This is a genomic window from Curtobacterium sp. MCLR17_042 (assembly GCF_003234695.1).
Lineage (GTDB): Bacteria > Actinomycetota > Actinomycetes > Actinomycetales > Microbacteriaceae > Curtobacterium > Curtobacterium flaccumfaciens.
The window spans coordinates 57672-113800 of the sequence record NZ_QKTD01000013.1 but is presented as its reverse complement, the minus strand read 5'-3'; the positions used below and the strand labels follow the sequence as shown (position 1 = coordinate 113800).

General features: G+C 71.2%; 55 protein-coding genes and 2 tRNA genes (2 of these 57 cut by a window edge). 42 read left to right on the top strand and 15 right to left on the bottom strand.

Going from position 1 to position 56129, the window contains the following annotated elements; all coding sequences use genetic code 11:
• The 4 genes from DEJ02_RS13570 to DEJ02_RS18515 all read right to left on the bottom strand — a co-directional run.
• A protein-coding gene (locus DEJ02_RS13570; protein ID WP_181440361.1) for a glycosyltransferase family 4 protein crosses the window boundary here: on the bottom strand, positions 1-756 show its 5' portion. It extends 456 nt beyond the left edge of the window; the window shows 756 of its 1212 coding nt (coding positions 1-756); it begins with the start codon at positions 754-756; its stop codon lies beyond the left edge, outside the window.
• Complete coding sequence (locus DEJ02_RS13565) at positions 753-2258, bottom strand: lipopolysaccharide biosynthesis protein (RefSeq protein WP_110863942.1); 1506 nt, start codon at positions 2256-2258, stop codon at positions 753-755. The genes DEJ02_RS13570 and DEJ02_RS13565 overlap by 4 nt, the downstream gene beginning before the upstream one ends.
• Positions 2255-3259 (bottom strand): beta-1,6-N-acetylglucosaminyltransferase, encoded by a 1005-nt coding sequence (locus tag DEJ02_RS13555; RefSeq protein ID WP_146249289.1) that lies wholly within the window; start codon positions 3257-3259, stop codon positions 2255-2257. Before DEJ02_RS13555 ends, DEJ02_RS13565 begins: the two co-directional genes overlap by 4 nt.
• 113 nt (positions 3260-3372) lie before the next feature.
• Complete coding sequence (locus DEJ02_RS18515; protein ID WP_181422625.1) at positions 3373-3546, bottom strand: hypothetical protein; 174 nt, start codon at positions 3544-3546, stop codon at positions 3373-3375.
• A 157-nt stretch (positions 3547-3703) separates the two neighbouring features.
• Between DEJ02_RS18515 and DEJ02_RS13550 the strand changes: the two genes are divergently transcribed.
• On the top strand, positions 3704-5017 hold the full coding sequence (locus tag DEJ02_RS13550; protein WP_111033422.1) for a glycosyltransferase family 2 protein: 1314 nt from the start codon (positions 3704-3706) through the stop codon (positions 5015-5017).
• Between the two features lie 144 nt (positions 5018-5161).
• Here DEJ02_RS13550 and DEJ02_RS13545 read toward each other — a convergent pair whose 3' ends face one another.
• Positions 5162-6490, bottom strand: coding sequence for a glycosyltransferase (locus DEJ02_RS13545; RefSeq protein WP_111033421.1), 1329 nt, complete (start codon positions 6488-6490; stop codon positions 5162-5164).
• A gap of 294 nt (positions 6491-6784) precedes the next feature.
• On the opposite strand from DEJ02_RS13545, the gene DEJ02_RS13540 reads away from it, so the two are divergent.
• The 6 genes from DEJ02_RS13540 to DEJ02_RS13515 all read left to right on the top strand — a co-directional run bounded on the left by DEJ02_RS13540 (position 6785) and on the right by DEJ02_RS13515 (position 12293).
• Positions 6785-8068: an ABC transporter substrate-binding protein gene (locus DEJ02_RS13540; RefSeq protein ID WP_111033420.1), complete on the top strand. Its 1284-nt coding sequence runs from the start codon at positions 6785-6787 to the stop codon at positions 8066-8068.
• Positions 8069-8172: 104 nt separating this feature from the next.
• Positions 8173-9198, top strand: a complete 1026-nt coding sequence (locus DEJ02_RS13535; protein WP_111033419.1) for a carbohydrate ABC transporter permease — start codon at positions 8173-8175, stop codon at positions 9196-9198.
• Between the two features lie 65 nt (positions 9199-9263).
• Positions 9264-10106: a carbohydrate ABC transporter permease gene (locus DEJ02_RS13530; RefSeq protein WP_071405697.1), complete on the top strand. Its 843-nt coding sequence runs from the start codon at positions 9264-9266 to the stop codon at positions 10104-10106.
• A gap of 5 nt (positions 10107-10111) precedes the next feature.
• Positions 10112-10609, top strand: a complete 498-nt coding sequence (locus DEJ02_RS13525) for a hypothetical protein (RefSeq protein WP_111033418.1) — start codon at positions 10112-10114, stop codon at positions 10607-10609.
• A gap of 21 nt (positions 10610-10630) precedes the next feature.
• Positions 10631-11647, top strand: a complete 1017-nt coding sequence (locus DEJ02_RS13520) for a LacI family DNA-binding transcriptional regulator (protein ID WP_111033417.1) — start codon at positions 10631-10633, stop codon at positions 11645-11647.
• A gap of 10 nt (positions 11648-11657) precedes the next feature.
• Positions 11658-12293, top strand: coding sequence for an MBL fold metallo-hydrolase (locus DEJ02_RS13515; RefSeq protein ID WP_111033416.1), 636 nt, complete (start codon positions 11658-11660; stop codon positions 12291-12293).
• Positions 12294-12410: 117 nt separating this feature from the next.
• Here the strand turns inward: DEJ02_RS13515 and DEJ02_RS13510 are convergent, their stop codons facing one another.
• Positions 12411-13307 carry a DUF72 domain-containing protein gene (locus tag DEJ02_RS13510; RefSeq protein ID WP_111033415.1) on the bottom strand — a complete coding sequence of 299 codons (897 nt, stop codon included), beginning with the start codon at positions 13305-13307 and terminating at the stop codon, positions 12411-12413.
• Between the two features lie 103 nt (positions 13308-13410).
• Here DEJ02_RS13510 and DEJ02_RS13505 point away from each other — a divergent pair.
• The 5 genes from DEJ02_RS13505 (at position 13411) to DEJ02_RS13485 (ending at position 15130) form a co-directional block, all read left to right on the top strand.
• Positions 13411-13486: transfer RNA gene (locus tag DEJ02_RS13505), tRNA-Glu, on the top strand.
• 33 nt (positions 13487-13519) lie between these two features.
• Positions 13520-13595: transfer RNA gene (locus DEJ02_RS13500), tRNA-Glu, on the top strand.
• A 106-nt stretch (positions 13596-13701) separates the two neighbouring features.
• Complete coding sequence (locus DEJ02_RS13495; RefSeq protein ID WP_111033414.1) at positions 13702-14142, top strand: CrcB family protein; 441 nt, start codon at positions 13702-13704, stop codon at positions 14140-14142.
• A complete protein-coding gene (gene crcB / locus DEJ02_RS13490; protein ID WP_111033413.1) occupies positions 14139-14528 on the top strand; it encodes a fluoride efflux transporter CrcB in 390 nt (129 codons plus the stop codon). The genes DEJ02_RS13495 and crcB overlap by 4 nt, the downstream gene beginning before the upstream one ends.
• Positions 14525-15130 carry a histidine phosphatase family protein gene (locus DEJ02_RS13485; protein ID WP_027465908.1) on the top strand — a complete coding sequence of 202 codons (606 nt, stop codon included), beginning with the start codon at positions 14525-14527 and terminating at the stop codon, positions 15128-15130. Before crcB ends, DEJ02_RS13485 begins: the two co-directional genes overlap by 4 nt.
• 274 nt (positions 15131-15404) lie before the next feature.
• Here DEJ02_RS13485 and DEJ02_RS13480 read toward each other — a convergent pair whose 3' ends face one another.
• Positions 15405-16472 (bottom strand): FUSC family protein, encoded by a 1068-nt coding sequence (locus DEJ02_RS13480; RefSeq protein ID WP_111033412.1) that lies wholly within the window; start codon positions 16470-16472, stop codon positions 15405-15407.
• Positions 16473-16674: 202 nt separating this feature from the next.
• On the opposite strand from DEJ02_RS13480, the gene leuC reads away from it, so the two are divergent.
• From leuC to DEJ02_RS13450, 6 genes are all read left to right on the top strand, one after another.
• Positions 16675-18132 (top strand): 3-isopropylmalate dehydratase large subunit, encoded by a 1458-nt coding sequence (leuC, locus tag DEJ02_RS13475; protein WP_111033411.1) that lies wholly within the window; start codon positions 16675-16677, stop codon positions 18130-18132.
• Positions 18132-18728 (top strand): 3-isopropylmalate dehydratase small subunit, encoded by a 597-nt coding sequence (gene leuD, locus DEJ02_RS13470; protein ID WP_111023957.1) that lies wholly within the window; start codon positions 18132-18134, stop codon positions 18726-18728. The genes leuC and leuD overlap by 1 nt, the downstream gene beginning before the upstream one ends.
• A complete protein-coding gene (gene murA, locus DEJ02_RS13465) occupies positions 18728-20095 on the top strand; it encodes a UDP-N-acetylglucosamine 1-carboxyvinyltransferase (protein WP_111023958.1) in 1368 nt (455 codons plus the stop codon). Before leuD ends, murA begins: the two co-directional genes overlap by 1 nt.
• An 80-nt stretch (positions 20096-20175) precedes the next feature.
• Positions 20176-20925: a 1-acyl-sn-glycerol-3-phosphate acyltransferase gene (locus DEJ02_RS13460; RefSeq protein ID WP_071405671.1), complete on the top strand. Its 750-nt coding sequence runs from the start codon at positions 20176-20178 to the stop codon at positions 20923-20925.
• A 79-nt stretch (positions 20926-21004) separates the two neighbouring features.
• A complete protein-coding gene (locus DEJ02_RS13455) occupies positions 21005-22018 on the top strand; it encodes an NAD(P)H-dependent glycerol-3-phosphate dehydrogenase (RefSeq protein WP_031259730.1) in 1014 nt (337 codons plus the stop codon).
• A 59-nt stretch (positions 22019-22077) separates the two neighbouring features.
• Positions 22078-23160 (top strand): D-alanine--D-alanine ligase family protein, encoded by a 1083-nt coding sequence (locus tag DEJ02_RS13450; protein WP_111029139.1) that lies wholly within the window; start codon positions 22078-22080, stop codon positions 23158-23160.
• Between the two features lie 71 nt (positions 23161-23231).
• On the opposite strand, the gene DEJ02_RS13445 is transcribed toward DEJ02_RS13450, so the two are convergent.
• Positions 23232-23717, bottom strand: a complete 486-nt coding sequence (locus DEJ02_RS13445) for a DUF3515 family protein (RefSeq protein ID WP_111033409.1) — start codon at positions 23715-23717, stop codon at positions 23232-23234.
• 24 nt (positions 23718-23741) lie between these two features.
• Here DEJ02_RS13445 and thiL point away from each other — a divergent pair, with 24 nt between their 5' ends.
• The gene (thiL, locus tag DEJ02_RS13440; protein WP_111033408.1) at positions 23742-24737 is read left to right on the top strand and encodes a thiamine-phosphate kinase; all 996 of its coding nucleotides are present in this window, start codon (positions 23742-23744) and stop codon (positions 24735-24737) included.
• A gap of 28 nt (positions 24738-24765) precedes the next feature.
• Here thiL and DEJ02_RS13435 read toward each other — a convergent pair whose 3' ends face one another.
• On the bottom strand, positions 24766-25326 hold the full coding sequence (locus tag DEJ02_RS13435; protein ID WP_027465899.1) for an RsmD family RNA methyltransferase: 561 nt from the start codon (positions 25324-25326) through the stop codon (positions 24766-24768).
• 97 nt (positions 25327-25423) lie between these two features.
• Here DEJ02_RS13435 and DEJ02_RS13430 point away from each other — a divergent pair, with 97 nt between their 5' ends.
• The 7 genes from DEJ02_RS13430 to DEJ02_RS13400 all read left to right on the top strand — a co-directional run bounded on the left by DEJ02_RS13430 (position 25424) and on the right by DEJ02_RS13400 (position 34622).
• A complete protein-coding gene (locus tag DEJ02_RS13430) occupies positions 25424-27652 on the top strand; it encodes an ATP-dependent DNA helicase RecG (protein ID WP_258378736.1) in 2229 nt (742 codons plus the stop codon).
• A 38-nt stretch (positions 27653-27690) separates the two neighbouring features.
• Positions 27691-28176, top strand: coding sequence for a pantetheine-phosphate adenylyltransferase (gene coaD / locus DEJ02_RS13425; RefSeq protein WP_111033407.1), 486 nt, complete (start codon positions 27691-27693; stop codon positions 28174-28176).
• Positions 28177-28306: 130 nt separating this feature from the next.
• Entirely contained in the window at positions 28307-28879 is a 573-nt protein-coding gene (locus DEJ02_RS13420; RefSeq protein WP_071405664.1) for a DUF177 domain-containing protein, read from the top strand.
• A gap of 55 nt (positions 28880-28934) precedes the next feature.
• On the top strand, positions 28935-29138 hold the full coding sequence (gene rpmF / locus DEJ02_RS13415; protein WP_017888273.1) for a 50S ribosomal protein L32: 204 nt from the start codon (positions 28935-28937) through the stop codon (positions 29136-29138).
• Positions 29139-29151: 13 nt separating this feature from the next.
• Positions 29152-29877 carry a ribonuclease III gene (gene rnc / locus DEJ02_RS13410; RefSeq protein WP_173034235.1) on the top strand — a complete coding sequence of 242 codons (726 nt, stop codon included), beginning with the start codon at positions 29152-29154 and terminating at the stop codon, positions 29875-29877.
• A 4-nt stretch (positions 29878-29881) separates the two neighbouring features.
• Positions 29882-30853 carry a bifunctional DNA-formamidopyrimidine glycosylase/DNA-(apurinic or apyrimidinic site) lyase gene (gene mutM, locus DEJ02_RS13405; RefSeq protein ID WP_071405663.1) on the top strand — a complete coding sequence of 324 codons (972 nt, stop codon included), beginning with the start codon at positions 29882-29884 and terminating at the stop codon, positions 30851-30853.
• Positions 30854-30884: 31 nt separating this feature from the next.
• Positions 30885-34622 carry an AAA family ATPase gene (locus tag DEJ02_RS13400; protein WP_111033406.1) on the top strand — a complete coding sequence of 1246 codons (3738 nt, stop codon included), beginning with the start codon at positions 30885-30887 and terminating at the stop codon, positions 34620-34622.
• Between the two features lie 214 nt (positions 34623-34836).
• Here DEJ02_RS13400 and DEJ02_RS18510 read toward each other — a convergent pair whose 3' ends face one another.
• Together DEJ02_RS18510 and ftsY are read right to left on the bottom strand one after the other, a co-directional pair.
• The gene (locus DEJ02_RS18510; RefSeq protein WP_171907827.1) at positions 34837-34995 is read right to left on the bottom strand and encodes a hypothetical protein; all 159 of its coding nucleotides are present in this window, start codon (positions 34993-34995) and stop codon (positions 34837-34839) included.
• Positions 34996-35101: 106 nt separating this feature from the next.
• Complete coding sequence (gene ftsY, locus DEJ02_RS13395; protein WP_017888268.1) at positions 35102-35971, bottom strand: signal recognition particle-docking protein FtsY; 870 nt, start codon at positions 35969-35971, stop codon at positions 35102-35104.
• A gap of 217 nt (positions 35972-36188) precedes the next feature.
• Here ftsY and DEJ02_RS13390 point away from each other — a divergent pair, with 217 nt between their 5' ends.
• Positions 36189-37214 carry a TerC family protein gene (locus DEJ02_RS13390; RefSeq protein ID WP_110859106.1) on the top strand — a complete coding sequence of 342 codons (1026 nt, stop codon included), beginning with the start codon at positions 36189-36191 and terminating at the stop codon, positions 37212-37214.
• A 78-nt stretch (positions 37215-37292) separates the two neighbouring features.
• Here the strand turns inward: DEJ02_RS13390 and lipA are convergent, their stop codons facing one another.
• Positions 37293-38276, bottom strand: a complete 984-nt coding sequence (gene lipA, locus DEJ02_RS13385) for a lipoyl synthase (protein WP_111033405.1) — start codon at positions 38274-38276, stop codon at positions 37293-37295.
• Positions 38273-39004: a lipoyl(octanoyl) transferase LipB gene (gene lipB / locus DEJ02_RS13380; RefSeq protein ID WP_111033404.1), complete on the bottom strand. Its 732-nt coding sequence runs from the start codon at positions 39002-39004 to the stop codon at positions 38273-38275. The genes lipA and lipB overlap by 4 nt, the downstream gene beginning before the upstream one ends.
• 84 nt (positions 39005-39088) lie before the next feature.
• Here lipB and DEJ02_RS13375 point away from each other — a divergent pair, with 84 nt between their 5' ends.
• Complete coding sequence (locus DEJ02_RS13375; RefSeq protein WP_111033403.1) at positions 39089-39739, top strand: VOC family protein; 651 nt, start codon at positions 39089-39091, stop codon at positions 39737-39739.
• 44 nt (positions 39740-39783) lie between these two features.
• Complete coding sequence (gene ffh / locus DEJ02_RS13370) at positions 39784-41334, top strand: signal recognition particle protein (protein WP_111033402.1); 1551 nt, start codon at positions 39784-39786, stop codon at positions 41332-41334.
• A gap of 338 nt (positions 41335-41672) precedes the next feature.
• Here the strand turns inward: ffh and DEJ02_RS13365 are convergent, their stop codons facing one another.
• Complete coding sequence (locus tag DEJ02_RS13365) at positions 41673-42812, bottom strand: glutamate--cysteine ligase (RefSeq protein ID WP_175330811.1); 1140 nt, start codon at positions 42810-42812, stop codon at positions 41673-41675.
• 119 nt (positions 42813-42931) lie between these two features.
• Between DEJ02_RS13365 and aroA the strand changes: the two genes are divergently transcribed.
• From aroA to trmD, 8 genes are all read left to right on the top strand, one after another.
• The gene (gene aroA / locus DEJ02_RS13360; RefSeq protein WP_111033401.1) at positions 42932-46201 is read left to right on the top strand and encodes a 3-phosphoshikimate 1-carboxyvinyltransferase; all 3270 of its coding nucleotides are present in this window, start codon (positions 42932-42934) and stop codon (positions 46199-46201) included.
• Complete coding sequence (locus tag DEJ02_RS13355) at positions 46198-47376, top strand: acyl-CoA dehydrogenase family protein (protein ID WP_111033400.1); 1179 nt, start codon at positions 46198-46200, stop codon at positions 47374-47376. The genes aroA and DEJ02_RS13355 overlap by 4 nt, the downstream gene beginning before the upstream one ends.
• A gap of 83 nt (positions 47377-47459) precedes the next feature.
• On the top strand, positions 47460-48305 hold the full coding sequence (locus DEJ02_RS13350) for an SDR family oxidoreductase (protein WP_111033399.1): 846 nt from the start codon (positions 47460-47462) through the stop codon (positions 48303-48305).
• 4 nt (positions 48306-48309) lie between these two features.
• A complete protein-coding gene (locus tag DEJ02_RS13345; protein WP_111033398.1) occupies positions 48310-50445 on the top strand; it encodes an FAD-dependent oxidoreductase in 2136 nt (711 codons plus the stop codon).
• A 164-nt stretch (positions 50446-50609) separates the two neighbouring features.
• Positions 50610-51023, top strand: a complete 414-nt coding sequence (rpsP, locus tag DEJ02_RS13340) for a 30S ribosomal protein S16 (protein ID WP_027465884.1) — start codon at positions 50610-50612, stop codon at positions 51021-51023.
• Positions 51024-51026: 3 nt separating this feature from the next.
• On the top strand, positions 51027-51263 hold the full coding sequence (locus tag DEJ02_RS13335) for an RNA-binding protein (RefSeq protein ID WP_017888258.1): 237 nt from the start codon (positions 51027-51029) through the stop codon (positions 51261-51263).
• Positions 51264-51282: 19 nt separating this feature from the next.
• Positions 51283-51828, top strand: a complete 546-nt coding sequence (gene rimM, locus DEJ02_RS13330) for a ribosome maturation factor RimM (protein ID WP_171907871.1) — start codon at positions 51283-51285, stop codon at positions 51826-51828.
• A gap of 5 nt (positions 51829-51833) precedes the next feature.
• Complete coding sequence (gene trmD, locus DEJ02_RS13325; RefSeq protein ID WP_027465882.1) at positions 51834-52526, top strand: tRNA (guanosine(37)-N1)-methyltransferase TrmD; 693 nt, start codon at positions 51834-51836, stop codon at positions 52524-52526.
• 149 nt (positions 52527-52675) lie between these two features.
• Here the strand turns inward: trmD and map are convergent, their stop codons facing one another.
• Positions 52676-53467: a type I methionyl aminopeptidase gene (gene map, locus DEJ02_RS13320; protein ID WP_111033397.1), complete on the bottom strand. Its 792-nt coding sequence runs from the start codon at positions 53465-53467 to the stop codon at positions 52676-52678.
• A gap of 168 nt (positions 53468-53635) precedes the next feature.
• Between map and rplS the strand changes: the two genes are divergently transcribed.
• From rplS to DEJ02_RS13295, 5 genes are all read left to right on the top strand, one after another.
• Complete coding sequence (gene rplS, locus DEJ02_RS13315) at positions 53636-53992, top strand: 50S ribosomal protein L19 (protein ID WP_017888254.1); 357 nt, start codon at positions 53636-53638, stop codon at positions 53990-53992.
• Positions 53993-54115: 123 nt separating this feature from the next.
• Entirely contained in the window at positions 54116-54859 is a 744-nt protein-coding gene (lepB, locus tag DEJ02_RS13310) for a signal peptidase I (RefSeq protein ID WP_027465880.1), read from the top strand.
• The gene (locus DEJ02_RS13305; RefSeq protein ID WP_111033396.1) at positions 54856-55563 is read left to right on the top strand and encodes a ribonuclease HII; all 708 of its coding nucleotides are present in this window, start codon (positions 54856-54858) and stop codon (positions 55561-55563) included. The genes lepB and DEJ02_RS13305 overlap by 4 nt, the downstream gene beginning before the upstream one ends.
• A 45-nt stretch (positions 55564-55608) precedes the next feature.
• Positions 55609-55932: a DUF2469 family protein gene (locus DEJ02_RS13300; protein ID WP_017888251.1), complete on the top strand. Its 324-nt coding sequence runs from the start codon at positions 55609-55611 to the stop codon at positions 55930-55932.
• Between the two features lie 117 nt (positions 55933-56049).
• On the top strand, positions 56050-56129 hold the 5' end (the start) of the coding sequence (locus DEJ02_RS13295; protein WP_017888250.1) for an Lsr2 family protein. Its footprint extends 271 nt past the window's final position; only the first 80 of its 351 coding nucleotides appear in the window; the start codon lies at positions 56050-56052; the stop codon falls past the right edge of the window.

Genomic DNA, 56129 nt, shown 5'->3' with positions numbered 1-56129 from the left:
CGCCGTGTGACCGGCCACCGGGGGAGTGGTGACCGGCACGCGTGCCGCGGCGGTCGTGCGGACGCGACCCCACGCCTCCAGGAGGGCGAGCACGCCCTTCGACCGGGTGAGCCGACCGTAGTAGAGCACCGTCGGGGTGTCCTCGGCGATGCCGAGTGCCGCGCGGGCGTCGTGCACCGACGCCGGGGTGGCGGCCGGGAACGCGTCGGTGTCGACGCCGTTCGGCACGATCGTGATGCGGTCCGTCGGCACGCCGGAGGCCGCCCAGGCGCGCGCCATCGCGTGCGAGACGGCGAAGTAGCGGGTGCGGCCGCCGGCGATCGGTCCGAGCCGCCGGTAGTTCGGGGCGTGGTGCAGGTGCACCGCGAGCGGGACGCCGGAGACGAGCGACGCGACCCGGCCGAACGGCAGGTACTCGGGGCGGTTCAACCAGAGGACGTCGAGGTGCGATCGTCGGATCCGCAGCCCCTCGCGGGCAAACCGCCAGGCGTCGCGGAGCGCGGTGGTGATGCCGAACCGGTAGTCGGTGGCCTCCACCAGGCGCACGCCCATCGCCTCGTAGGGCGGCGGGCCCTCGGCGGCGCGCGGGGACTGGGCATTCCGGTGCCAGACCTCGACCTCGTGGCCGGCGGCGACGAGCTCGCGGGTGTCCTCGAGCACGCAGCGTTCGAGTCCGCCGGTGATGGCGAGTCCGGTCACCAGCACGCCGACGCGGAGTCGGCGGGTGCCGTCGGTTGCAGTCTGTCGCGGTCTCACGAGACACCACCCCTTGCGGTCTTCAGTCGGCGGAGGAACCAGGGGAGGCAGGCGACCACCCCGGCGATGCGGACCCAGTTCCAGAGCACGTCCTGCGGCAGGAGCAGGGACGCGGCGGCCACGACGAGCGCGGCGAGGGTCGTCAGGACGATCCGGGCTCCCGGTCCGCGCCACTCGCGGCGATCGGGCAGGGCCAGCAGCTGCATGGCGGCCAGGATCGCGTAGGCGACGACGGTGGCGAGACCCGCGCCGGCGATGCCGAGCACGGGCACGAGCACGAGGTTCGCGCCGATGTTCACGGCGCCGGCGATCGCGGCGATCACCCCGACGGCGACACCGCGGCGTTCCACCAGGAGCAGGCGTCCGGTCGCGCCGCTGGCGACGACGGGGAACGCGGTGATCGCGACGACGAAGACGACGACCGAGAGCTCCTGCACGCGGTACGACGCCGGGGCGAGGATCGGCAGCGCGACCGGTGACACCAGGGTCACGGCGAGCAGGACCGGTCCGAGCATCTTGTACAGCTCGTCGCGGGAGTGCATGGCGAGCTGTCGGCGGGCGACCGGGTCGCGGAGGGCGGCGAAGTGCGGCGCCCAGGCCTGGTTCGTGAAGGTCAGGAGGAGGATGACGGCCGAGCCGACGACGTAGGCGATCTGGTAGCGGGCCACCTCGTCCGGGCCGAGCAGCCGCTGGACGACGATCCGGTCGCCGGCGTTCAGCACGAAGTACGACAGGTTGCCGAGGGCGATCGGCACGCCGAGGCGGAACGCCCGGGCGGTGGTCTTGCGGTCGAACAGGCCGGCGAGACGCGGACGGGTCGCCGCGATGCCGATGACCATCGCCACGCCCTGGGCGACGACGCCGCCCCACGCGTAGGTGGTCGCGTCGGCCTGCACCCAGGTGAGGAGCCCGAGGCCGATGACCGAGCCGCCGATCGAGGACAGCAGGCTCGTGACCGCGAAGACCCGGATGCGGTCCTGGGCGACGAGCAGCGCAAGGGAGATCTGCACGATGGCGGCCGGGCCGGTCCAGAGCACCGCGACGAGGAGCAGCGGGTGGTTGCCGACGAAGCCGGCGGCGTCGGCCCAGACCGGGATCGTGGTGAGCGCGGCGACGGTGACGACGACCGCGGTGACCATGCCGACGGCGAGCAGGCCGCGCGCCCGGCGGTCGTCGCCGTCCTCGGCGCGCTGCAGCACCGACGCCTGGTCGATGCCGAGGACTGCCAGGACGACGAGCGCCTGGTACAGGGCGATCGCCGAGGCGAGGACGCCGAACTCGGCCGGCGGCATGAGGTGCGCGAGCACCGGGGAGATGAGCGACGAGACGACGAGCTGCATCGACCAGACGACGACGTACAGCAGGCCGCGGCCGAACAGGACGGAGGCGCCCTTCCGCACCGCGACCGACCCAGTGTCGAGCGACTCGGGCACGGCGGCGACGGGGACGGGTGCCTCGCGCGCTGCGCGGGCCTCGCGGCGGGTCTGCGGGGGGAAGCTCACGGTGCGACCACCGCTGCCGCGTCCTGCCGCGCGGACGCGGACGCGGACGCGGACGCCGACCCCGACCCCGACGCCGACGCCGACGCCGACGCCGACGCCGACCCCGACACCGCGCCCGCACCCTGGCGCAGCCCGAAGGCGGCGTCCACGACGTCGAGCAGGTCACCGCTCCGGTCGGTCGAGAACTTCCGCGCGAACAGGTGCTGCACCTCGACGTCCGCGTCCGTCCGACGCTCGAGCAGCTGCCCCGCGTCGGCGACGGTCAACCACGGCGGGCTCTTCCGCGCGGTGCCGTCCCACCCGATCCACCAGAGCGGCTGGGAGACGTGCTCGTCGGCGAACCCCGGTGTCAGCGACGGCGAGTTGAGCACCGACGGCACGAAGGTCTCGTCGGCGACCCAGGTGCGCTGCCAGAACCGGACCAGGTCGGGGCGCTGGTCGACGGTGTCCACGACGGCGGCGGCGTGCCGGCGGGCGAGGACCTTGAGCTGTGAGCCCCCGGCGAAGGAGACCTTCGCCGGCACGCGGCGGGGGACCGGCAGCCGGAGCATGTGCTTCCGCCACGCCCAGTGCCGGAACCGGATGCGGGAGATGCCGCCGTCACGGCCCCACGGTGCGAACGGCAGCGGGTTGACCGAGATGAACGACTCCTCCCGGTGGGCCTCGAGCAGGGCTGTGATCTCGGCGGGGTTCGCGAGCGGGTAGTCGCTGCCGGTCAGCACGGCCACGTGCGAGGCGTCGGTCTCGGCCAGGGCGGCCCGGTAGCCGGACACCTCGGCGGCGACGTTCTCCCATCGGGCCCAGCCGGTCCGGATGCGGGGGAGCAGCCGGACGCGGTCCGGCAGCCCGTCGGTCATGGCGCGGAACACCGTCTCGGGGGTGCGCGCGTCGCAGTGCAGGAACACCGGGAACGGGTCGAGCGCCTCGACGAGTCGGCGCACGTGTGCCGGGTCCTCGTGGGCGAGGACGATGCACGCGGGAACCGCGGGGGAGATGGCCATGGACGCGACGCTAACCGCGCCGTTCCGGGGCCGACAAGGCGACCCGTGCCCGTCTGCGGGGAAGCGGCGGTTTCCCGCACCGCCCCCGATCGGTCAGCGCTCGGCGCGCCTGATCAGCGCTTCTTGCGGAACTTCTGGCAGTCGCAGAGGGCGCAGTCCATGCCCGGACGGTAGTGCTCGTGGGCGTCCTGCACGTGGCCGCAGACACAGGTCACGGCGTCGACCACGAAGACGCTCTGTTCCGAGGGGAGCACGGCGCCGAGCTCGTCGGTGGGGCCCATCGACATGCGTCCTCCTCGTGCCCGGCGTTCTGCCGCCGAGTCGTCCTCACGATCCTACCGTCCGGGGGTGTGCACTGGCGGCAAACCGCAAGTCGGACGACCGTCGCCGCAACCGCGGGCGGCCGCCGTTGACCCCGCAGCAGGCCCACCGGAGCATCGGACCATGACCGACCAGCAGGCCACCACCACCCGCGTGCTCACGCTCACGCCCGCGATGCCGTCCCCGGACGTGCCCGCCTGGGCCGGCGCGGCCTGGGTCGGTGCCGTCGACCGACGGGAGGCGCTCGCCGCGTCCGCCGTCGAACTCGCCGGTGCCACCGGCTTCCGCCGCGCCCGCCTGCTCGTCCGTGACGGACGCGAGATCGCCGGGTTCGTCGACGTCAGCGTCGACGCGGACGGCGGCGTGGACCCGGCCGAGCTGGGACCGGCCCTGCGCGCGCTGCGCACCACGGGCCTCCCGGACGCCCCCGCGGGGACGCCGGTCGGGCGCATCTCCGTCGTCATCGGCACCCGCGACCGGCCGGACGACCTGCGCCGCTGCGTTCGCTCGGTGCTCGCGTCCGAGCACGACGACTTCGAGGTCCTGGTCGTCGACAACGCGCCCACCACCACCGCGACCCGCGACGTGGTCACGTCGCTCGCGGACCCGCGCCTGCGGTACGTCCTGGAGGCCCGACCCGGCGTCTCGCGCGCACGGAACGCCGGACTCGCCCTCGCGTCCGGGGCCGTGGTCGCCTTCGTCGACGACGACGTGGTCGTCGACCGGCACTGGCTCGCAGCGCTCGCCGACGCGTACGCCCGCGACGCGGACGTCGTCTGCGTGACCGGCCTCGTGCCCAGCGGCGAACTCCGGACCCCCACGCAGCGGTACTTCGACGAGCGCGTCACCTGGGCGCGCAACACCGACCGTCGGGTGTTCCGCACGTCGGCGCCGCCGGCCGACCTGCCGCTGTTCCCGTTCTCCGTCGGCGCGTTCGGCACCGGGGCCAACATGTCGCTCCGCCGCTCGGCCGCGCTCGCCCTGGGCGGGTTCGACGTCGCACTCGGCCCGGGCACCCTGGCCCGCGCCGGCGAGGACCCCGACCTGTTCACCCGGGTGCTGTTCTCCGGCGGCGCGCTCGCCGTGGAGCCCTCGGCCGTCGTCTGGCACAAGCACCGGCCGGACCGTGCGGCGCTGCGCTCGCAGGCGCTCGGCTACGGCACCGGCCTCGGCGCGTGGGTCGCGAAGCTAATGCTGCGCCCGCGCACCGCACTGGCCGTGCTGCGTCGGGCGGTCGGGGCGCTGCGGCAGCTCGGCGCGCTCGGACAGGGCACCGGTGCCGACGCCGACCAGGTGTCCGCCGCGGTGGACGCCGTCGGCGGGTGGCCGGTCGACGACGCGTTCCGCGAGGCGACGGCCGGCCTCAAGCGTGTCGAGCTCGTGGCGGCGCTCGGTGGCCCGTGGCGGTACGTCGTCGGACGCTCGCGGCGCGGGTGACCGCGGCGCGGGCGACCGCGCTCCGCGTGCGCGACGCGCACGGCAGACACCGCGTGCACCGCACGCACCGGACGGACGGGAGGCCCGTGGCGACGCTGCCACGGGCCTCCCGTCCGTCCGGTGCGGGCGTCTCCTGCACGCCGCCTACGGGCGGAAGCGGCCCTCCTCGACCTCGCGCCAGAACCGACGGCTGCGGAAGTACGCCGCCGGACCCGCCGGGAAGCCGCGGAACTCGTGGTACGCCAGCGAGCGCGGGATCCGGGTCGTGGAGGCCTCGGTGATGCTCTCGGCCGCGGCGTCACGCCGGCCGGCCAGCCGTGACACCAGCTGCTTCAGCTTGATCTTGCCGGCGCGGGGCATCAGCCGCGCGAGCACGAGCGCGTGCCGGCGGTCCTTCGCGATGAGCTCGCACATCAGCGCCGTGAACCCGACGCCGTTCGAGTGGAGCTGCCCGTGCAGCCCGGCGAGGTCCTGCCGGTGCCGGTGGTGGACGACCGCGCGGGGTTCGAAGCCGATCCGGCCACCGCTCCACAGGATGTCGATGAAGATCGCCAGGTCCTCGCCACCGCGGGCGGGCACACCGGCACCGAGCACGGGGTCGAACCCGCCGACGGCGTCGAACGCCGACCGTCGGACCGCCCAGTTCGCGCCGGCGCCGTAGCCGCCGATGCCGTACACGGCGAAGTGCTTCTGCACCGAGCCGTCGGGGCGCACGGCGCGGGCCTGCGCGTGCCGCATGACCCCGGGGACGTCGTCCGGCACGATCGTCACCGGCTGGAAGGTGCGCTCGCCGCTGAAGCCGCCGTAGTACGCCTCGTACCAGATCTGCGCGGGGGTCTCGAGCTCGACGGGCAGGATCATCCCGGTGACCGCGGCCACCTCGGGCTCGCGGACGAAGCGCGTGCCGATGGACCGGAGCCACTGTGCGTCGACCCGGACGTCGTCGTCCGTGAATGCGATGATCTCGCCGTGCGCCGCTGCGACCCCGGCGTTGCGGCCGGCGGAGCAGCCCGGACGGCGTTCGGTGACCAGCCGGACGTCGCGGCCCTCGAGCAGCCCGGGCAGGGCGTCGACCTCGGGCAGCTTCACGCGGTTGTCGACGAGGATGACCTCGTACCGCGGGTAGTCGAGGTGCTCGAGGAAGTCGAGCAGCTTCCGGATGTCCTCGACCCGGGTGACGATGGTCGACACGACGATCGAGATGAGCGGGAGCTCGAGGTCGGGGATCGGGGTCTCCGTCGCACCGGAGGTCCGTGCGAGGCCGTCGACCAGGGGCGCCATCGCGCGGGCGGCGTCGGCCGGGTCCGCGGTGAGCAGCACGTCGAGCGTGGTGACGGGGAAGCCGCCGCGGTAGCCGACGACGAGCGCGGAGGAACCCGACTCGTCGGCGACCAGGCGCGGCAGCGGAGCGTCGAGGTCGACGCTGACGACCCGACGGGGGCCGGGCACGGTGACGGAGGAGTGCAGGGTCATGGTCGGGACGCTACGACCGCCCGCGGTGTCCGGACAACGGACCGGACCAGCAGTGGCGGGGTTCGTGCGGGGTTCCGCAGCGCGGTGCGTGTGCCCCCGACGGGGGTGAGCGCTCACCCAGGAAGCCACGGGAACCTCATGGGTCACGCTCAGGTCACGGAACCGATGCAACCGGTTGCGCTCACGCTGGACCGGGCGTAGCTTCCTCCACCAGCAGGCAGCGGCGCCTGCTCCAGGGCAGTGTCGTGGAACCCGATCGATGCCCCCTGGTGATCTCAATGAGGAGACAACGCTGTGAAGACAACACGCTCCAGGGTGCGGTTCGCATCCGTTGCCGGGGTCGCCGTCATCGGCCTCGTGCTCACCGGCTGCTCGAGCGGGAGCTCCGGCGCCGGATCGGACGACGCCAAGAGCGGCCAGGACAGCCGCGGCCCCATCACCTACGTGCAGGGCAAGGACAACTCGAACGTCGTCCGCCCGCTCATCGCGAAGTGGAACAAGGCCCACCCGGACGAGAAGGTCACCTTCAAGGAACAGTCCGACCAGGCCGACCAGCAGCACGACGACCTCGTGCAGCACTTCCAGGCGAAGGACGAGAACTACGACGTCGTCGACGTGGACGTCGTCTGGACCGCCGAGTTCGCCGCGAAGAGCTGGCTGACGCCGCTGACCGGCGACATGGAGATCGACACCTCGAAGCTCCTGCCGTCGACGGTGAAGACCGCCACCTACAACGACACCCTCTACGCCGCTCCGCAGACCTCGGACGGCGCACTGCTCTACTACCGCAAGGACCTCGTCAAGACGCCTCCCACCACGTGGAAGGAGATGATGGACGACTGCAAGATCGCGAAGGACGCCGGTATCGGTTGCTACGCGGGGCAGTTCGCGAAGTACGAGGGCCTGACGGTGAACGCCTCCGAGGCGATCAACGGCTCCGGCGGTTCGGTGCTCGGCACTGACGGTGCGCCCGACGTCGACACCGACAAGGCGAAGGCCGGCCTGCAGAACCTGGTGGACGCGTTCGAGGACGGGAACATCCCGGCCGAGGCGATCACCTACCAGGAGGAGCAGGGCCGCACCGCGTTCGAAGCCGGCAAGCTCCTGTTCCTGCGCAACTGGCCGTACGTCTACAGCCTCGCCAAGACCGACGGCTCGTCGAAGGTCAAGGACACCTTCGGCATCGCGCCGATCCCCGGTGCCGACGGCGTCGGTGCCTCCACGCTCGGCGGCCACAACGCCGCGATCAGCGTGTACTCGAAGCACAAGGCCACGGCGCACGACTTCCTCGAGTTCCTGACCTCGGACGAGACGCAGAAGTTCTTCGCGACCCAGGGCTCGCTCGCCCCGGTCGTCGGTGACCTGTACACCGACCCCGAGCTGACGAAGCAGCTGCCCTACCTGCCGACGCTCCTGAAATCGATCGAGTCGGCGGAGCCGCGCCCGGTGACGCCGTTCTACCCGGCGGTCACGAAGGCGATCCAGGACAACACCTACGCGGCGCTCAAGGGATCGAAGTCGGTCGACGAAGCCATGAAGGACATGCAGGACGCCCTCAAGTCGGCGACCAGCAGCTAGCGGCGCACGCCGCTTGATGGACGGGAGGCCCGTGGCGGGTCCGTCACGGGCCTCCCGTCCGCCCCCTACTTGCGTTCCGACACCCCCGGCAAGGAGGCCGACACGTGTCAGCAGCAACCGAGATCCCCGCAGCCATCCCCAACCCGACGGGCACGGAACCGAAGCGCCGACGGCGCAAGGGCGGACTCAACGCCGAGCACGGCCGGTGGGCCGGGTACCTCATCGGCCCGACGATCGTGCTCCTGGCGATCGTCATCGGGTACCCCGTGGTCAGCGCGGTCATCCAGTCGTTCCAGCTCGACCAGGGCCTCGACAAGGCGACCGGTCTGTTCGTCGAGGGCGGCTTCGCCGGCGTCACGAACTACGTGCACTGGCTCGGCCAGCGGTGCGGGGACGTCGCGTGCCCGCCCGGCAACCTCGGTTCCCAGTTCTGGGTCGCCTTCGGGAACACGTTCTTCTTCACGTTCGTGACCGTGATCCTCGAGACCGTCATCGGTCTGTGGATGGCCATCATCATGAACCGCAACTTCAAGGGCCGCGCCCTCGTCCGTGCCGCGATCCTGGTGCCGTGGGCGATCCCGACCGCCGTCACCGCGAAGCTCTGGTACTTCATCTTCGACGCGAACGGTGTGCTCAACCACGTGATCGGGCACCAGGTCCTCTGGTTCTCCGACGAATGGGCGTCACGGTTCGCGATCGTCATCGCCGACACCTGGAAGACCACGCCGTTCATGGCGCTGCTCATCCTGGCCGGCCTGCAGCTCATCCCCGAGGACGTCTACGAGGCGGGGAAGATGGACGGCGCCTCGACCCTCCAGCGCTTCTTCCTCATCACGCTCCCGCTCGTCCGGCCGGCCCTGATGGTCGCCATCCTGTTCCGTGTCCTCGATGCCCTGCGCATCTACGACCTCATCGCGATCATGACCGGCGGTGGTGGTGGTTCCGGGAACGCGACCGTGTCGCTGTCGGTGCTGGTCGTCGACCAGATCCGGCAGGGGTTCAACGCCGCATCGGCCCTGTCCACCATCACGTTCCTCATCGTCTTCATCGTCGCGTTCGTCTTCGTCCGGTTCCTCGGCGCGAACGTCGTGCAGACGCAGGCAGCCCAGCAGAAGGGTGAACTCAAGTGACCCTCGCAGCAGATCGTCCCCGCCGCACCGCCGCGACCCGCGACCGGGCGACGGACCGTCCCGACGTGCGGGTCCGGCGCGAGACGGGCCCGAAGCTCCGGACCGCCGTGCAGGCCGTCGTCATCGCCGTGTGGTGCCTCCTGCCGTTCTACTGGATGGTCGTCACGAGCTTCCGCGAGGTCGGGTACACGTTCGACGCCACCCCGTGGTTCACCCACGTGACCCTCGACAACTACGCGACCGCGTTCTCGACCGCGCTGGGCAATCACCTCGGCCGAGCGCTCCTGAACAGCGTGTTCATCGGGGTCGCGGTGACCGTCATCGCCCTGCTCGTCGGCACCACGGCGGCGTACGCGCTCGCCCGGCTCGAGTTCCGCGGCAAGTCGCTCATCGCCGGCGCGATCCTGGCCGCGTCGATGTTCCCCGGCGTCGCCCTCATCTCGCCGCTGTTCCAGCTGTTCACCGACATCGGGTGGATGGGGTCGTACCAGGCGCTCATCCTGCCGAGCATCTCGTTCGTGCTGCCGCTGACCGTGTACACGCTTGCGTCGTTCTTCCGCGAGATGCCGTGGGACCTGGAAGAAGCAGCCCGCATCGACGGGTGCACCCGGGTGCAGGCGTTCCGGCGGATCATCCTGCCGCTCGCGGCGCCCGCGGTGTTCACCACGGCGATCCTGGCGTTCATCTCGAGCTGGAACGAGTACCTCATCTCGTCGCAGCTGTCGAGTGACGCGACCCAGCCGGTGACCGTGGCGATCGCCTCGTTCGCCGGGTCGCAGCCGCACCAGGAGCCCTACACGGCGGTGATGGCCGCCGGCACGATCGTCACGATCCCGCTCGTCATCCTCGTGCTCATCTTCCAGCGGCGCATCGTGGCGGGGCTCACCGCCGGCGGCGTGAAGGGCTGACGACCATGGCACAGCGCGGACCCACCCGTCCCACCGCCCACATCGAAGAGTCGATCGGCTTCGTCGGGATGTTCGGCGTCCTGTTCCTCGGCGTCACGGTGTTCTGCGAGCTCACCGGGCGACCGGCGCTCGGCTGGGCGCTCACCCTGCTCGTGTGCGTCCTCGGTGTCGTGGCCCTGGACCGGTGGCGGGTCGCCGTCCTCCGCCGGACCGCACCGCAGGACGGCACGGGTGCGTCCGTGCCCCGGGGCGTCGGTGCTGCGCCCGCGGTCGCCCCGGTGCACACGTCGGTCACCGACCCCACCGGTCGCCGACCTCGACCCGGCGCGGACGGACGGGTGCACCAGCACGCGGGCTGGGACGAGGTCGCACCGGCTGCACGACGGCCGGCGCGCCCCGCACGGGTCCCGCAACGCCGGGCGGACCGCGGCGTGCCCGCGGTGGCGGCCCGACGGGGTGGACCCGACGCACCGGCGGACGTGACGCACGGCACGGACGGCTGACGGGCCTCCCGGGTCGCACCGATGGGGATCCAGGAGATCGCGACCGTCACGGGGCTGTCGAAGTCCACCGTCTCGCGGGCGCTCCGCGGCATGTCGAACGTGGCCGACACCACGATCGAGCAGGTGCAGCGGGTCGCCGACGAACTCGGGTACGTCCCGAGCTCGGCGGCGGCCGGCCTCGCCACCGGGCGTCAGCGCGCCGTCGGGGTGGTCGTGCCCGTCATCGACCGCTGGTTCTACGTGAAGGCGCTCGGCGGTGTCGACGCCGAGCTCCGCCAGGCCGGGTACGACCTGGTCCTCTACAACCTCGGCGGCCCGGGCGGCGACCGTGACCGGGCGTTCCGGCGCTCGATGCTGCGCCACCGCGTCGACGGCCTCGTCCTGCTCTCCCTGGTGCTCGACGCCACCGAACGGGCCGAGCTCGAACTCAGCCGGCACCCCATGATCGTCATCGGCGGCCCGGCACCGGGCCTGCGGAACGTGGGCGTCGACGACCGCGAGGTCACCCGGATCGCGGTCGAGCACCTGCACGGCCTCGGCCACCGGCGCATCGCCTACGTCGGCGGGCAGGACGAGGCCGGCATGAACGTCGCCGTGCCGCACCTGCGACGGGACGGGTTCCTCGACGCCGTGCGGTCGTCGGGACAGGCCGTGCCGAAACGGTGGTCGCTCGACGGCCGGTTCTCGTTCGCCGGCGGGACCGCTGCCGGGGCCGTGCTGTTCGCCGGGCCGGCGTCGGAGCGACCGACGGCGGTGCTCTGCGCCTCGGACGAGATGGCCCTCGGTGTCCTGCTGGCCGCACGCCGAGCCGGCCTCGCGGTCCCCGAGGAGGTGTCCGTGATGGGGATCGACGGCCACGAGTACGGCGCCACCGTCGGACTCACCACCGTCGCGCAGGACCCGGTGGCGCAGGGACGCACCGCTGCACGGGCGGTCCTCGCCGAGGTCGACGGCGGCGTCGCCGGCCCGATCGCGGCCGCACCCGCGCACCTGGTCGTCCGCGCGACCACGGGTCCCCGCCCGCACGGTCCCGCGTAGGGTCGCCCGCATGGAGGTCACCAAACTCGAACACGCCTGCCAGGTCATCACCGAGGGGGACGCCTGTCTGGTCCTCGACCCGGGGAACTTCACCCGACCGGTCGACGCGACCGGGGTCGTCGCCGTCGTCGTCACGCACGAACACCCGGACCACGTCACCCCCGAGCAGGTCCGGCGCATCCTCGACGCCAACCCCCGTGCGGTCGTCATCGGACCGGAGGGCGTGCGCGCGGCGCTCGCCGAGGCGGGTGTCACGGTGGACGTCGTCACGGACGGCGACCACCGGACGGTCGGCCCCTTCACGCTCACCTTCCACGGCACGCGGCACCAGCTGATCCACGCCTCGGTGCCGATCGTCGACAACACCGGCGTGCTCGTGAACGGCCGGCTGTTCCACCCGGGCGACTCCTACACGGACCCGGGCGTCCCGGTCGAGGTCCTCGCTGCACCCGTCGGGGCGCCGTGGCTCAAGGTCGCCGAGATGATGGACTACGTCGCCGCGATCGCGCCGTCCCGGGCGTACCCGATCCACGAGGCCACCCTGTCCGAGGTCGGCCTCGGCATGCACACGGGGCGACTCCGCGAGGCGGTCGAGCCCGCCGGGTCGCTCGTCGTGCTGCGCCCGGGGGAGTCGCTGACGCTCTAGGGCTGCGCTGCGCTGCGCTGCGCGGCCTGGAGGCCCGTGGCGGCGTCGCGACGCGCCTCCTGTCCGCATCGTGTGCAGGAACGGTCGGGTCCGTGCGCCCGAGGCGGCCGTTCCTGCTCACGAAGCGCGGCGCAGCCGCGCCGCGACCAGGCGGTCGAGCGTCAGGGCGTCCCACGGAGCGTGCCGCTCGGCGTCGTTGTCGAAGTACACGTAGACGTCCCGACCGGCCTCGGCGTGCTCGAGGACCGTCGTCGCCCACCCGCCGAGTGCCCGGGGTGAGTACCCGTCGTGGTAGGTCCGGGGTGCGCCGTGCAACCGGAGGTACGCGAGTGGTGCCCCGGTGTCCGCCCGGAAGCGGGGGAAGTCGCCGGCGTGCGAGTCGACCAGGGCGATGCGGTGTCGGCGCAGCACGTCGAGGTGCTCGTCGCCGAAGCCGGCGGCCCGGAACTCGAGCGCGTGGTCGATCGACCACGCCGGTTCCTCGGGCACCACGAGACCGTCCGGTTCGCCGGGGACCTTGTCGTCGTGATGGCGAGCGAGCTCAGCGGCGGCACCGTGCGTCCGGGGGAGCAGCCCGAGGAACGCGTCGAGCACCTCCGGCGTCGGCAGCAGGCGCTCGGGCAGCTGCCAGAGCACGGGCCCGAGGGTGTCCCCGAGCTCCAGCGGACCCGAGGCGAAGAAGTTCGCCAGCGCGGTCTCGACGTTCCGGAGCCGCAGCATGTGCGTGACGTACCGGCCGCCCTTGACCGCGAACCGGAACGGCTGCTCGCCCGAGGCCGCACGCCACGCCCGGTAGCGCGCCGGACGCTGGAGCGAGTAGAAGGATCCGTTCAGCTCCACCGTCGGGAACCGCGACGCCACGTGCTCGAGCCACCGCCGCTTCGCGAGGCCGTCGGGGTAGAAGTCCCCGCGCCAGCCGTCGTACTGCCACCCGGACAGGCCGATCCGGACCGTGGCCGACGGGCAGCCGCTCACGTGTCTGGCCCGGGCGATCGCGTCGTGGTCGGCCGTCATCGATCCACCGTATGCCTGCTCCGACATGGCGGCACACCCGGGCGACACGCCCCGTTTTGGTGCGGATGCGAGCCTTGTGCAATACTTGTTGAGTTGTCGGAACGGCCCCATCGTATAGCGGCCTAGTACGCTGCCCTCTCACGGCGGTAACGCGGGTTCGAATCCCGCTGGGGTCACCACAGGTGACATGCTCCGAGTCCGACAACAGCCGCGGCCCCATCGTATAGCGGCCTAGTACGCTGCCCTCTCACGGCGGTAACGCGGGTTCGAATCCCGCTGGGGTCACCAGCACGCAAACCCCCGTCCAGCTCCGGCTCGGCGGGGGTTTCGTCGTCTCGGCTAGCCTGGATCGTCCCCGTCACCCGGGGAACGATCGCCTCGCGACGGGAGCACGATGCACGCCGAACGCCCACCGCACCTGCGCTGGAGGCTCGTTGCCCTGGTCGCCCTCGGCGGCGCGATCGGGACGGCCGTCCGCGCACTCCTCGCCGCGGCGTTCCCCGCGCACGACGGGATCAGCTGGACCGTCCTGGGGATCAACGTCGTCGGGGCGTTCTGCCTCGGGCTCCTGCTCGACGCGCTCGCACGCCGCGGCCCGGACGTCGGTCGTCGTCGCGCGGTCCGGCTGTTCGTCGGCACCGGCGTCCTCGGCGGATTCACGACCTACAGCACGCTCGCGGACGACACCGCGCAGCTGCTCGACCTCGGGCGCTGGACGGCGGGCACCGGGTACGCGCTGCTGTCGGTCGTGCTCGGACTCATCGCGGTCGTCCTCGGTCTGTGGGTCGCCGCGGCCACCCGGCCCCGCACCGAACCCCGAGAGGACGCCCGATGAGCCCGGTCGAACTGGTCCTGGTCGCCGTCGGCGGGGGAGCCGGCGCCGCGCTCCGCTTCGTGCTCGACGGGCTCGTCAAGGGACGCGTCGCCGGCTCGCGGTTCGCCGGGTTCCCGGTCGGGACCCTGCTCATCAACGTGTCCGGATCGCTCGTGCTCGGGGTCCTGACGGGCCTCGGGCAGGCCGGCACCATCCCCGCCTCGACGGTCGCTGTGCTCGGGACGGGCATGATGGGTGGGTACACGACGTTCTCGACGGCGAGCGTCGAGACCGTACAGCTCCTCCGATCCGGCAAGACCCGGCTCGCCGTCCTGAACGGCCTCGGGATGCTCGTCGTCTCGGTCGGCGCAGCTGCGCTCGGCCTCTGGATCGGAAGGAACTCATGACCTCGGAACGCCCCGGCGAACTCGTCCTCGTCCGTCACGGAGAGACGGAGTGGTCGAAGAGCGGGCAGCACACCGGCCGCACCGACATCCCGCTCACCGACAACGGTGTCGAGCAGGCGAAGCGCGCGGGCCGGTACCTCGGGGACCGGTCGTTCGCGCTGGCGCTGTCGAGCCCGCTGCAGCGCGCCCGCGACACCGCGCACCTGATCGGCGTCGAGCCGGAGCTCGACGAGGACCTGTACGAGTGGGACTACGGCGCGTACGAGGGCCTCACCACCCCGCAGATCAAGGTGCTGCGCCACGGTCCGTGGGACCTCTGGACCGACGGGGTCCCCGCCGGCGACACCCCCGGGGAGAACGCCGCCGAGGTCCGGGTCCGCGTCGAGCGCATCCTGAACCGTGCCCGTCCGGTGCTCGCCGAGGGCCACGACGCCGTGTTCATCGCCCACGGCCACGTGCTGCGGGCGCTCGGTGCCGCGTGGATCCGGCTCGCACCGCAGGACGGCGCCGTGCTGAAGCTCGGCACCGCCTCGGTCAGCATCCTCGGCTACGAGCACGGCCGCCCCGTCATCGACGCCTGGAACATCCAGCCGCGCGACTGACGCGGCGGTGGCGCGGACGGGCTCGCGAAAGCGACAGATCCCCGCGGTTGTCCCGCAGCGATCTGTCGCTTTCGCAGGACGCAGTGGTCGCGTCCGCCGTCCGCGCCCGTTCCTTCCCCTGTCACGTGCGATGGCAGGCGGAATCGGGCACACCTGGTCGAAAGGAACGACCCGGTACGCCCGAATCGACGCTGTATGCCCGGTTCGACCCGGTACGCCCGAATCGACCCGGTACGCCCGGTTCGACCAGGCACGCCCGGAACGACCGGGCGCGTCAGACGGTCCGGATCGCGCTCGTCGCACCGAGGGCACGGCCGCGCCGGCGCTCGATCGCACGCCCGACGAGCAGCAGCCCCACGCTGACCACGGCACCGAGCACGGTCTGCGCGATCCGGTCGAGCGCCAGCAGCTGGGGTGCCTCGGGCAGGCTCAGCCACGACACCGCAAGGGCGAGCGGGGTGAGGAACAGCAGGCACACGGCGTAGTTCCTGGCGACGAAGATCTCGGCGAAGAACTGCCCGACGACGGCCAGCACGACGATCCACCACGCCGACGGCTCGAGCAACAGGATGCCGACCGCGATCACCGTGCCGCCGATCGTGCCGACCACACGCTGCCCGGCGCGGACCACGGTGTGCCGCTGCCGGATCGCCGGCAGGGTCGACACCACCGCGATGACCGCCCAGTAGGGGTGCCCGAGCCCGGGGATCGACTCCGCGACGGCGCCGGCGACGAGGGACCCGACGACGTTGAGCGCGACGGTCTCCCAGAGCGCCGGCGTGCGCAGGACCGCGAGCGACCGGTGCTTGCGGTCGGCCAGCGGGCGGAACCGGTGCGGGGCGTGCGGGTGGAACACCCGGCGGAGCACCGAACCGGACATCGCGACCAGCCAGGCCCAGACCACCGAGCAGACGATGATCGTCGTGACGAGCGGGACGTCGGCCGGGCGCATCGGCACGAGTGCGGACACGACGAACGCGAACACCGGGAAGATCGGCTGCGCGGGGATCGCCCGGAGCGTGGAGAGGGTGCAGACCGCGACCACCAGGACGACGACGAGACCCACGGCCTGCAGCCAGAGCGGCGACCCGACGAGCCCGACCCCGATGCCGGCGAACATGCAGAGCGCCTGCAGCGCACCCGCGACGCCGGTGGTGACGGCACGCTGCCGGTAGGGCTCGGTCGCGCCGAAGATGGCGGTGAACCCGGCGAACATGGCGAAGGCGGCGTACCCCGGCATGCCGAGGGCGATGAGCAGCGCGAGCGGTGCGCCACCGGCGATCGCGGCGCGTGCCGCGCCCTCGAGGTTGATGGTCCGGGTCGAGTGCGCAGGTGTCGTCATGTCGTCACCATCTTCCCACCGCGACAGGTGTCGGGGAGTCGCCACGGGCCTCCAGACCGTGCCGTCACGGGGTGACGGGCGTACGACGGCGGGGTGACGGACCCGCGGCGGGCGGGGTGCCGCGCGTTGGTATACCAATGGTAGAGTCGCCTGATCGCGCCGCGGTCGCGGCGCAACGACGAGGACGAGGAGGGCTGAGCTCATGGGAAAGACGCTCGCCGAGAAGGTGTGGGACGACCACGTCGTGGTCAAGGGCGAGGACGGCAACCCCGACCTCCTCTACATCGACCTCCACCTCGTGCACGAGGTGACGAGTCCGCAGGCGTTCGACGGCCTGCGGCAGGCCGGGCGACCGGTGCGTCGCCTCGACCTGACGATCGCGACCGAGGACCACAACACCCCGACGCTCGCCATCGACCGCCCCATCGCGGACCCGACGAGCCGGATCCAGATCGAGACCCTCCGTCGCAACTGTGAGGAGTTCGGCGTCCGGCTGCACTCCCTGGGGGACAAGGAGCAGGGCATCGTCCACGTGGTCGGCCCGCAGCTCGGCCTGACCATGCCCGGCATCACCGTGGTCTGCGGCGACTCGCACACCAGCACCCACGGGGCCTTCGGCGCGATGGCGTTCGGCATCGGCACGTCCGAGGTCGAGCACGTCCTCGCCACGCAGACCCTGCCGCTCAAGCCGTTCAAGACGATGGCGATCACGGTCGAGGGCACGCTGCGTCCGGGGGTGACGGCGAAGGACATCATCCTGGCCGTCATCGCGAAGATCGGCACCGGCGGAGGCCAGGGCTACGTGCTCGAGTACCGCGGCTCCGCGATCCGCGCCCTCTCGATGGAGGGCCGCATGACGATCTGCAACATGTCGATCGAAGCCGGTGCCCGCGCCGGCATGGTCGCCCCCGACCAGACCACCTACGACTACGTGCAGGGCCGCGACCACGCGCCCACCGGCCAGGACTGGGACGACGCCGTCGCGTACTGGGAGACCCTCGCCACCGACGACGACGCCGTGTTCGACGCCGAGGTGTTCATCGACGCGGACGAGCTCGAGCCCTTCGTCACCTGGGGCACGAACCCCGGCCAGGGCGTCTCGCTGTCCGAGAGCGTGCCGGACCCGGCCGCCTACAGCGACCCGAACGACCAGGCCGCCGCACGCCGCGCCCTGGAGTACATGGACATCACCGCCGGCACCCCGATGAAGGACATCGCCGTCGACGCGGTGTTCATGGGGTCCTGCACGAACTCGCGCATCGAGGACCTGCGGGCCTTCGCGTCGGTCATCAAGGGCCGCACCAAGGCCGACGGCGTCCGGGTGATGGTCGTGCCCGGCTCCGCGCGGGTCCGGCTCGAGGCCGAAGCCGAGGGGCTCGACAAGGTGTTCACCGAGTTCGGCGCCGAGTGGCGGTTCGCCGGCTGCTCGATGTGCCTCGGCATGAACCCGGACCAGCTGGCACCGGGGGAGCGCTGCGCCAGCACCTCGAACCGCAACTTCGAGGGGCGCCAGGGCAAGGGCGGCCGCACGCACCTGGTGTCGCCGCTCGTCGCCGCCGCCACCGCGGTGCGCGGCACGCTGTCGAGCCCGTGGGACCTGGAGACCGACGACGAGATCGCGGCGGCGACGTCCGCCACCGCCACCGAGGGGACCTTCTGATGGACAAGATCACCACCGTCACCGGCATCGCCGCGCCGCTCAAGCGGTCGAACGTCGACACCGACCAGATCATCCCCGCCGTCTACCTGAAGCGCGTCACCAAGACCGGCTTCGAGGACGCCCTGTTCTCCGGGTGGCGGCAGGACCCCGACTTCGTGCTGAACCAGGAGCGCTACCAGGGCGCCCGCGTCCTGATCGCCGGCCCCGACTTCGGCACCGGCTCGTCCCGCGAGCATGCCGTCTGGGCGCTCCGTGACTTCGGCTTCTCGGTCGTGATCTCGCCCCGGTTCGCGGACATCTTCCGGGGCAACGCCGGCAAGCAGGGCCTGGTCACCGCGATCGTGACCGAACCGGAGGTCGAGCGCCTGTGGGCCGCCATCGAGGCGAACCCGGGCATCGAGGCGACGGTCGACCTCGTGACGCAGCGCGTGTCGCTGGGGGATGTGGACGTCCCCTTCGAGATCGACGCTTACACTCGTTGGCGGTTGATGGAAGGGCTCGACGACATCGGGCTCACCCTCCGTGACGAGACCTCGATCACGGAGTTCGAATCCCGCCGCTCCAGTTGGCGGCCGAAGACATTGCCGGTGAAGTAGTGAACTCTCTCGTACAGGACGCAGCGGCCGCAGGGGCGCGCGTGGGCCTCAAGTCGGACGAGATCGTCATCCGCGGGGGCAAGCCGCTCGTGGGACGCATCGAGGTCCGTGGGGCGAAGAACCTCGCGACCAAGGCCATGGTGGCGTCGCTGCTCGGTGACACCCCGTCGATCCTCCGTGACGTGCCGGACATCTCCGACGTCAAGGTGGTCCGCGGGCTGCTCGAGGTGCACGGCGTGCGCATCACCGATCCTGCACGAGGCGAACTCATCCTCGACCCGTCGCGGGTCGAGTCGGCGCACTTCGCCGAGATCGACGCACACGCCGGTTCGAGCCGCATCCCGATCCTGTTCTGCGGTCCGCTGCTGCACAAGCTCGGCGAGGCGTTCATCCCCGACCTCGGCGGCTGCCGCATCGGCGACCGCCCGATCGACTTCCACCTCGACGCCCTGCGCGCCATGGGTGCGGTCGTCGACAAGCAGGTCAACGGCATCCACCTGACGGCCCCGGACGGCCTGAAGGGTGCCTCGATCGAGCTGCCGTACCCGAGCGTCGGTGCCACCGAGCAGGTCCTGCTCTCCGCGACCCTCGCCAAGGGCGTCACGGAGCTGCGGAACGCCGCGATCGAGCCCGAGATCATGGACCTCATCGCGATCCTGCAGAAGATGGGCGCCATCGTCTCGGTCGAGCCGAACCGCGTCATCTTCATCGAGGGCGTCGAGTCGCTCCGCGGCTACACACACCGCGCGATCAACGACCGCAACGAGGCCGCGAGCTGGGCCTCCGCCGCGCTCGCCACCAACGGCGACATCTTCGTCGAGGGCGCGAACCAGCAGGAGCTCATGACGTTCCTCAACGTCTTCCGCAAGGTCGGCGGCGGGTTCGACATCCAGGAGGACGGCATCCGGTTCTACCGCGAGCTGGACACCCTGAAGCCCGTCGTCATCGAGACCGACGTGCACCCCGGCTTCATGACGGACTGGCAGCAGCCGCTCATCGTCGCGCTGACCCAGGCCGACGGCCAGAGCATCGTGCACGAGACCGTCTACGAGAACCGCTTCGGCTTCACCGACGCCCTGAACGAGATGGGTGCCGACATCGTCGTGCACAAGGAGGGGCTGCCCGGCCACGACCGCCGTGTCGCCCGCCGACCGTTCGAGCAGGCCGCCGTCATCACCGGTCCGACGAAGCTGCACGCCGCCAACGTCCGCGTCCCCGACCTGCGCGGCGGGTTCAGCCACCTCATCGCGGCGCTGACCGCCGACGGCGAGTCGCACATCACCAACGTCGGCATCATCAGCCGCGGCTACGAGCACTTCATCCCGAAGCTGCGCAAGCTCGGCGCCGACTTCGACTTCGCTGGGTAGGCACAGTGCCGGCAGAAGGAAGAGGCGACGGTCTGGAGGCCCGTGGCGGCTCCGACGCGCAGGTCGCGACCGGTCTCCCCGTGCGTGGGCGCCGGTGGCGCCGCGGTGAGCTGAACACCGCGTTCCGGATCGTCGCCTCGATCGTCATCCCGACGTTCCGGTTCTCGGCGCGCTACCACTGGCACGGCCCGAACCGCCTGCCGGCCGAGGGCGCGTTCGTGCTCGCACCGAACCACTTCACGAACATCGACCCCCTGGTCGTGGGCACCGCCGTGTACATCTCGAAGCGGGCGCCGCGGTTCCTCGCGAAGGCGTCGCTGTTCAAGGTGCCGGTGGTCGGCAAGCTCATGTCCGGCATGGGGCAGATCCCGGTCGAGCGCTCCGGCCGGACGCGCCTGAGCGACCCGCTCGGTGGCGGCCGTTCCCTGGTCGAGCAGGGCGGGGCGATCATCGTCTACCCCGAGGGCACGCTCACCCGCGACCCCGACCTGTGGCCGATGCGCGGCAAGACGGGTGCGGTGCGGATCGCGCTCGAGAACGACGTGCCGCTCATCCCGATGGCCCACTGGGGCACGCAGAACATCATGGCCCGGTACGGCAAGAAGCTCCGGCTGTTCCCGCCGTCCCGCGTCGACGTCATCATCGGTGACCCGGTCGACCTGTCGGCGTACCGCGGTCGGCAGATCGACCAGCAGATGCTCGGCGAGGCCACCGAACTCGTCATGCGCGAGATCACCGCGCTGCTCGAGGTGCTCCGTGGCGAACGGGCACCCGCGACCCGCTGGGACCCGGCGGCGAACAACCAGAAGGAGACCGGCCGGTTTGAGTGACCTCCGACCCCACGACGACCGACCCGACCCCGCCGCCGCGGCTCCGGGGGCCTTCGACACCGCCGCGATCCGGGTGGTCATGCAGTCGACCGACAAGCCCCGGGTGGCCGTGATCGGTGCCGGCAGCTGGGGCACCACGTTCGCGAAGGTGCTGGCCGAGGGTGGTGCCTCCACCGTGGTGTGGGCCCGACGCCCCGAGGTCGCCCGCGAGATCACCGAGACCAAGCGCAACTCGGACTACCTGCCCGGCATCAACCTGCCCCGTACCCTGACCGCCTCGACGTCCCTCGAGCGCGTGCTCGACGGCGCCTCGCAGGTGTACGTCTCGGTGCCCTCGCAGACCCTGCGCTCCAACCTCGCCGCGATCCGCGAACTGTTGCCCGCCGACGTGCCGGTCGTCAGCCTGATGAAGGGCGTCGAGAAGAGCACGGGACTGCGGATGAGCGAGGTCCTGCTGCAGGGCCTCGGCATCGATCAGGACCGCATCGCCGTGGCCAGCGGCCCGAACCTGGCGCTCGAGATCGCCCGTCGGCAGCCGACCGCCGCCGTGGTGTCGTCGTCGTCGCTGGAGACCGCCACCGACGTCGCCGCCGTCGCGACGAACCCGTACTTCCGGTCGTTCATCAACACCGACGTCATCGGCACCGAGTTCGGCGGCGTGCTGAAGAACCTCATCGCCGTCGCGATCGGCATCGTCGACGGGGTCGGCTACGGCGAGAACACCAAGGCCTCGATCATCACGCGCGGCCTCGCCGAGATGACCGACTTCGCGGTGTCGCTCGGCGCGCAGTCGTCCACGCTGTCCGGCCTCGCGGGCCTCGGCGACCTCATCGCCACGTGCCAGTCACCGCTGTCGCGGAACAACACCGCCGGGCGGTTGCTCGGCCAGGGCTACCGGTTCGACGAGGTCGTCCGCCAGATGAACCAGACGGCGGAGGGGCTGGCCTCGGTCGCACCGATCCTCGAGCTGGCCGCGGCGAACGGCGTCGACATGCCCATCGTCAGCCAGGTCGGCGAGGTCCTCGCCGGTAGGCTCGATCCGCGCAACATCGCGCCGCACCTCACCGAGACCGACGAGCCGCAGGGCGAGTGACCGGTCCCGCACCGAGTCACGAAGGGACTCCCGTGCCCACGATCCCCGAGGGAACCCCCATGCCCAGGACCACCGTCGCCGTGCTCTTCGGCGGTCGCTCGAGCGAGCACGAGATCAGCTGCGTGACCGCCGGCGGCATCATGGACGTCGTCGACCGGGCCGAGTACGACCTCGTGCCGATCGGGATCACCCAGGACGGTGCCTTCACGCTGCAGTCGGACGACCCGGCGCAGTGGACCATCCGCGACGGCGCGCTGCCGACGGTGCCCGACAACGGCACGCGGATCGCGTTCCCGACCTCGCCGGCCACCAACGAACTCGTCGTGTCCCACCCCGACGGCACGGTCACCGCGATCCCGGTCGACGTGGTGTTCCCGATCCTGCACGGCCCCTTCGGCGAGGACGGCACGATCCAGGGTCTGCTCGAGATCGCCGGGCTGCCGTACGTCGGCGACGGCGTGCTCGCGAGCGCCCTGGCCATGGACAAGCACGTCGCCAAGGCCGTGCTCGAGCACGCCGGGCTCCGCGTCGCACCGTGGACCACGGTGCTCCGCCGGCAGTGGGCGGCCGACCCGGTGGACGTCGCCGAGACGATCGCCGCCCACGGCTGGCCGCTGTTCGTCAAGCCGGCCCGCGCCGGGTCGAGCATGGGCGTCTCGCGCGTCGACGAGCCCTCGCAGCTGGGTGCCGCGATGGACCTGGCGTTCGAGCACGACTCCAAGGTGATCGTCGAGCCCCGTGTGATCGGCCGCGAGGTCGAGGTCGCCGTGCTCGAGGGTCGTGACGGTGTGCCGCGCACGAGCCTGCCGGGCGAGATCGTCGTGGCCGAGGACGGCTTCTACGACTTCGCCTCGAAGTACCTGGGCGGCGACGAGTCGCTGCTCTGCCCGGCCCCGCTGACCGACGACCAGACCGACGAGATCCGCTCCATCGGTGCCCGCGCGTTCGAGGCCATCGGTGGTTCCGGGCTCGCCCGTGTCGACTGCTTCCTGACCGACGACGGCTTCGTCGTGAACGAGGTCAACACGATGCCGGGCTTCACGCCGCTGTCGATGTACCCGCGCTGCTGGGCGGCGTCGGGCGTGTCCTACGGCGAGCTGATCACGGAGCTCATCGAGCTGGGTCGCGCCGCCGTCCGCTGACCAGTTCGGTCAGCCCTGCACGTCGGCGGGGTCGAGGCACTGGTTGGGTTGGCGCTGCCCCGTCCGCTGGGTCAGCCCTGCACGTCGTCCGGGTCGAGGCACTCGTGTCCGTCCTTCGGCAGTGACGACACGGCGTCGGACAGCTCCTGCACGACCGATGACGTGGTCTTCGTCGAGTCGACCACGACCTGCACCGCCGGTGACCGACCGAACGTCGTGTAGACGACCTGGTCGCCGCGGTCATCGCGGATCCAGTCGACGCCGCCCTGTGAGAAGCACGGCAGGTCGGACACGGTGGGGACGGCGACACCGCAGTGGTAGATCGCCACCTCGGGCTCGCCCCAGGCAGCGGTCGCCTGCGCGTTCGTGTTCCGCAGGTCGAACTTCGAGTCCACGGTCGCGGGCAACCGGACCTGCACGGCGGCGCACGCCGCTGCGTTGGCCGACGGGGCTGCGGACATCGACACGGCGTTCGTGCACCCGGTCAGCCCGGCGGCGAGGGTGATCACGGCCCCCACGATCGCGAGGGTGCGAGGGGTGCGGCGCGCGGTGTCCATCGTCGTCCAGGCTACCGTTCTCGTGTGGATGCGACGGACGACGCCTGGGCCGGACCGACGGTGGGGGAGCTCGGCGAACTCGTCGTCCTCGACCGGATCACGAGTCGCCTGCCCGCGGGAACGCCGATCGTCGGCCCCGGAGACGACTGCGCGGTCGTGGCCGCCCCCGACGGCCGCTTCGTCGTGACGACGGACATGATGGTGCACGGTCCGGACTTCCGGTGGGCGTGGTCGTCGCCGACGGACATCGGCTGGAAGGCGGCCGCCACGAACCTCTCCGACGTCGCCGCGATGGGTGCCGTGCCGAGCGGCCTCGTGATCGCGCTCGCCGCACCGCAGGACACCCCCGTGGCCGTCCTCGAGGGCATCGCCGACGGCTTCCGGCTCGCCGTCGACGCACTCGCGCCGGGGTGCGGGGTCGTCGGGGGAGACCTCTCCACCTCGGCGACGTTCACGGTGGCCGTCACCGCCTTCGGCGACCTGCTGGGCCGCGCGCCCGTGCTGCGGTCGGGTGCGACCGTCGGTGACGTGCTCGCGGTGTCCGGCGAGCTCGGACGTGCCGCCCGTGGGCTGTCCCGGCTGTTCCGCGACGGCGTCGACGGCCGGGGCGAGCCGGACCGTGCCGCGACGGTCGCGAGCGGCGCGGACGTCGACCCCGACGTCGGACGCCAGCGCCGCCCGGAGCCCCCGATCGCCGACGGGCCGCTCGCGGCCGGGGCCGGGGCCACCGCGATGCTCGACCTGTCCGACGGCCTGGCGATCGACGCCGGTCGGCTCGCCCGTGCCAGCCGGGTGACGCTCGAACTCGATGCCGCCACCGACCTCGACGAGGTCGCGCTGCACGGTGGCGAGGACCACGGACTGCTCGCCACGTTCCCGGCCGACGCGGTCCTGCCCGGGGGCTTCCGGCGCATCGGTGTCGTGCGGGAGCGCGGCGACGCGGACCTGCTGCGCGCCGGTGCCGCGGTGCCGACGACCGGCTGGGACCCCTACGCCGACTGGGACGGCGTCGCCGGCTGACCCTGCTGATCCGGTTGCCCCCGCTGCCTCAGCCGGCGGCGACGGCCTCCCACGCGACGGTCTCGCCGTAGCTGCGCTTGCTGAACGGCGCGAGCCCCGCCGGCCAGGTGGGCTCGGGGGAGCGCTTGCTCCGCTCGACCACGACGACGGCATCCGGCGTCAGCTTCGGCGCCAGGGCCTCGAGCACCTCGGCGAGCTCGTGCTCGGTGACGTCGTAGGGCGGGTCGATGAACACCAGGTCGAAGGTGCGGACGGTCCCGCGCAGGTACCCGAGCACCGGCTGCGGCTGCACGTCGATCCGGACGCCCGGCACCCGCTGCTGCACGGCCTTCGCGTTCGCCCGGCAGGCCTGCGCGGCGGCGGATGCCCGGTCGACCAGGACCACCTCGGCCGCACCGCGGGACGCTGCCTCGAGCCCGAGCGCGCCCGTCCCCGCGTACAGGTCGGCCACTGACGTGGCCTCGACGAGCCCCCGAGCCTCGAGCGACGAGAACAGCGCCTCGCGCACGCGGTCGCTCGTCGGGCGGGTGCCGGACTTCGGCACCCGGAGCGTCAGGGAGCCGGCGGCACCGGCGATGATGCGGGTCATGCAGCCACCGTATCGGCCCGGCGGGTCCGGTCCGGTGTTCTCCACAGGCCGCTCGGGAGGCACGGGTGGGGTCGGTCGTGCCCGGTACCGTTGGAGCGTGGTCACCTCCGGAACCCCCGCTGCGCCGGCCGCGCCCGACCTCGGTCCGGCGCCGCTCGACGCGCGGCTCGCGAACGTGCTCGGCGGTCGGACGGCGACCGCGATCGAGAAGGCCTTCGGCTACCGCACGGTGGGGGAGTTCCTCGAGCACGCGCCCCGCCGCTACGCCGAGCGTGGTGCACTGACGGCCCTCGACTCGCTCGCGATCGGCGAACCCGTCACCATCGTGGCCGAGGTCGTCGACGTCCGTGAACGCACCATGCGCGCGCGCCGCGGCTCGATCCTCGAAGCGAAGATCGGCGACGGCAAGGGCCTGCTCACCCTCACGTTCTTCAACCAGGGCTGGCGCACGAAGGACCTCGTCCCCGGCGCGCGGGGCATCTTCTCCGGCAAGGTCAGCGACTACCGGGGTGCCCGGCAGCTCGCCCACCCCGACTACGAGCTGTTCGACCCCGACGACCCCCGCGCCACGGCCGAACCCGGTTCCGACGAAGCGATCCGCTGGTCGCGCCAGCCGATCCCGATCTACCCGGCGACGGCCTCGCTCACGTCGTGGCAGATCGCGAAGTCCATCGGGATCGTCCTCGACACCCTGCCGGACCTGCCCGACCCGGTGCCGGCGTCCGCGCGGTCCCGGCTCGACCTCGTGCCGTTCCGCCGCGCGCTCGAGCTGCTGCACCGCCCCGAGAAGGTCGCGGACTTCAAGCGCGCGCAGGACGCCCTGCGCTACCGCGAGGCGTTCGTGCTGCAGACCGCCCTGGTGCAGCGCCGGATCGCGGCCCGTCGCACCGCGGCCACCCCCCGCGTGGCCGCCCCGGGTGGCATCCTCGAGCGCTTCGACGCCACCCTGCCCTTCACGTTGACGGACGACCAGCGGGCCGTCGGTGCCGACATCGACCAGGACCTCGCCCGCACCTGGCCCATGCACCGGCTGATCCAGGGCGAGGTCGGGTCCGGCAAGACCCTCGTGGCGATCCGGGCGATGCTCACGGTGGCCGAGTCCGGCGGCCAGTCCGCGCTCATCGCCCCGACCGAGGTGCTGGCGGCCCAGCACCTGCGCTCCATCGTGAAGTTCCTCGGGCCGGACCTGGCCGCCGAGCTCCGACCGGTGATCCTGACCGGGTCGCAGTCCACCGACGAACGTCGCCGGGCCCTGCTCGCCGCGGCGTCGGGCAGCTCACGGCTGGTCGTCGGCACCCACGCGCTCCTGGGGGACCGGGTGGACTTCGCCGAGCTGGGGCTCGTGGTGGTCGACGAGCAGCACCGCTTCGGTGTCGAGCAGCGCGAGGCCCTCCGCACCAAGGGCACGACCCCTCCGCACGTGCTCGTGCTCACCGCGACGCCGATCCCGCGCACCGTCGCGATGACGGTGTTCGGCGACCTCGACGTCTCGACCATCACGGGCATGCCGTCGGGGCGCGCCGGTGTCGAGACCTTCACTGTCCCGCTGGCGGAGCACCCCGGGTGGGAACCCCGGATCTGGTCCCGCATGGCCGAAGAACTGGCCAAGGGTCGCCAGGCGTTCGTCGTCTGCCCGGCCATCGACGACGCCCACACCGAGGAGGACGGCGAGCCGGAGCCGGCCGAGGGCGAGGACGACACCCCGAAGCGTGCCCCGGCGACCGTGCTCGCCACCGCCGAGCGGATGCGCACCATGCCCGTGCTCGACGGGCGCTCGATCGCGGTCCTGCACGGCCGGATGACCGCCGACGAGAAGGACCGCGTGATGACGTCCTTCGCCGCCGGCGACCTCGACGTGGTCGTGGCGACCACCGTGATCGAGGTCGGCGTCGACGTCCCGAACGCGGCGATGATGGCCGTCCTCGACGCCGACCGGTTCGGTGTCTCGCAGCTCCACCAGCTCCGCGGCCGCATCGGTCGCGGGCAGTGGGCCGGGGTCTGCCTGCTCGTCACCTCGGCCGAGCTCGAGACGACCTCGCGCGAGCGCGTCGACGCCGTGGCCGCCTCGGACGACGGGTTCGAGCTCGCCCGGGTCGACCTCGAGCTCCGGCGCGAGGGCGACGTCCTGGGCGAACGGCAGTCCGGAGGTCGGTCCTCGCTCAACCTGCTCCGGGTGGTCGAGCACGCCGACCTCATCGTCGACGCGCGCGGAGAAGCGGAGCGCGTGCTCGAACCCGATCCCGAGCTCGAGGGGTCCCCAGCCCTCCGCGACGCCCTCGCCCGGCGTCTCGACGAGTCCGACGCGGCGTTCCTCGGCAAGAACTGACCCGGGGGCACAGCGTCGCGGGCGGTATCGTCGCTGCCATGGCGCAGATCGCGGTGGTCCCCGGTTCCTTCGACCCCGTCACCCTCGGGCACCTCGACGTCATCGGCCGCGCCGCCGGGCTCTTCGACGAGGTCCACGTCCTCGTGGTGCACAACCCCGACAAGAAGCCGGCGATGTTCGAGGCGGTCGACCGGGTTCGGCTCATCAAGGACTCGCTGATCGAGGTCGGCGCGCCGGAGACGGTCACGGTGGGCGAGTGGACGTCCGGGCTGCTGGTGGACTACTGCCGGCAGGTCGGGGCGAAGGTCCTGGTGAAGGGCGTGCGGTCCGGCGAGGACGTCGCGTACGAGACCCCGATGGCCATCATGAACCGCCACCTGGCCGACGTCGAGACGGTGTTCCTGCTGCCCGAGGCGTCGCGGGCGCACGTGTCGAGCTCGCTGATCCGCCAGGTGTCGTCCCTCGGCGGTGACGTCACGCCCTACGTGCCGAAGACGGTCGCCGAAGCGCTCGCGGCCCGCTGAGCACACCCGCTGAGCACGCCCGCCCAGTCCGCCCAGCACGCGCACTGCGCCCCACCGCGTCCGGACACGCCTGTCGCCACCTCGACTCTCGGCCCCGATCGCGCTAGGCTTGTCGATCGTGTCTTCCCCCGTGAACAGCCCCTACGCCCTGCGCGTGCGCGACCTCGCGCACCGGCCGGGTGAGATGCGCGAGCACTCGCTCGACATCGAGGTGCCCGACGCGATGGGGGCCGGTCTGATCGGCGTCCGACAGGGTGCCGAACTGCACATCGACGTCAAACTCGAAGGCCTGCACGAGGGCGTCCTCGTGTCCGGACACGCTTCGGCCGACGCCACGGGGGAGTGCTCGCGCTGCCTCATCGACATCAGCGAACCGATCGAGGTCGATTTCGCCGAGCTGTTCGCGTATGATGCCTCGGAGGATTTCGACTTCTTCGTTCGCGATGACCACGTGGACACCGAACAGGTCGTTCGAGATGCGGTGGTGCTGTCGCTGCCGTTCCAGCCGGTCTGCCGACCGGACTGCCCAGGACTCGACCCGGTGACGGGCGAGCGTCTGGCCGACCTCGGCGAGCAGCCCGCTCGTCAGGTGCTGGATCCCCGCTGGGCAGCGCTCAGCGCGATCGAGCTCGACGACAGCACCGACGGTGACACCACCGCACCGAAGACCACCGAGGGCGAGGAGCGGGCCGAGACCGAGTAGGTCCCGACACCGCCAGCCCCCGTACCGACCACCGACCAACCGAAAGAGATTCACCATGGCCGTTCCCAAGCGCAAGCAGTCCCGTGCGAACACGCACGCCCGTCGTTCGCAGTGGAAGGCCACGCCGATCCAGCTCGTGAAGACGATCGAGAACGGTCAGGTCACCTACAGCCTCCCGCACCGCGCGAAGGTCGTCGAGGACTCGGCCGGCACGCCCCTGTACATGGAGTACAAGGGCCGCAAGGTCGCCGACGTCTGATCGGACCGAACGCATGACGACAACGTCCGGCGCTGCGGGGTCTCGCCCCGCGGGGCCGGACGTCGTTCGTCTGCAGGGCATCCTCGGGGCCGACATCGACCTCGAGCTGCTCCAGCTCGCCCTGACGCACCGCTCCTACGCCTACGAGCACGGGGGCATCAAGCACAACGAGCGCCTCGAGTTCCTCGGGGACTCGATCCTCGGCCAGGCCGTGACCGTGAAGCTCTACCGGTCGTTCCCCGACCTCGACGAGGGTGACCTCGCCAAGCGTCGGGCGAGCCTGGTGTCGACCGTGGCGCTGGCCGAGATCGCCCGGATGATCGGGCTCGGCCGCTACCTGCGCCTCGGCAAGGGCGAGGAACAGACCGGCGGCCGAGACAAGTCGTCGATCCTGGCCGACACCGTCGAAGCCGTCATCGGCGCGACGTACCTGTCGGCCGGTCCCGACCCGGCGACCGAGCTCGTGCTCCGTCTGGTCGAACCGCTCATGATCGACCCGGACCGCTTCGGCGCCGCGATGGACCCGAAGACGAGCCTGCAGGAGCTCGCCTCGAGCCGCTCGCTCGGCAACCCGGCGTACCGCGTCACCGAGACCGGCCCGGACCACGACAAGACCTTCATGGCGACGGTCGTCCTGCAGGGCGAGGACATCGCCACCGGCACCGGGTCGAGCAAGAAGGCCGCCGAGATGGCCGCTGCGCTCGACGCCTGGACCCGGTTGTCCGGCCGAGCGGCCTGACCGCGTGCCCGAACTCCCCGAGGTCGAGGTCGTCCGCGCCGGCCTCGAACCCGCCGTCAGCGGCGCGCGGGTCCTGCACGTCGACGTGGTCGACGACCGTGCCCTCACCCGGCACGACGGCCCTGCCGAGGACTTCGCCGACCGACTGACCGGTCGCACGATCGCCGCCGCCGTCCGCCGGGGCAAGTTCCTCTGGATGCCGCTGCAGCCCGAGCACGACGGGGACCGCCCCGAGGCACTCGTCGCCCACCTCGGCATGAGCGGGCAGATCCTGCTCGGCCGTGGTCGACCGGCGGCCAAGCACCGTCGGATCCTCATCGACGTGCAGCCCGCGGGCACCGACCGCTCGGGTGCGGCGGAGCCCCCGGTGGAACTCGAGTTCGTCGACCAGCGCACGTTCGGCTCGATGGCGATCGACGCGATGGTGCCGACGATCGACGGTGCTCCGGCCGGGTTCGGCGGGCAGGTCGACGCGATCGACCCCGATGCCGTGTGGCGCCGCTGGGTGCCCGGGCAGGTGTCGCACATCGCCCGTGACCCGCTCGACCCCGCGTTCGACGACGACCGGTTCACCGCGATGGCCCGGAAGCGTTCGAGCGGCATCAAGCGGGTGCTGCTCGACCAGGGCGTCGTGAGCGGCATCGGCAACATCTACGCCGACGAGTCGCTCTGGGCCGCGAAGCTGCACTACGACCGCGCCGCCGACCGCCTCACCCGTGCCGACCTGCGACGACTGCTCGACGAGGTCCGCGCCATCCTGCGCCGGGCGCTCGAGGACGGCGGCACGAGCTTCGACGCCCAGTACGTCAACGTCAACGGGCAGTCCGGGTACTTCTCGCAGCGCCTGAACGTCTACGGGCAGCAGGGGAAGCCGTGTCCACGCTGCGGCACGACGATCGTGCGCGAGGCCTTCATGAACCGGTCGAGCCACATCTGCCCCGTGTGCCAACCCCGTCCCCGCGCCCGCACGCGTTAGCCTGACGCCAACCTGAGCATCCGGAGACCGCATGTACTTGAAGAGCCTGACCATCAAGGGGTTCAAGTCCTTCGCGCAGCCGACGACGTTCGCGTTCGAGCCGGGCGTGACGTGCATCGTCGGCCCGAACGGCTCCGGCAAGTCGAACGTGGTGGACGCCCTGGCCTGGGTGATGGGGGAGCAGGGGGCGAAGACCCTGCGCGGCGGCAAGATGGAGGACGTCATCTTCGCCGGCACCTCGACCCGCGGCCCGCTCGGTCGGGCACAGGTGCTGCTGACCATCGACAACAGCGACGGCCTGCTGCCGATCGAGTACTCCGAGGTGACGATCGCGCGCACGCTGTTCCGCAACGGTGGCAGCGAGTACGCCATCAACGGCGAGAACTGCCGCCTGCTCGACGTGCAGGAGCTGCTGAGCGACACCGGCCTCGGCCGTGAGATGCACGTCATCGTCGGGCAGGGGCAGCTCGACAAGGTGCTGCACGCCACCCCGGAGGACCGCCGCGGCTTCATCGAGGAGGCCGCGGGGATCCTGAAGCACCGTCGCCGCAAGGAGAAGACCCTCCGCAAGCTCGACGCGATGCAGACGAACCTGACCCGCCTGTCCGACCTGGCCGGTGAGATCCGGCGGCAGCTGAAGCCCCTCGGGCGCCAGGCCGAGGTCGCGCGCAAGGCCCAGTCGGTCGCCGCGGTCTTCCGCGACGCCAAGGCCCGCATCCTGGCGGACGACGTGGTGCGCCTGCGCCGCGAGCTGCACGACCACCAGGAGGTCGAGGCGGGCCGCAAGTCCGAGCGCATCGTCCTGACCGAGCGGCTCGACCAGACCCGGGTGCGCCAGCAGCACGTCGAGCAGAGCATGGTCGGCGACGACGTCGACCGCGCCCGCACCGTGGTGCACCGGCTCGAGAGCGTGCAGGAGCGCCTCCGCGGCCTGTCGAGCCTGGCGAACCAGCGCCTGATGTTCCTCGCGCAGCAGGCCGACGCCCCGCAGCAGGGCCCGACCGTCACCCAGGAGCAGGTCGCCGGGGTCCGTGCCGAGGCCGACCGCCTCGCCGCCCGCGCCGACGAGATGCAGGGCGGCTCGGCGACGACCGCCCGCGCGGTGCAGGACGCCCGCGCCGCGCTGGACGCCCTCGACGAACGCATCGCCGCCCAGGCAGCCCGGGTCTCGCAGCACGACCTCGAGGCGCAGCGGCTCGCCAGCGCCGTCGACGTCGCCCGGTCGAAGCGCGGTTCCGCCGTCGCCGACCGCGAGCGGCGGGAACGGGCACTGGCCGAGGCCGGGGAGCGTGCCGAGCGTGCCGCGGCGGCCCTCGCCGAACTCGGCGTCGACCCGTCCGAGGGCGTCGACGAGTCCGCGCTCGCGCAGACCCTGGAGCAAGCGCGCGCCGAGCTCGAGCGGGCCCAGACCACGCGCGACGAGCAGCGCGACCGCCTCCACGCCCTCGAACGCGAGCGGGACGCCCTCGACGCCCGGGTCACCGCGCTCGGGATGTCGATCGAGGTCCGCGACGGTTCGCAGGCCCTGATCGACGCCGGTCGCGCGGGCATCGTCGGTCGCCTGGCCGACACCCTGACGGTGTCGCCCGGGTTCGAGGCCGCGATCGCCACCGCGCTCGAGGGACTCGCCGACGCCGTCCTCGCGGACGACCGCGGTGCAGCGCTCGACGCCGTCGACCACGCCCGCGCTGCTGACCTCGGCCGGATCGACGTCGTCGTCGCGGACGCCGCGTCCGTCACCACCGCCCTGCCCGAGACCCTGCCGGCCGGCGTCCGCCGTGCCACAGACCTGGTGCAGGGACCGCCGGCGCTCGCGTCGATCCTGCGGGACACGCTGGTCGCGGAGACCGACGACCTCGACCTGGAGGCGGTGCTCACGGCCGCCCCGCACGCCACGGTGGTCACGCGGTCCGGCGACCTCGTCCGCGCGGTCCGCGTGACCGGCGGCGGGGAGCGCGTGACCTCGCGCATCGAGCTCGTCGCGGAGCGCGACGACGCCGTGACGCGCCGCGACGCGATCGCGACCGACGCCGAGGACGCGGCCACGGGCCTCCAGGCCGCACGCAGTGCCGTCGAGGACGCACGCCGCCGTGCGGACGAGGCCGACGCAGCATCCCGCGCGTACACGCGGGCGAAGGCCGAGTACGACCGCACGAGTGCGTCGACGCGGGCGAAGGCGGAGAACGCCGCGGCCGAGGTCGAGCGGCTGCGTGCCGCGCTGGCCGAGACCGACGGCGCCGTCGAGACCGCCGAGGCGGTGCTGGCCGAGGCCGAGTCGGCGCACCGGGCCTTCACCGAGCAGGAGCGTCCCGTGGTCGACGCCTCCGAGCGTCCCGCGCTGCAGGACGCGCTCGAGGCCGCACGCGCCGCCGAGGTCGAGCAGCGGATCCAGGTCGAGACCGTACGCGAGCGGGTGCGCGCCGAACGGAACCGCGCCGACCAGCTCGAACGCCAGCTCGAGACCGAGCGCGCCGCTGCCGAGGAAGCCGCGCGGCTCGCCGTCATCCGACGCGGCCAGATCCGGACCGCGGAAGCCGTGCTCGCCGACCTGCCCGGGGTGCTCGGTGCGGTCGACCGTTCGCTGGCCGAGGCCCGGGTGCAGCTGGCGACGGAAGAAGCCGAGCGGTCGAAGCGCAACACCGAGCTGCAGACCATCCGCAACGAGGAGCGCGAGCTCCGGGACCGCCTGCAGACCATCACCGACGGCGTGCACTCGCTCGAGATGGAGATCTACGAGAAGAAGCTGCACGTGTCCGGCGTCCTCGACCGGGCGCAGAGCGAGCTCGGCCTGACCGAGGCCGTGCTGGTGGCCGAGTACGGGCCGCACGTCCCGGTGCCGGTCGACGTGCTCGTGGACCCGCGGGTGCGCGCGCGGAAGCACCGTGAGGCGGAGCGCGCAGCCGCGGCCGCCGCGGCCGAAGTCGCGGGCGTGACCGAGCCGGAGGCACCGGAGGAAGCAACTGCAGAAGCGGGTCCCGACGCCGACGACCTGACCCTCGTCGACGCCGAGTCCACGCTGCCCGGCGGCCCCGCCCTGCCCGAGTTCGACACCACCGACGAGGTCGACCCCGCCGACGTCGAGACCGTGCCCTACGTCCGTGCCGAGCAGGAGCGCCGACTCAAGGCCGCCGAGCGCGACCTCGGACAGCTCGGCAAGGTGAACCCGCTCGCGCTCGAGGAGTTCCAGGCGCTCGAGCAGCGGCACGCGTTCCTCGCCGAGCAGCTCGAGGACCTGCAGAAGACCCGGACGGACCTGCTGACGATCATCGACGAACTCGACACGAAGATGCAGACGATCTTCGAGTCCGCGTTCAACGACACGAAGGAAGCGTTCGACGTCATCTTCCCGATCCTGTTCCCGGGCGGCTCGGGGTCCATCAACCTGACCGACCCGACCGACCTGCTCGGCACCGGGATCGACGTGCAGGTGAAGCCCGCCGGCAAGAAGATCGACCGCCTGACCCTGCTGTCCGGCGGCGAGCGGTCCCTGGCGGCGGTGGCGCTCCTCGTCGCGATCTTCACCGCGCGGCCGTCGCCGTTCTACATCATGGACGAGGTCGAGGCGGCACTCGACGACGCCAACCTCGGCCGCCTGCTGACCGTGTTCGAGCGGCTCCGCGAGTCGTCCCAGCTCATCGTCATCACGCACCAGAAGCGGACGATGGAGATCGCCGACGCCCTGTACGGGGTGTCGATGCGGCAGGACGGCGTCTCCGCCGTCGTCGGGCAGCGGGTGCAGAAGCGCGAGCCGGCGGACGCGGTCGCCTAGGCGCCCGAGATTCGCACCCCGTTCCGCGAAAGCGACAGATCTCCGCCGACAGCTCGCGGCGATCTGTCGCTTTCGCGGGAATCGCCTCGGGCCGGTACCGAGATCTGTCGCTTTCGGAGAGCCGTGGGCGTCACCACGGACAGACGGGAGGCGCGGTGCCAGCTGGCACCGCGCCTCCCGTCTGTCAGGTGCATCCGGACAGGACGCCGGGTCGCTACGCGCGACCGCGGATCGTCCGGAGCAGCCAGCCGATGACCGCCAGCAGGATGAGCACGATGCCCACCCAGAGCAGGAACTTCAGCGCACCGACGAAGATGCCGCTGAAGAGCAGGACGAGGCCGACGATGATCGCGATGATCAGCAGTGCGGGCATGAGGGTCTCCTATCCCTGGAACGAGACCGAGCAGATGCCCGGACCGTCAGGGACGCTACTCCTCGGCGTGACGACGCGTTCGCTCAGCCGACGGGGCCGCCTTCGCTCAGCCGACGAGGTTCTGCACGAACACGTGCGGCGTGAAGCCCGTGAGGTCGTTGATGCCCTCGCCCTGCCCGATGAGCTTGATCGGGATACCGGTCTTCTCCTGCACGCTCAGCACGAACCCGGCCTTGGCCGAGCCGTCGAGCTTCGTGATGACGAGGCCGGTCACGCCGGCGCCCTCGATGAAGGCCTGGGCCTGTGCGAGGCCGTTCTGGCCGGTCGTCGCGTCGAGGACGAGCAGGACCTCGCTGATCTCGGTCTGCTTCTCGACCACGCGCTTGATCTTGGTGAGCTCGTCCATCAGGCCGGCCTTGGTGTGCAGCCGCCCGGCCGTGTCGATGACGACGATCTCGGTCTGGTCGCGGATCGCCTTCTCGACGGTCTGGTACGCCACCGACGCCGGGTCCTGCCCGGGCTGCGACGGACGGACGACGTCGACCCCGGCGCGCTGGGCCCAGGTGGCGACCTGCTCGACCGCCGCGGCGCGGAACGTGTCCGCCGCCCCGACGAGCACCGTGCGGTCGTAGGTCTTCAGGAACTTGGCGAACTTGCCGATCGTCGTGGTCTTGCCGACGCCGTTCACCCCGACGACGAGCACCACGGCGGGCCGCGCGCTGAGCTTCAGGGTGGTGTCGAGCTTGGAGAGCCGTTCCTCGAGGACCTCGCGGAGCATGCGCTGCAGGTCGGCGGGGTCGGTCGTGCCGTACCGGTCGACGCGGGCGTGCAGGTCCTCGATGATCTCCTCGGAGATGTCGGGCCCGAAGTCGGCGCCGATGAGGGCGGTCTCGAGGTCCTCCCACGTGGTCTCGTCGATCGTCTTGCGCTGGAAGAGGCCGCGCAGCCGTGTGGACAGTGACCAAGAACTCGCCATGCTCCCAGCTTAGAGCGCGGCACATGTCCGCTGTGCCCGGTATGCTCGGGATCACGAAGGGGAGTATTCCCTCTCGGTGACCCCGTCAGTACGGTCCGGAACGATCCGGCCCCGGGGCGCCGGTCGTGCGGCACCGGTTCCGGTGCGGGGCGACGGAAGAGACCTTCAGGCCTCGGCGTACCCACACATCAGCGGCGCGCCCTACCTGAAGGAAACCGTGGACGTCCCACTCTTCGTCTGGCTCATCACGATCGCCGGCATCCTCGCGCTGCTGGTGTTCGACTTCTACTCGCACGTCCGCACGCCGCACGTGCCCCACATCCGCGAATCCGCGTTCTGGTCGGCCTTCTACATCGGGCTGGCGATCCTGTTCGGCATCGGCATCCTGGTGTTCGGCGGCGGGCAGGCCGGTGGCGAGTACTTCGCCGGCTGGCTGACCGAGAAGGCGTTGTCGGTCGACAACCTCTTCGTCTTCCTCATCATCATGTCGAGCTTCGCGGTGCCGAAGGAGTTCCAGCAGAAGGTCCTGCTGGTCGGCGTCGCGATCGCGCTCGTCGCCCGCGGCGTCTTCATCGCCCTCGGCGTCACGATCATCGAGAACTTCTCGTGGGTCTTCTACCTCTTCGGTGCGCTGCTGTTCTGGCTCGCCTGGTCGCAGGCCCGCAGCGGCAACGATCACGGCAGCGAGGGCGAATCCCGGCTCATCCGGATCCTCAAGCGCATCATCCCGACGTCGGACCACTACGACGGCGACCGCCTGACCACGCGCGTCGACGGCAAGCGGCTGTTCACCCCGATGCTGCTCGTCATGGTCGCCATCGGCCTGACCGACGTGCTGTTCGCGCTCGACTCGATCCCCGCGATCTTCGGGCTGACGCAGGACGCCTTCATCGTGTTCACGGCGAACGCGTTCTCGCTGCTCGGTCTCCGGCAGCTGTACTTCCTGATCGCCGGCTTGCTCGAGCGCCTCATCTACCTGGGTCAGGGTCTGGCCGTCATCCTGGCGTTCATCGGTGTGAAGCTCGTCTTCCACGCCATGCACGTCAACGAGCTGCCCTTCATCAACGGTGGCGAGCACATCGAGTGGGCGCCGGAGATCCCGATCTGGTTCTCGCTGGGCTTCATCGCGCTGACGATCGCGGTCGCCACGACCGCGTCGCTGGTGGTCTCGAAGCGCCGGCAGGAGCGCGGGCTCACCCCGACCGGCCAGCCGAAGGAGTCGGTCGAGGCCGACGCGAAGTAGCCGTCACCACCTGACGGACAGGAGGCGCGGTGCCAGCTGGCACCGCGCCTCCCGTCCGTCCGGGCGTCGTCCGGAGCGTCAGACGGCCTGGCGACCAGGGGTCGCGTCGAGCAGGTGGGCCAGGTGCTCGGGAACCGAGCCGCCGCGGGCCACCGTCGCCCGTGCCCAGAGCCGGCCCGCTCGGTACGACGACCGGACCAGCGGTCCGGCCAGCACTCCGGCGAAGCCCATCTGCTCGGCGACCTGGCGGAGCTCGACGAACTCCTCCGGCTTGACCCAGCGCGCGACCGGCAGGTGCCGGGGCGACGGTCGGAGGTACTGCGTCAGCGTGATGATGTCCGTGCCCGCGTCGTACAGGCGCTGCAGGGCGTCCTCGATCTCGATGCGATCTTCGCCCATGCCGAGGATCAGGTTCGACTTCGTGACGAGTCCGGCGTCGCGGCCCTGGGTGATGACGTCCAGTGAGCGTTCGAACGTGAAGGCCGGCCGGATCCGCTTGAAGATCCGCGGCACCGTCTCGACGTTGTGGGCGAAGACCTCGGGGCGGGCGTCGAACACCGGGCCCAGCTGGTCCGGTCGTCCGTTGAAGTCCGGCACCAGGATCTCGACGCCGGTGCCGGGGGAGTGTTCGTGGATCGCCCGGATGGTCTCGGCGTAGAGCCAGGAGCCGCCGTCGGGCAGGTCGTCGCGGGCGACGCCGGTCACGGTCGCGTACCGCAGGCCCATCTCCGCCACGGAGTCCGCGACCCGGCGGGGCTCGTCGCGGTCGAGCGGTTCCGGCTTGCCGGTGTCGATCTGGCAGAAGTCGCAGCGACGGGTGCACTGTGAGCCGCCGATCAGGAAGGTGGCCTCGCGGTCCTCCCAGCACTCGAAGATGTTCGGGCACCCGGCCTCCTGGCAGACCGTGTGCAGCTGCTTGTCGCGCACCAGGCTCGACAGCTCGCGGAACTCCGGACCCTGCGTGGCACGGGTCTTGATCCACGCGGGCTTCGTCTCGATCGGGGTCTCGGCGTTCCGGGCCTCGACCCGGAGCATGCGGCGGCCTTCGGGGGCGAGGGTCATACGAGGGTCTCCTGTCGGGCGGACGCGGTGCTGGTGCTGGTGCTGGTGCTGGGGGCAGTCGTGCTGATCCGGCTGCCGTTGTGCATCCCGTCGACGGCCTGTTGGACGCGCTCCGCGACGAGGGGCGCGAGGTCGTCGACGGTCACTCGAGCACGCCCCACGTGCGCCGCCGCGGCGCTCAGCGTCGTGACCCCGGCGTCCGCGATGCCGCACGGGACGATCGCGGCGTAGGCGTCGAGGGCGTTGTCGCAGTTGATCGCGATGCCGTGGCTCGTCACGCCCTCGGCGACGTGCAGGCCGATCGCACCGACCTTGGCGGCGGGGGAGCCGTCCGTGCCTGGCACCCATGCGCCGCTGCGATCCGTGACCCGTTCGGCGTGCACTCCGACGGCAGCCGCGGCGTCGATGACGACCTGCTCCAGGTCGCGCACCCAGGCGACGACGTCGAGGGGTTCGGCGAGCCGGACGATCGGGTAGGCGACCAGTTGCCCCGGCCCGTGCCAGGTGATGCGTCCGCCACGGTCGGTGTCGATGACCGGGGCGCCGTTCGTCGGCAGGTCGGACGGTTCGGTGCGGCGTCCGGCGGTGTACACGGACGGGTGCTCGCAGAGGACGACGGCCCCGGGGGAGCGGCCGGCGACGACGTCGGCGTGCAGGTTCCGCTGCAGGGCGAGGCCGTCCGCGTAGTCGAGCAGGCCGTGGTGGCGGACGATCTCGAGTTCCGGCATGCGGCGAGCGTACGACAGTTTCTGGACGGCGTCCAACAACCGGGTGCTTGACCTCAACAATGATTGAGATGGTCCGATGAGGACATGGACATCCGACAGGTACAGCTCGCCACCCGATCGCTCGCCGACACCGCCCGGTTCTACGAACGACTGGGGTGTCCGGTCGAGATCGTCGACGCCACGGTGCGCGTCGTGGTGGGGTCGTCGCTCCTCGTGTTCCGCGAACTGCCGGAGATGACCGGAGCCCTGCACCTGGCGATCACGATCCCCACGGGGACGTTCGACGCGGGCAAGGCCTGGATCGCCGGACTGACGACGGTGCTCGGTACCCACGACCAGGACGAGTTCGAGGGACCGCCGAACTGGAACTCGCGGTCGGTCTACTTCGAGGGGCCCGACCAGCAGCTCCTCGAGCTGATCGAGCGGCGGGACCTGCCCGTAGACGTGGGCGAGAACACGGCTGTCCCGCTCGTCTCCGTCAGCGAGGTCGGCGTCCCGGTCCCCGACGTCCTCGGCGCCGTCGAGGCCCTGCGACGCGCCGGTCTCGAGCCGTACGCCAACCCGCCGGGGGAGTCGTTCTCGGCGGTCGGCGACGTGGACGGTCTCGTGATCCTGGTGTCGCCCGACCGACGCTGGTTCCCGACCGGTGACCGGAGCCCGTCGAGCGCCCCGGTGGTCATCGACGTGGGGCTCGGGGCACCGCTCGAACTGACCGAGGGTGTCCTCCTGCGGTGAACGGACCGGTGCCGTCGGCGGGAGCCTTGTAGAATCGACGGATCATGGCGCAATTCGGTTCACTCTCCGATCGGCTGACCGAGACCTTCCGCAATCTGCGGAGCAAGGGTCGGCTGACTCCGTCCGACGTCGACGGCACCGTCCGCGAGATCCGGCGGGCGCTCCTCGACGCCGACGTCGCGCTCGACGTCGTCAAGGCGTTCACCGCATCGGTGCGCGAGCGTGCCCTCTCCGACGAGGTCAACCGCGCGCTCAACCCGGCGCAGCAGGTCGTCCAGATCGTCAACGAGGAACTCGTCGGCATCCTGGGCGGGCAGCAGCGACGGCTCGAGTTCGCGAAGAAGCCGCCGACGGTCATCATGCTCGCGGGTCTGCAGGGTGCCGGTAAGACCACCCTCGCGGGCAAGCTCGGCAAGTGGCTCAAGAAGGACGGCCACACCCCGATGCTCGTCGCGGCGGACCTCCAGCGTCCGAACGCCGTGCAGCAGCTGCAGGTCGTCGGCGAGCAGGCCGGCGTGCACGTGTTCGCGCCCGAGCCCGGCAACGGTGTCGGCGACCCGGTCAAGGTCGCCAAGAACGCCATCAAGGCCGCGATCGACCAGCAGTACGACACCGTCATCGTCGACACCGCCGGTCGACTCGGTGTCGACGCCGAGCTGATGAAGCAGGCCGCGAACATCCGCAAGGCCGTCGACCCGGACGAGGTCCTGTTCGTCATCGACGCGATGATCGGTCAGGACGCCGTCAACACGGCCCGTGCGTTCCAGGAAGGCGTCGACTTCACCGGTGTCGTGCTCTCCAAGCTCGACGGTGACGCACGCGGTGGTGCCGCCCTGTCGGTGGCCAGTGTGACCGGCCGCCCGATCATGTTCGCGTCGACGGGTGAGTCGCTCGACGACTTCGAGCCGTTCCACCCGGACCGCATGGCGAGCCGCATCCTCGACCTCGGCGACATCCTGTCCCTCATCGAGCAGGCGCAGGGCGCCTTCGACGAGGAAGAGGCGCGCAAGGTCGCGGACAAGATCGCGACCGACAACTTCACGCTGAACGACTTCCTGCAGCAGATGCAGCAGCTCCGCAAGGCCGGCTCCATCAAGGGCATGCTCGGCATGCTCCCGGGAGCCAAGGGCATGCGCGAGGCGCTCGACAACTTCGACGAGCGCGAGATCGTCCGAACCGAGGCGATCATCCAGTCGATGACGCCCCAGGAGCGCGAGCTCCCGAAGCTCCTGAACGGTTCGCGCCGTCTGCGCATCGCGCGCGGTGCCGGATCGACCGTCACCGAGGTCAACGCGCTGGTCAACCGCTTCGAGCAGGCCGCCAAGATGATGAAGACCGTCGCCCGCGGTGGCGTGCCGCAGATGCCGGGCATGGGTCCGATCCCGGGCATGCACGGCGGCAAGAAGCAGCAGCAGGGCGGCAAGAAGAAGTCGAAGGTGGGCAACCCCGCCAAGCGCGCAGCCCTCGCGGCCGGCGCGGCGGCTGCGCCGCAGCAGGCTCCGCAGGGGTCCGGCCTCGGCCTCGGCGGCGCCAAGGGCGGCAAGGCACCGACCGAGGAAGAGCTCGCGTCGCTGCAGAAGTTCCTGGGTCGCTAGTCGCGACCACCTGACGGACGGGAGGCCCGGTGCCAGCTGGTACCGGGCCTCCCGTCCGTTCGTGGTCCCGTCGCGACGTTCCTTCCCATCGCACGCGCGATGGAAAGTGGAATCGGGCGTACCTGGTCGAAAGAAACGACCCGGTACGCCCGGATCGACCAGGTATACCCGGATCGATTAGGTGGGTGGGCGCGGACTGGACGCGGGGGTCGCGCCGCGACGTTCCTTCCCATCGCACGCGCGATGGAAAGTGGAATCGGGCGTACCTGGTCGAAAGGAACGACCAGGTACGCCCGATTCGACCAGGTGCGCCCGATTCGGGGGCGGGCCGGTCGCGGCTAGAGCGCTTCGCGGAACTCCGTCACCAGGTGGCGGACCACGGCGCGCAGGTCGCCGCCGTTCTCCTGCGCGACCTGCAGCTGCCGCTGGTACGAGGCGCCGCGCTCGATCATCGTGTCGAGGTGGTGCAGTTCGTCCTGGCAGCCGAGCCGTTCGGCGATCGGGTCGAGCCGCTGCACCAGGTCGTGCACCTCGTCGGTCACGAGCCGCTCGTCGCCGGCGACGTTCGTGATGATCTCGGCCTCCATGCCGTAGCGGGCGGCACGCCACTTGTTCTCGCGGATGAACCACGGCTGCATGGTGGGCAGGGTCTCACCGGCGTCGAGCCGGTCCGAGCAGGCGGTGACCAGGCACTGCACGAGTGCGGTGACGGCGCCGACCTCGTGCAGGGTCGAGATGCCGTCGGAGACCCGGTTCTCGAGGGTGCCCCAGCCGGGCGAGGGGCGGATGTCCCAGCGGAGGTCCTTCACGCCGTCGATGACGCCGGTGTGCGTGAGGTCGCCGACGACCTCTTCGAAGTTCGCCCAGGCGCCGAGCTGCGGCGGGAGCCCGCCGGTCGGGAGCTGCTGGAACATGAGGGCGCGGTTCGAGGCGTACCCGGTGTCGGTGCCGCCCCAGAACGGGCTCGACGCGGTGAACGCCTGCAGGTGCGGGACGTAGGCGAGCATCGCGTTCATGATCGGGACCGCCTTGTCGCGGTCGTCGATGCCGACGTGCACGTGCACGCCCCAGATGAGCATCTGGCGTCCCCACCAGCGGGTGCGGTCGATGAGGGTCGTGTAGTGCTCGCTGTCCGGGGTGATCTCCTGCTGGTCCCACACCGCGAACGGATGCGTGCCCGAGCACATCACCTGGGCGTCGAGCGGCTCGGCGGCGTCGATGACCTCGCCGATGATGCCGGACAGCTCGCTCGTCGCAGCCCCCACGCGGTCGTGGACGCTCGAGACGACCTCGACCGTGTTGGTCAGCAGCTCCTCGGTGACGCGGTCGTGGTCACCGAGCCGCTCGTGCACGGCGGCGATGACGGCGGGGGCGCGGGGAGCGAGGTCGCCGGTCGACCGGTCGACCAGGGGGAGTTCCCACTCGACGCCGATGGTCGACGGGCGGGACTCGGTGAAGCGGATGTCCATGCCGTCCATCCTGCCCGGGTCCTTGTCGGACACGCACAACGAAGCGTTGTCCCGATCGTGCGGATCGTCCTGCAACTAGTTCCACTGTGGGCGTACCGTTGAAATGTTCCTACAGGGAAGAGGTACGCATGCAGTTGGTGGTGCGCGGGACGAACGCCCCGCTCGTCGGAGAACTCGACATCCCGGTCTCGAAGTACCACGCGCACCGCGCGCTGGTGCTCGCGTCGCTGGCGAAGGGGACGAGTGTCGTCTCCGGGGTGAGCGCGACGCGACAGGTGGAGTGGACCGTGGGCACGCTCCGCGCGCTCGGCGTCGACGTCAAGCGTCGTGGGAACGCGTACCACGTGACCGGACTGGGCGGCCGGTACCAGGCCACCGACGTCGTGGACCACGGTTCGCGCGGTGCCGACGGGCTGCTCAACATGGGGTCCTCGGGCACCACGCTCTACTTCATGACCGGGCTCGCCTCGCTGGCCGACCGCCCGATGACCCTGTCGGGCATGAAGTACTTCCAGCGCCGGCCGATCAAGGCGCTGCTCACCTCGCTGACGCAGATGGGGGTGGAGCTCGAGGCGACGAACGACTGCCCGCCCGTCACCGTGCAGCCGAAGCGTCCGCGCGGCGGCGACGTGACGATCGCCGGCACCCTGTCGCAGTGGGTGTCCGGGCTGCTGCTGGTGGCGCCGTTCGCCGAGCACGAGACCCGGATCCACATCACCGGCGGGCGGCTCAACGAGCAGCCCTACGTCGAGCTCACCGTGCGGATGATGCGGCAGTTCGGCCTGACGGTCGAGGTCTCCGACGACTGGCTCGAGTACCGGATCCCGGCGGGCCAGCAGGCCACCCCGCACGACTACGTCATCCCGCCCGACATCGGCTCCGCAGCGTTCGGCATCGCGGCGGCCGGCACCCGCGAGTCGAACGTGCTGCTGCGGGGCATGACGGCCACGACGACGGCCGAGACCGACCACCCGGAGAGCGAGTTCCTGGACCTCGCGACCGCGATGGGTGTCCCGATGCGGATCGACGAGGAGACCGGCTTCGTCCGGATCGAGCACGACGGGTCGCCGCTCCGGCCGCTCGACGTCGACTGCCGTCCGATCCCGGACCTGCTGCCCGTGCTGTCCACGATGGCCACGTTCGCCGAGGGCACGAGCCGACTGTGGAACGTGGCGCACATCCGGCTGAAGGAGTCCGACCGGGTCGCGGCGATGCTCCAGCTGAACCGGATGGGCGGCCGTGCCGAGCAGGGTGCGGACGAGCTGCGGGTCACCGGTGTCGGTGCGGCCGGGTTGCACGGAGCGCCGATGTCCTCGTTCAACGACCACCGCGTGCTGATGTCCCTCGCGGTCGCGGCGTCGAGTGCCGACGGGGTGTCCGGCCTGACCTACCCGCGTGCCTACCGGATCTCCTACCCGACGTTCCTCGAGGCGATGAACTCCGTCGGGCTCGACATGTCCGTCGGCGACCGGCTCGCAGCCCAGGTCGCGCGGGACGACCGGATCGACGCCGCCGAGGCCGACGGGGTCCGCACGCACCTGGGCACGCCCCTCGAGACGTCCGCGGCGCCCGAGCCAACAGAGCAGCCGCTCGCGCAGCCCACCGCGCAGCCCACCGCCCCGCAGCACGCCGCGCAGCCCGCCGCCCCGCAGCCCACCGTCCCGCAGCCCGCCGTCGCCGTGCCCGAGCTCGCCGGCGTCGACGCCGACCCCCTCGTCCTGAGCGAGCGGGTCCGCGCCCTGTCCCAGACCGACCCCGACGGCCTGGCTGTGATCGAGGTCGGCGGTGCGACGCCCGTGAACACCACGTGGAGGGAGCTGCAGGACGAGGCCGACCGGGTCTCCGCCCTGCTGCTCGAACTCGGCGTGCGCACGGGTGAATCCGTCGCGATGCAGCTGCCGAACTGGCGCGAGTTCGTGTCGATCACCCTCGGTGCGATCCAGATCGGCGCCGTCGCGACCCCGATCATGCCGGTGTTCGGTCCCCGCGAGACCACGATGACGCTGGCGCGTTCGAAGGCCCGCGTGGTCTTCCTGCCGAATGTGTTCCGGAAGCGCCGTCCCGCGCTCGAACTCCTCGACGTCATCGACGAGGCCGCCGCGCAGGACCGCCGCCTGTCGCTCGAGCACGTCATCGTGCTCCGCGCCGAGGCGCGCGGGCAGGGGGACACCCCGACGAACCAGCCGCCGCTGCCCGCCGACGCCCTGGAACGGGTCGTGGCGAGCGACTGGCACTGGCGCTACTTCGAGAACGCCCTCGCCGCCGTGCACGTCGACGTCGACGAGATCGCGTCGCACGCTCCCGGCCCGGACGACGTGTGCCAGCTGCTCTTCACCTCCGGCACCACGGGGGAGCCGAAGGGCGTGCAGCACCCGCACCGCACGCTCGGGCTCGCGACCGCCATGCACGTGGCGCAGTCCGGGCTGACCAGCGCCGACCGCATCTACATCCCGTCGCCGCTCGCGCACCAGACCGGGTTCCTGTACGGCATGCTGCTGGCGTTCCGGCTCGGTGCCCCGCAGGTCATCCAGCCGGTGTGGGACGGCCGGGTCGCACTCGAGCAGGCGTTCGGCGTCGCCCGGGCGTCCTTCGTGCAGTGCGCGACGCCGTTCCTGACCGACCTCGTCGACCTGGTCGAGGCCGGTGCTCCGCAGCCCGAGTCGCTCCGGATCTTCGTGCCGACGGGCGCTGCGGTGCCCCGCGCACTGGCCCAGCGGGCGAGCACGGTGCTCGGCAGCGCCATCCTCGGCGCCTTCGGGACGAGCGAGACGTGTCTCGGGGCCCTGTCCAGCCCGAGCGACGACCCCGCCGACGCGTACGGCCACGACGGCCGGGCGCTGCCGGGCATCGCGATCCGCATCGTCGACGACGCGGGGATCGAGCTGCCCGCCGGGACCGAGGGCAACTTCGAGCTGCACTCGCCGACGATGTTCGCGGGCTACCTGGACCGTCCGGACCTGACCGACGACGTGTTCACCGCGGACGGCTGGTACCGGACCGGCGACCTGGCGAAGGTCGACGAGAAGGGCTTCCTGTCGATCACCGGACGCGTGAAGGACGTCATCAACCGCGGCGGCGAGAAGATCCCCGTCGTCGAGATCGAGAACCTGCTGTACCAGCACCCGCTGGTCACGGACGTCGCGATCGTGGCGATGCCGGACGAGCGGCTCGGCGAGCGTGCCTGCGCCTGGGTCGTGAACGCCCGCGCGGACGAGCCGCTCGACTTCGCCGGGATGCAGCAGTACCTCGACACGGCCGGCGTGAGCAAGTACTACTGGCCGGAGCGACTCGAGTACACCACCGAGCTGCCGCGCAACGCGGTCGGCAAGGTCCAGAAGAACATCCTGCGCGAGCAGGCGGCCGCGCTCGTCGCGACGAAGGAGAACGAGACACGATGACGATCGTCGAGCAGACGAGCACGGGCTTCGACGAAGCCGCCTTCCAGCAACTCAAGGCCGAGGTCACCGAGTGGGTCCGCGGCCCCGGCGAGGAGTGGGCGGACGAGATCGAGCGCACCGGCCGGGTCGCCCCCGAGCTGTTCCAGGAGCTCAAGGACAACGGGTGGCTCAGCCTCGCCGCCCCGACGGAGCTCGGCGGACGGGCGATCCCCTTCTCGCGGTACCTCGAGATCATGGAGGTCGTCTCCCGCTCGCACGCCTCCATCCGCATGCTCGTGCACGTCATCAACGGCACCTGGCGCGCGATGGCCCCCTACGCGACGCCGGAGCAGATCGAGCAGGTCGTCAAGCCGTCCGTCGCCGGTGACACGCTCGTCGCGTTCACCCTGACCGAGGCCACCGCGGGCACCGGAGCGGACATCCGCACGACGGTCCGGCGCGAGGGCGACACGTACGTGATGAACGGCGAGAAGCACCTCATCACCTTCGGCGTCAAGGCCGACCACTGGCTCATCGCCGCCCGTCTCGAGGGCACGAGCGGCCAGGACGGCACGGTCGCGTTCCTCATGCCGAACAACGGGCTGCCGGGCACCGAGGTGATCGACGACTCCGACACGATGGGCATCCGCGGCACCGACCACGCGATCCTGCGCTTCACCGACGTGCCCGTGCCGGCGAGCGCACTGCTCGGCGCCGAGGGGCAGGGGCTCGAGGTCGCGCTCGGCGGCTTCCTGCTGCCGAGCCGGGTGTCCGTCGCGATGAGCGCCGTCGGGCTCGCGGAGCGGGCGAACGAGCTCGCCGTCGAGTACGCGAACAAGCGCGAGACGTTCGGCAAGCGGCTCTCCAGCCGCCAGGCGATCCAGTTCTACCTGGCCGAGAACTACGCCGACATCGCCGCAGCACGCGCCCTGGTGCTCGAGGCCGCTCGCGCCTACGAGGACGACCGTCCCGACGCCGGCACCCTGTCCAGTGCCTCGAAGATGGTCGCCGTCGACATGCTCGCCCGGGTCACCGACAAGGCCCTGCAGGTGCACGGCGGGCAGGGCTACTGGAAGCGCAACGCCATCGAGCGCGTCTACCGCGACGCACGCGCGCAGCGCTTCGAAGAGGGCACCAACGAGATCCAGAAGCTGATCGTCGGCCGCGCCGTCGTGACCGGCAAGGCCGGGTTCTAGACCACAACCAACCACCGGACTGGAGGCCCGTGGCGGGCCCGCCCCGCGCCTCCCGTCCGTCCCCACGCACGCAAAGGACCGCAGTGACCGACAGCACCAACGCACCCATCGCACTGATCACCGGCGCTTCGCGCGGCATCGGCCGCCTGCTCGCGCAGAAGCTCGGCCAGCGCGGCGTCACCGTCGTGGTGACGTACAAGGGCAACGCCGACCTGGCCGAGGAGTCCCTGGCCGACGTCAAGGCGGCCGGCGGCGACGGCATCACGGCGCAGGTCGACATCGAGCAGCCGGAGTCGATCGACGCCCTGTTCGACCTGGTGCGCGACACCTACGGACGCCTCGACATGTTCGTCGCGAACGCCGCCGCCAGCGCGTTCAAGCCCGTCGCCGACCTCAAGCTGCACCACCTCGACCGCAGCTACGCCACGAACGCCCGCTCGTTCGTGCTCGGCGCTCAGCGCGCCGCGGAACTCATGGACCGGGGTGGCCGCATCGTCGTCGTGACCTCGTACGGGTCACTCCGGGCGTTCCCGACCTACGCCGCACTCGGTGCCGCCAAGGCGATGAGCGAGGCGTACATGAAGTACATGGCGGTGGAGTTCGGTCCGCGTCAGATCACCGTCAACGCGGTGAACGGCGGCCTCATCGACACCGACTCGCTCGAGTACTTCTACACGAAGGTCCCCGGCCAGGCGCCGATGGACACGGTGCTCGAGAAGCTCCCGCTGCAGCGGCCCGGGACGGCCGACGACATGGCCGATGCCGTCGACTTCCTGCTGTCGGACAAGGCCGGGTACATCACCGGGCAGGTGCTCTCGGTCGACGGCGGGCTGACGGTCATCGCACCGCCGTACTGGTCGGACACGACGTCGCCCCTCCGCGACGCGGTGCTGCCAGCCGACGCTCCGGCCGCGGACCCCGCAGAATAGGCGCATGAGCAGCGTCGCTTCCGCCCCCGTCGTGCCGGAGTCCCTCCGGACCGTCGCGTCACCATGGACCCTCGGCCCCCTGCACCTGGCGAACCGGGTGGTGATGGGGTCGATGCACACCGGGCTCGAGGTGCACGACGACGGCGGAGCCGGCATGGCCGCCTTCTACCGCGAACGGGCGGCCGGCGGGGCGGCGTGCATCATCACCGGCGGCATCGCGGTGAACGACGAGGCCCGCGGCGGTCCGGACTTCGCGGTGTTCGGCGTCGGGGGAGCCGACGAGCGGTTCCGGGTGGCGGTCGACGCCGTGCACGACGAGGGCGGGACGATCCTCGCGCAGCTGTTCCACGCCGGGCGGTACGCGCTCGCGTCGGGCATGGTCGACCGGCACGGTGACCCGCAGCGCGTCGTGGCGCCCTCGGCCCTGCCGTGGGCGGCCGCCCGCGGGGTGGTGCCGACCGAGCTGACGTCGACCGAGGTCGAGCGGACCATCGAGGACTTCGCCGCCGCGGCCCGCACCGCCCGCGCGATCGGGTTCGACGGCGTCGAGATCATGGCGTCCGAGGGGTACCTGATCAACCAGTTCCAGTCGCCGCTGACGAACCTGCGCGACGACGAGTGGGGCGGCGATGCGGCACGGCGTCGGCGCTTCGCGATCGAGGTCGTCCGGGCCGTGCGCGCCGCGGTGCCCGAGCTCGCCGTGACGATCCGGCTGTCCGGCGCCGACCTGATGCCCGGCTCGTCGACCGAGGACGAGGTCGACGCGCTCGTGCACGACCTGCTGCCGCTCGGGCTCGACGGCATCTCGGTCGGCATCGGCTGGCACGAGTCCCGCACCCCGACCGTGCAGGCCTCGGTGCCGCACGGGGCCTGGCTGGCGTACGCGACACGGATCGCCGCGGTGGTGCGCGCGTCCCCGTACCCGGACGTCCGCGTGATCGCCTCGAACCGGATGACGGACCTGCGCGACGGTGAAGCCGTGCTCAGTGACGGCCTGATCGACGCCGTCGCGCTCGCCCGGCCGTTCCTCGCCGACCCCGCCATCGTGTCGCGTTCGCTCGCGGGCGGGTTCGCCCTGGTGAACACCTGCATCGGCTGCAACCAGGCGTGCCTCGACCGTTCGATCATCGGCGCACCGGTGTCCTGCCTGGTGAACCCCCGCGCCGCCCGCGAGGTCGCGTTCCCCGCCCGCCCGACCACCGACCCGAAGCGCGTCGACGTCGTCGGTGGCGGACCGGCCGGGCTCGCCGCCGCGGTGGACGCCGCCCGCCGGGGCCACGACGTCACCGTCTGGGAGGCGTCCGACCGCCTCGGCGGCCAGTTCGGTCTCGCCGCACTCGTCCCGGGCAAGGAGGACTACGCCGCCACGGTGCGGTCCGCCCGCGCCGAGCTGGCGGAGCGGGGCACCACGATCCACCTCGGACGCCCGGCGACGGCTGCGGACCTCGTCGACAGCGACGCCGTCGTGCTCGCGGCCGGGGTGGTCCCGCGGAGCATCGACGTCCCCGGCAGCGACCTGCCGCACGTGCTGTCCTACGAGCAGGCACTCCACCAGGGGGTCCCCGAGGGCACCGTCGCGATCATCGGCGGCGGTGGCATCGGCGTGGACACCGCGGCGTTCCTGACCGAGTCGCCCGACGAGGTCGTCCGGGCCGGCGAGTTCGCGGCCCGCTGGGACCTCGACGTGTCCGAGGAGCTCGTCGGCGACGTGCCGCAGCGGCTCCCCGCGGCACGGCGCACCACCCGACCGGGGTCGCAGGTGACGGTGCTCCGGCGTTCGGGCAAGTTCGGCCAGGGGATCGGGATCACCTCACGCTGGGTCGCGATCGGTCGGCTGCGGGACGCCGGGGTGCGGATGGTCGGCGGCGTGCAGGAGTACCTGCGCATCGAACCCGGGGTGCTCTGGATCCGCGACGAGCACGGGGGCGAGGTCGGCGTGCCGGCGGACACCGTCGTGGTCTGCGCCGGGCAGGAGCGCGCGACCGACGCCGAGGGTGACGCGCCTGACGGACTCGTGACGGGCCTCCAGGCCGCCGGCGTGCCGTACGCCGTCGTCGGCGGCGCGCGGGACGCACGGAGCGTGGACGCGGTCCGGGCGACGTCCGAGGCCCTCGAAGCGGTGCGCCGCCTCGCGCCGTAGCGAGTCGGCTCGCATCACGGCCGGGAATCTGCAAGAATGAACGGTCGAATCGCCGCAGCTCGACCCTCTATCCAGCTGTGAGCGATCTCTCTCGAGCTTTCGCCGTGTGTGCCCCCACGCCCGCGGTTCCAGTTCAACCACAACGAAAGCAAACAGGAGCAATTGTGGCTGTCAAGATCCGTCTGAAGCGTCTCGGTAAGATCCGTGCGCCCTACTACCGCATCGTCGTCGCCGACTCGCGCACCAAGCGCGATGGTCGTGTCCTCGAGGAGATCGGTCAGTACCACCCGACCGAGGAGCCCTCGGTCATCAAGATCGAGTCCGAGCGTGCGCTTTACTGGCTCGGCGTCGGCGCGCAGCCGACCGAGCAGGTCGCGGCCCTCCTCAAGCTGACCGGCGACTGGGCCAAGTTCAAGGGCGAGAAGGACACCGAGTCCAAGGTCAAGGTCGCCGAGCCGAAGCCGGCCTTCCAGGTCGACTCCTCGAAGAAGGCCGTGCTCAAGCCGAAGTCGGAGAAGACGGCTCCCGCCGCCAAGGCCGACGACGCCGAGACCGCCGACGAGACGACCGAGGCGTAGTCCTTGCTCGAATCCGCGCTGACGCACCTCGTCAAGGGGATCGTCGATCACCCTGACGACGTGCGCGTCGCCAGCTCCACCTCCCCACGCGGCGAGGTCCTCGAGGTGCGCGTGCACCCCGAGGACCTCGGCCGCGTGATCGGTCGCGCCGGGCGCACCGCCAAGGCGCTCCGCACGCTCGTCACGGCCCTGGCCGACGGCAAGCGCGTGCGGGTCGACGTGGTGGACACCGATTCCTAGGGAGACGACCCAGCTCCGGGTGGGTCGAATCACGAAGGCGCACGGGCTCAAGGGCGGCATCAAGCTCGAGCTCTACACCGACGACCCGGATCGTCGGTTCACCCCGGGCGCCACCTTCACGCTCCAGGTCCCGGACGACTCACCGTGGTCGGGCAAGACCCTCGAGCTGGACGAACTCCGCTGGTACAACGGTCACCCCGTCGCGTTCTTCGCCGGGATCGACGACCGCACCGCGGCCGAGTCCCTGGCGCGCATCATCCTCTGGGTCGAGCAGGACGCCGACGCAGAGACCGGTGAGGACGACGCCTGGTACGACCACCAGCTCGTCGGGCTCAAGGTCCTGCGTGACGGCGTCGAGGTCGGCACCGTCGCCCGCGTGGACCACATGCCCGCACAGGACCTGCTCGCGATCGACACGCCGTCCCGCGGCGAGGTCCTCGTGCCGTTCGTCTCGGCCATCGTGCCCGCGGTCGACATCGCGGCCGGCACCGTCACGGTCACGCCCCCGCAGGGCCTGTTCGAGGACCCCGAGGACACCTCGCGCCCCGAGACGGTCACGGACTAGACCCCGTGCGGATCGACATCGTCACGATCTTCCCGGAGTTCTTCTCCGTGCTCGACGTGTCCCTGCTGGGCAAGGCCCGCTCCGGCGGTCTGCTCGACCTGCACGTGCACGACCTGCGATCGTGGACCACCGACCGACACCGCACCGTCGACGACACCCCGTACGGCGGTGGCGCCGGCATGGTGATGAAGCCGGAGCCGTGGGCGCAGGCGCTCGAGGCGCTCTTCCGCCCCGACGGCTCGTCGACCCTGGTGGTCCCGACGCCGGCCGGCACGCCCTTCACGCAGTCGATCGCGCGGTCGCTCGCGTCGACGTCGGAGCACCTCGTGTTCGCCTGCGGGCGGTACGAGGGCATCGATGCTCGCGTCTTCGAGTGGGCGTCGTCACGCGCCACCGTCGTCGAGCTCTCGCTCGGCGACTACGTGCTGAACGGCGGCGAGGTCGCCGCGATGGCGATGATCGAGGCCGTCGGACGACTCGTCCCCGGCGTCGTCGGCAACCCCGAGTCGCTGGTCGAGGAGTCCCACGAGGACGGCCTGCTCGAGTACCCCTCGTACACCAAGCCCGCATCGTGGCGTGGCCTCGACGTCCCCGACGTCCTGCTCAGCGGGCACCACGCCCGCGTCGGTGCCTGGCGGCACGAGCAGCAGCTGGAGCGGACGCGGCGCGTCCGTCCGGACCTGCTGCCGCCTGCCTGACCTGCTGGCGCGTCTGCCGGCTGGACGAGTTTCGGGCTGAGCGACACTCCTCGCGGTTCGTTCCGCGTGAACTGTCGCTGAGCACGAAACCCGGCCCCGCCGTGTCTGCCTGGAGGCACGGGGCGGGCCCGCACCGTGCCTCCAGCCCGTCAGACGGTCGGGTCGGCGCGCTGGGCGCGACGCAGGGTCAGGACCTCGGGGCCGGCCTCGGTGACCGCGACCGTGTGCTCGACGTGCGCGGCACGCGAGCCGTCGACGCTGCGCAGCGTCCAGCCGTCGTCGTCCTGGTAGAGCTCGTCGGTGGTCTGCGTGAGCCACGGCTCGATCGCGACGACCAGACCCGGCCGGAGCTTCAGGCCGCGACCCGGACGGCCGTCGTTCGGCACGTGCGGGTCCCCGTGCATCGTGCGACCGACGCCGTGCCCGCCGAACTGCAGGTTCACCTCGTGGCCGGCCTGGTGTGCGACGTGACCAATGGCGTGCGAGACGTCGCCGAGCTTGTTGCCGGGAGCCGCCTGGGCGATGCCGGCGGCCAGTGCTCGTTCGACCGTGGCGATGAGGGCCTGGTCCTCGTCGCGCGGTGTGCCGACCTGGACGCTGACGGCGGAGTCCGCGACCCAGCCGTCCACGCTCGCGGCGAAGTCGAGGCTCACGAGGTCGCCGTCCTGCAGCACGTGGTCGTGCGGCAGGCCGTGCAGGGCGGCGTCGTTCACCGAGGTGCAGAGGTTCTTGCCGAACGGCGACATGCCGAACGACGGGTGGTAGTCGACGTAGCAGCTCTCCGCGCCGCGTTCGGCGATCATCCTGGCCGCGACGCGGTCGAGGTCGAGCAGGTTGACGCCGACGTCGACGGTCTCGAGCAGCTCGTCGAGGACGTCGGCCACGAACCGACCGGCGACGCGGAGTCCGTCCAGCTCGGCGGGGGTGCGGAGTTCGATCATGGGTCCATCCTCGTCGTTTTGTCTCCCGCGCTCTCTGTGGCAGTATTGAACGCTGTGCCCTGGCTGGACTCTGCCACGGGGGAGTCGCCGACACCGGGCACGCACCACCACTTTCCGAACCTTCGATCCGCGGCGACCCGTGCGCGTCCGCAGAGAGTGAAACCCACCATGAGCCAGCTCCTCGACAACGTCGACGCAGCATCGCTGCGTACCGACGTCCCGGACTTCCGTCCCGGCGACACCATCAAGGTGCACGTCAACATCATCGAAGGCACGCGCTCGCGTATCCAGGTCTTCCAGGGAGTCGTCATCGGCCGTCAGGGCCACGGCATCGGCGAGACCTTCAAGGTCCGCAAGGTGAGCTTCCAGGTCGGCGTCGAGCGCTGGTTCCCGGTGCACTCGCCGATCATCGACCACATCGAGATCGTCACCAAGGGTGACGTCCGTCGTGCGAAGCTCTACTACCTGCGCGAGCTCCGCGGCAAGGCGGCCCGCCGCAAGATCAAGGAGAAGCGCGACGCCTGATCGCCTTCACAGTGAACGTCCGCGAGCCGGACGCCGCTGCGAGCCCCTCGTCCATGTACGGTTGTGCATCGACGGGGGGCTCTTCCCATTTGCGGGGAGTCAGTGGTTCGAACGAGAGCGGAAATGACGGACACGACAGAGGATTCCGGGCGCAGGCCACGTGCCGAGAAGCAACGGAACGGTGTCCTCACATTCCTCCGCGACCTCGTCATCATCTTCATCGCGGCACTGCTCGTGTCGTTCCTGGTGAAGACGTTCCTGATCCGGTCGTTCTACATCCCGTCGGCGTCGATGGAGAACACGCTCCAGATCAACGACCGCGTCATCGTGAACGAGCTCGTCCCCGGCGCCGTGGCGCTGAAGCGGGGAGACGTCGTCGTCTTCAAGGACCCGGGCGGTTGGCTCACCGGGTCCGAGGTGCCGAGCGTCACGCCGGACACCCAGCCCGCGAAGGCCATCGACTGGGCGCTGACCCAGGTCGGTCTCGGCACCGGTGACAGCGACGACCACCTGATCAAGCGCGTCATCGGTCTGCCCGGTGACAAGGTGTCCTGCTGCAACGACCTCGGGCAGATGTCGGTGAACGGTGTGCCGATCAAGGAGCCGTACCTGAAGCTCCCCGCCGGCGCCCCGGCTTCGGCGACCGACTTCTCGGTCACCGTGCCGAAGGGCACCATCTGGGTGATGGGCGACAACCGGAACGACTCGAAGGACTCCCGGTACAACGGCGACACCCCGTCGAAGGGCTTCGTCCCGATGTCCGACGTCACGGGCCGCGCGTTCGTCATCTCGTGGCCGGCGAGCCGCTGGACGTGGCTCGACGACCACCCCGAGGTGTTCGCCGGCGTGGAGGAGCGCGACGAGTGACCGCCGTCCGTCCGTCGCTCCGGGTCGAGAAACGTCTGCTCGCCGAGGGCCGCGTGACGGTCATCGGCATGGACGAGGTCGGCCGTGGCGCCATCGCCGGTCCGGTCGGCGTCGGTGTGGCCGCGGTGACGCTCGACATCGGTCGTGTGCCCCAGGGGCTCGCGGACTCGAAGCTGCTGTCGGAGGCGCGCCGGACCGACCTCGTGCCCGTCGTGCAGCGCTGGGCGCGCACGGCGGTCGGCATGGCGTCGGCGGAGTTCGTCGACCAGCAGGGCATCGTGCCCGCCCTCGGTGCAGCCGGTGCCCAGGCGCTCGGCTCCCTGGTCGCCGACGGGGTGTCCCTCGACGGCGCGGTGGTCGTGCTCGACGGCTCGTTCGACTGGTTGAGCCGTGCGCTGCCCGCGTCGCTCCGTCCGGCCGCTGATCCGCTCGAGGTCGTCGTCCGGGTCAAGGCCGACCGCGACTGCGCCTCGGTGGCCGCGGCGTCCGTGGTGGCCAAGGTCGCCCGTGACGCGCTCATGATCTCCGCGCACGACGAGGCTCCGCACTACGGGTGGGTGTCGAACAAGGGCTACGGGTCGACGGCGCACTACGACGCGATCCGGGCGATCGGGGCGCACGCGCTGCACCGGAAGTCGTGGCTGCACCAGGCCTCGAGCGTGGCGCTGGACGGGTTCGACGAACTCGACGCCCTCGCCGGTTGAGCCCGTCGTCCGCACGGGCCTCCGTCGCCGTAGACTGTGGGCGCAATGGATGAGGACGAATTCGACGACTACGACCGCGAGGTCGAGCTGGCCCTGTACCGCGAGTACCGCGACGTGGTGTCGCAGTTCCGTTACGTGGTCGAGACGGAGCGCCGTTTCTACCTGGCGAACGAGGTCGAACTCGTGCGCCGTGACACGGAGCACGACTTCTACTTCGAACTGACGATGAACGATGTCTGGGTCTGGGATGTCTACCGTTCCGACCGGTTCGTCAAGGGTGTCCGGGTACTCACGTTCAAGGACGTGAATGTCGAGGAACTCACGACGCGGGAACTCGAACTGCCGAAGGAACTCGCACTCGACGAGTGATCGTCAATTTCCTTTCTCCTGCTTCTTTCTCGGTGAATCGCCGCTGATCCAGACCGTCAGGGAAATGTGCGCGCTATTCTGATGGGGAAATAACCGCCCCACGAACAGGAGCACCCCATGGCACAGAAGGTCACCGTCCAGCTCGTCGACGACCTCGACGATTCCCCCATCACCACCGGTGAAGGCCGGACGGTCGA

Bases quoted from the DNA above. Each gene is read 5' to 3' on its own strand.
- ftsY (WP_017888268.1), bottom strand. From the start codon at position 35,971: ATGGCGAGTTCTTGGTCACTGTCCACACGGCTGCGCGGCCTCTTCCAG.
- DEJ02_RS13485 (WP_027465908.1), top strand. From the start codon at position 14,525: ATGACCTCGGAACGCCCCGGCGAACTCGTCCTCGTCCGTCACGGAGAG.
- DEJ02_RS13375 (WP_111033403.1), top strand. From the start codon at position 39,089: ATGGACATCCGACAGGTACAGCTCGCCACCCGATCGCTCGCCGACACC.
- DEJ02_RS13445 (WP_111033409.1), bottom strand. From the start codon at position 23,717: ATGGACACCGCGCGCCGCACCCCTCGCACCCTCGCGATCGTGGGGGCC.
- DEJ02_RS13300 (WP_017888251.1), top strand. From the start codon at position 55,609: ATGGATGAGGACGAATTCGACGACTACGACCGCGAGGTCGAGCTGGCC.
- DEJ02_RS13495 (WP_111033414.1), top strand. From the start codon at position 13,702: ATGCACGCCGAACGCCCACCGCACCTGCGCTGGAGGCTCGTTGCCCTG.
- DEJ02_RS13400 (WP_111033406.1), top strand. From the start codon at position 30,885: ATGTACTTGAAGAGCCTGACCATCAAGGGGTTCAAGTCCTTCGCGCAG.
- map (WP_111033397.1), bottom strand. From the start codon at position 53,467: ATGATCGAACTCCGCACCCCCGCCGAGCTGGACGGACTCCGCGTCGCC.
- leuC (WP_111033411.1), top strand. From the start codon at position 16,675: ATGGGAAAGACGCTCGCCGAGAAGGTGTGGGACGACCACGTCGTGGTC.
- DEJ02_RS13510 (WP_111033415.1), bottom strand. From the start codon at position 13,307: ATGACGGCCGACCACGACGCGATCGCCCGGGCCAGACACGTGAGCGGC.
- DEJ02_RS13365 (WP_175330811.1), bottom strand. From the start codon at position 42,812: ATGGACGGCATGGACATCCGCTTCACCGAGTCCCGCCCGTCGACCATC.
- aroA (WP_111033401.1), top strand. From the start codon at position 42,932: ATGCAGTTGGTGGTGCGCGGGACGAACGCCCCGCTCGTCGGAGAACTC.
- DEJ02_RS13435 (WP_027465899.1), bottom strand. From the start codon at position 25,326: ATGACCCGCATCATCGCCGGTGCCGCCGGCTCCCTGACGCTCCGGGTG.
- DEJ02_RS13555 (WP_146249289.1), bottom strand. From the start codon at position 3,259: ATGGCCATCTCCCCCGCGGTTCCCGCGTGCATCGTCCTCGCCCACGAG.
- coaD (WP_111033407.1), top strand. From the start codon at position 27,691: ATGGCGCAGATCGCGGTGGTCCCCGGTTCCTTCGACCCCGTCACCCTC.
- DEJ02_RS13355 (WP_111033400.1), top strand. From the start codon at position 46,198: ATGACGATCGTCGAGCAGACGAGCACGGGCTTCGACGAAGCCGCCTTC.
- DEJ02_RS13345 (WP_111033398.1), top strand. From the start codon at position 48,310: ATGAGCAGCGTCGCTTCCGCCCCCGTCGTGCCGGAGTCCCTCCGGACC.
- DEJ02_RS13550 (WP_111033422.1), top strand. From the start codon at position 3,704: ATGACCGACCAGCAGGCCACCACCACCCGCGTGCTCACGCTCACGCCC.
- DEJ02_RS13520 (WP_111033417.1), top strand. From the start codon at position 10,631: ATGGGGATCCAGGAGATCGCGACCGTCACGGGGCTGTCGAAGTCCACC.
- leuD (WP_111023957.1), top strand. From the start codon at position 18,132: ATGGACAAGATCACCACCGTCACCGGCATCGCCGCGCCGCTCAAGCGG.
- DEJ02_RS13450 (WP_111029139.1), top strand. From the start codon at position 22,078: ATGCCCAGGACCACCGTCGCCGTGCTCTTCGGCGGTCGCTCGAGCGAG.
- DEJ02_RS13455 (WP_031259730.1), top strand. From the start codon at position 21,005: ATGCAGTCGACCGACAAGCCCCGGGTGGCCGTGATCGGTGCCGGCAGC.
- ffh (WP_111033402.1), top strand. From the start codon at position 39,784: ATGGCGCAATTCGGTTCACTCTCCGATCGGCTGACCGAGACCTTCCGC.
- DEJ02_RS13545 (WP_111033421.1), bottom strand. From the start codon at position 6,490: ATGACCCTGCACTCCTCCGTCACCGTGCCCGGCCCCCGTCGGGTCGTC.
- rpmF (WP_017888273.1), top strand. From the start codon at position 28,935: ATGGCCGTTCCCAAGCGCAAGCAGTCCCGTGCGAACACGCACGCCCGT.
- lipA (WP_111033405.1), bottom strand. From the start codon at position 38,276: ATGACCCTCGCCCCCGAAGGCCGCCGCATGCTCCGGGTCGAGGCCCGG.
- DEJ02_RS18510 (WP_171907827.1), bottom strand. From the start codon at position 34,995: ATGCCCGCACTGCTGATCATCGCGATCATCGTCGGCCTCGTCCTGCTC.
- DEJ02_RS13515 (WP_111033416.1), top strand. From the start codon at position 11,658: ATGGAGGTCACCAAACTCGAACACGCCTGCCAGGTCATCACCGAGGGG.
- lepB (WP_027465880.1), top strand. From the start codon at position 54,116: ATGACGGACACGACAGAGGATTCCGGGCGCAGGCCACGTGCCGAGAAG.
- DEJ02_RS13480 (WP_111033412.1), bottom strand. From the start codon at position 16,472: ATGACGACACCTGCGCACTCGACCCGGACCATCAACCTCGAGGGCGCG.
- DEJ02_RS18515 (WP_181422625.1), bottom strand. From the start codon at position 3,546: ATGTCGATGGGCCCCACCGACGAGCTCGGCGCCGTGCTCCCCTCGGAA.
- rplS (WP_017888254.1), top strand. From the start codon at position 53,636: ATGAGCCAGCTCCTCGACAACGTCGACGCAGCATCGCTGCGTACCGAC.
- crcB (WP_111033413.1), top strand. From the start codon at position 14,139: ATGAGCCCGGTCGAACTGGTCCTGGTCGCCGTCGGCGGGGGAGCCGGC.
- DEJ02_RS13525 (WP_111033418.1), top strand. From the start codon at position 10,112: ATGGCACAGCGCGGACCCACCCGTCCCACCGCCCACATCGAAGAGTCG.
- lipB (WP_111033404.1), bottom strand. From the start codon at position 39,004: ATGCCGGAACTCGAGATCGTCCGCCACCACGGCCTGCTCGACTACGCG.
- rnc (WP_173034235.1), top strand. From the start codon at position 29,152: ATGACGACAACGTCCGGCGCTGCGGGGTCTCGCCCCGCGGGGCCGGAC.